Source organism: Streptomyces sp. NPDC101225 (assembly GCF_044767585.1).
Taxonomy (GTDB): Bacteria; Actinomycetota; Actinomycetes; order Streptomycetales; family Streptomycetaceae; genus Streptomyces.
On record NZ_JBIWOE010000022.1, the window covers coordinates 99,308 to 147,476 of the forward strand.

The 48,169-nt window shown below is 73.2% G+C and carries 41 protein-coding genes and 3 pseudogenes; 26 read left to right on the forward strand and 18 right to left on the reverse strand.

The window, feature by feature from the left end; translation table 11 throughout:
* Positions 1–388 precede the first annotated feature (388 nt).
* From ACIRPX_RS27745 to ACIRPX_RS27755, 3 genes are all read right to left on the reverse strand, one after another.
* Entirely contained in the window at positions 389–1,846 is a 1,458-nt protein-coding gene (locus tag ACIRPX_RS27745; protein ID WP_404199984.1) for a catalase, read from the reverse strand.
* Positions 1,847–2,017: 171 nt separating this feature from the next.
* Positions 2,018–2,908 (reverse strand): 2-hydroxy-3-oxopropionate reductase, encoded by an 891-nt coding sequence (locus ACIRPX_RS27750; RefSeq protein ID WP_404199987.1) that lies wholly within the window; start codon positions 2,906–2,908, stop codon positions 2,018–2,020.
* Between the two features lie 25 nt (positions 2,909–2,933).
* The gene (locus tag ACIRPX_RS27755) at positions 2,934–3,773 is read right to left on the reverse strand and encodes a TIM barrel protein (RefSeq protein WP_404199990.1); all 840 of its coding nucleotides are present in this window, start codon (positions 3,771–3,773) and stop codon (positions 2,934–2,936) included.
* A gap of 151 nt (positions 3,774–3,924) precedes the next feature.
* On the opposite strand from ACIRPX_RS27755, the gene ACIRPX_RS27760 reads away from it, so the two are divergent.
* From ACIRPX_RS27760 to ACIRPX_RS27795, 8 genes are all read left to right on the forward strand, one after another.
* Positions 3,925–4,185, forward strand: coding sequence for a hypothetical protein (locus tag ACIRPX_RS27760; RefSeq protein WP_404199992.1), 261 nt, complete (start codon positions 3,925–3,927; stop codon positions 4,183–4,185).
* Positions 4,182–4,550: a helix-turn-helix domain-containing protein gene (locus ACIRPX_RS27765; RefSeq protein ID WP_404199995.1), complete on the forward strand. Its 369-nt coding sequence runs from the start codon at positions 4,182–4,184 to the stop codon at positions 4,548–4,550. Before ACIRPX_RS27760 ends, ACIRPX_RS27765 begins: the two co-directional genes overlap by 4 nt.
* A 155-nt stretch (positions 4,551–4,705) precedes the next feature.
* Positions 4,706–5,218 carry a 2-oxo-4-hydroxy-4-carboxy-5-ureidoimidazoline decarboxylase gene (gene uraD, locus ACIRPX_RS27770; RefSeq protein WP_404199998.1) on the forward strand — a complete coding sequence of 171 codons (513 nt, stop codon included), beginning with the start codon at positions 4,706–4,708 and terminating at the stop codon, positions 5,216–5,218.
* A 3-nt stretch (positions 5,219–5,221) separates the two neighbouring features.
* Positions 5,222–5,623, forward strand: coding sequence for a hydroxyisourate hydrolase (gene uraH / locus ACIRPX_RS27775; RefSeq protein WP_404200001.1), 402 nt, complete (start codon positions 5,222–5,224; stop codon positions 5,621–5,623).
* 7 nt (positions 5,624–5,630) lie between these two features.
* The gene (gene pucL / locus ACIRPX_RS27780; protein ID WP_404200004.1) at positions 5,631–6,587 is read left to right on the forward strand and encodes a factor-independent urate hydroxylase; all 957 of its coding nucleotides are present in this window, start codon (positions 5,631–5,633) and stop codon (positions 6,585–6,587) included.
* Between the two features lie 115 nt (positions 6,588–6,702).
* Positions 6,703–8,082: an 8-oxoguanine deaminase gene (locus ACIRPX_RS27785; RefSeq protein ID WP_404200007.1), complete on the forward strand. Its 1,380-nt coding sequence runs from the start codon at positions 6,703–6,705 to the stop codon at positions 8,080–8,082.
* 195 nt (positions 8,083–8,277) lie between these two features.
* Positions 8,278–9,645, forward strand: a complete 1,368-nt coding sequence (locus ACIRPX_RS27790) for a nucleobase:cation symporter-2 family protein (RefSeq protein ID WP_404200010.1) — start codon at positions 8,278–8,280, stop codon at positions 9,643–9,645.
* Between the two features lie 66 nt (positions 9,646–9,711).
* A complete protein-coding gene (locus tag ACIRPX_RS27795; protein ID WP_404200013.1) occupies positions 9,712–10,332 on the forward strand; it encodes a TMEM175 family protein in 621 nt (206 codons plus the stop codon).
* Positions 10,333–10,509: 177 nt separating this feature from the next.
* Here the strand turns inward: ACIRPX_RS27795 and ACIRPX_RS27800 are convergent.
* Positions 10,510–10,599: pseudogene (locus ACIRPX_RS27800) on the reverse strand (AraC family transcriptional regulator); the annotation flags it as partial.
* Positions 10,600–10,603: 4 nt separating this feature from the next.
* Between ACIRPX_RS27800 and ACIRPX_RS27805 the strand changes: the two are divergent.
* Positions 10,604–10,859 (forward strand): annotated as a pseudogene (locus ACIRPX_RS27805) (SDR family NAD(P)-dependent oxidoreductase); the annotation flags it as partial.
* A gap of 48 nt (positions 10,860–10,907) precedes the next feature.
* Here ACIRPX_RS27805 and ACIRPX_RS27810 read toward each other — a convergent pair.
* Positions 10,908–13,931, reverse strand: a complete 3,024-nt coding sequence (locus ACIRPX_RS27810; RefSeq protein WP_404200016.1) for a glycosyl hydrolase — start codon at positions 13,929–13,931, stop codon at positions 10,908–10,910.
* Between the two features lie 131 nt (positions 13,932–14,062).
* Positions 14,063–15,490: an MFS transporter gene (locus tag ACIRPX_RS27815; protein ID WP_404200019.1), complete on the reverse strand. Its 1,428-nt coding sequence runs from the start codon at positions 15,488–15,490 to the stop codon at positions 14,063–14,065.
* 111 nt (positions 15,491–15,601) lie between these two features.
* Between ACIRPX_RS27815 and ACIRPX_RS27820 the strand changes: the two genes are divergently transcribed.
* Positions 15,602–16,003 (forward strand): winged helix-turn-helix transcriptional regulator, encoded by a 402-nt coding sequence (locus ACIRPX_RS27820; protein ID WP_404200022.1) that lies wholly within the window; start codon positions 15,602–15,604, stop codon positions 16,001–16,003.
* A 426-nt stretch (positions 16,004–16,429) separates the two neighbouring features.
* On the opposite strand, the gene ACIRPX_RS27825 is transcribed toward ACIRPX_RS27820, so the two are convergent.
* The 4 genes from ACIRPX_RS27825 to ACIRPX_RS27840 all read right to left on the reverse strand — a co-directional run bounded on the left by ACIRPX_RS27825 (position 16,430) and on the right by ACIRPX_RS27840 (position 19,467).
* On the reverse strand, positions 16,430–16,852 hold the full coding sequence (locus ACIRPX_RS27825) for an acyl-CoA thioesterase (protein WP_404200025.1): 423 nt from the start codon (positions 16,850–16,852) through the stop codon (positions 16,430–16,432).
* Between the two features lie 64 nt (positions 16,853–16,916).
* Positions 16,917–17,567 (reverse strand): hypothetical protein, encoded by a 651-nt coding sequence (locus ACIRPX_RS27830; RefSeq protein ID WP_404200028.1) that lies wholly within the window; start codon positions 17,565–17,567, stop codon positions 16,917–16,919.
* Between the two features lie 48 nt (positions 17,568–17,615).
* On the reverse strand, positions 17,616–18,215 hold the full coding sequence (locus tag ACIRPX_RS27835) for a histidine phosphatase family protein (RefSeq protein ID WP_404200031.1): 600 nt from the start codon (positions 18,213–18,215) through the stop codon (positions 17,616–17,618).
* Between the two features lie 43 nt (positions 18,216–18,258).
* Positions 18,259–19,467, reverse strand: a complete 1,209-nt coding sequence (locus ACIRPX_RS27840) for a pyridoxal phosphate-dependent aminotransferase (protein WP_404200034.1) — start codon at positions 19,465–19,467, stop codon at positions 18,259–18,261.
* 82 nt (positions 19,468–19,549) lie between these two features.
* Here ACIRPX_RS27840 and ACIRPX_RS27845 point away from each other — a divergent pair, with 82 nt between their 5' ends.
* On the forward strand, positions 19,550–20,176 hold the full coding sequence (locus ACIRPX_RS27845; RefSeq protein WP_404200036.1) for a winged helix-turn-helix transcriptional regulator: 627 nt from the start codon (positions 19,550–19,552) through the stop codon (positions 20,174–20,176).
* A 60-nt stretch (positions 20,177–20,236) separates the two neighbouring features.
* On the opposite strand, the gene ACIRPX_RS27850 is transcribed toward ACIRPX_RS27845, so the two are convergent.
* The 3 genes from ACIRPX_RS27850 to ACIRPX_RS27860 are packed head-to-tail and all read right to left on the reverse strand — an operon-like array spanning position 20,237 to position 23,892.
* Entirely contained in the window at positions 20,237–21,049 is an 813-nt protein-coding gene (locus ACIRPX_RS27850) for a hypothetical protein (RefSeq protein WP_404200039.1), read from the reverse strand.
* On the reverse strand, positions 21,049–22,311 hold the full coding sequence (locus ACIRPX_RS27855; protein ID WP_404200042.1) for a VWA domain-containing protein: 1,263 nt from the start codon (positions 22,309–22,311) through the stop codon (positions 21,049–21,051). Before ACIRPX_RS27855 ends, ACIRPX_RS27850 begins: the two co-directional genes overlap by 1 nt.
* 45 nt (positions 22,312–22,356) lie before the next feature.
* Complete coding sequence (locus ACIRPX_RS27860; protein WP_404200045.1) at positions 22,357–23,892, reverse strand: IucA/IucC family protein; 1,536 nt, start codon at positions 23,890–23,892, stop codon at positions 22,357–22,359.
* A gap of 102 nt (positions 23,893–23,994) precedes the next feature.
* Between ACIRPX_RS27860 and ACIRPX_RS27865 the strand changes: the two genes are divergently transcribed.
* Positions 23,995–25,500: an IucA/IucC family protein gene (locus tag ACIRPX_RS27865; RefSeq protein WP_404200048.1), complete on the forward strand. Its 1,506-nt coding sequence runs from the start codon at positions 23,995–23,997 to the stop codon at positions 25,498–25,500.
* 15 nt (positions 25,501–25,515) lie between these two features.
* The gene (locus ACIRPX_RS27870) at positions 25,516–26,421 is read left to right on the forward strand and encodes a HipA family kinase (protein WP_404200051.1); all 906 of its coding nucleotides are present in this window, start codon (positions 25,516–25,518) and stop codon (positions 26,419–26,421) included.
* A gap of 87 nt (positions 26,422–26,508) precedes the next feature.
* On the opposite strand, the gene aceB is transcribed toward ACIRPX_RS27870, so the two are convergent.
* Positions 26,509–28,134, reverse strand: a complete 1,626-nt coding sequence (gene aceB / locus ACIRPX_RS27875; RefSeq protein ID WP_404200054.1) for a malate synthase A — start codon at positions 28,132–28,134, stop codon at positions 26,509–26,511.
* A 184-nt stretch (positions 28,135–28,318) separates the two neighbouring features.
* A complete protein-coding gene (locus tag ACIRPX_RS27880) occupies positions 28,319–28,918 on the reverse strand; it encodes an NTP transferase domain-containing protein (protein WP_404200057.1) in 600 nt (199 codons plus the stop codon).
* 213 nt (positions 28,919–29,131) lie between these two features.
* On the opposite strand from ACIRPX_RS27880, the gene ACIRPX_RS27885 reads away from it, so the two are divergent.
* Complete coding sequence (locus ACIRPX_RS27885) at positions 29,132–29,419, forward strand: DUF5955 family protein (protein WP_404200103.1); 288 nt, start codon at positions 29,132–29,134, stop codon at positions 29,417–29,419.
* A gap of 49 nt (positions 29,420–29,468) precedes the next feature.
* Here the strand turns inward: ACIRPX_RS27885 and ACIRPX_RS27890 are convergent, their stop codons facing one another.
* The gene (locus ACIRPX_RS27890; RefSeq protein WP_404200060.1) at positions 29,469–30,266 is read right to left on the reverse strand and encodes an IclR family transcriptional regulator; all 798 of its coding nucleotides are present in this window, start codon (positions 30,264–30,266) and stop codon (positions 29,469–29,471) included.
* A gap of 253 nt (positions 30,267–30,519) precedes the next feature.
* Between ACIRPX_RS27890 and allB the strand changes: the two genes are divergently transcribed.
* Positions 30,520–31,860 (forward strand): allantoinase AllB, encoded by a 1,341-nt coding sequence (gene allB, locus ACIRPX_RS27895; RefSeq protein ID WP_404200063.1) that lies wholly within the window; start codon positions 30,520–30,522, stop codon positions 31,858–31,860.
* A gap of 39 nt (positions 31,861–31,899) precedes the next feature.
* Positions 31,900–33,015 carry an allantoicase gene (gene alc, locus ACIRPX_RS27900; RefSeq protein ID WP_404200066.1) on the forward strand — a complete coding sequence of 372 codons (1,116 nt, stop codon included), beginning with the start codon at positions 31,900–31,902 and terminating at the stop codon, positions 33,013–33,015.
* An 88-nt stretch (positions 33,016–33,103) separates the two neighbouring features.
* Here the strand turns inward: alc and ACIRPX_RS27905 are convergent.
* Positions 33,104–33,849, reverse strand: a pseudogene (locus tag ACIRPX_RS27905) (SDR family NAD(P)-dependent oxidoreductase).
* A 138-nt stretch (positions 33,850–33,987) separates the two neighbouring features.
* Between ACIRPX_RS27905 and ACIRPX_RS27910 the strand changes: the two are divergent.
* From ACIRPX_RS27910 to ACIRPX_RS27925, 4 genes are all read left to right on the forward strand, one after another.
* Positions 33,988–34,797, forward strand: a complete 810-nt coding sequence (locus ACIRPX_RS27910) for an AIM24 family protein (protein WP_404200069.1) — start codon at positions 33,988–33,990, stop codon at positions 34,795–34,797.
* 344 nt (positions 34,798–35,141) lie between these two features.
* On the forward strand, positions 35,142–36,398 hold the full coding sequence (locus ACIRPX_RS27915) for a sensor histidine kinase (RefSeq protein ID WP_404200072.1): 1,257 nt from the start codon (positions 35,142–35,144) through the stop codon (positions 36,396–36,398).
* Between the two features lie 50 nt (positions 36,399–36,448).
* Positions 36,449–37,129 (forward strand): response regulator, encoded by a 681-nt coding sequence (locus ACIRPX_RS27920; protein WP_404200075.1) that lies wholly within the window; start codon positions 36,449–36,451, stop codon positions 37,127–37,129.
* Positions 37,130–37,196: 67 nt separating this feature from the next.
* Entirely contained in the window at positions 37,197–37,697 is a 501-nt protein-coding gene (locus ACIRPX_RS27925; protein ID WP_404200079.1) for a hypothetical protein, read from the forward strand.
* Here the strand turns inward: ACIRPX_RS27925 and ACIRPX_RS27930 are convergent.
* Positions 37,690–38,712: a Gfo/Idh/MocA family oxidoreductase gene (locus ACIRPX_RS27930; protein ID WP_404200082.1), complete on the reverse strand. Its 1,023-nt coding sequence runs from the start codon at positions 38,710–38,712 to the stop codon at positions 37,690–37,692. The genes ACIRPX_RS27925 and ACIRPX_RS27930 overlap by 8 nt on opposite strands.
* Positions 38,713–38,841: 129 nt before the next feature.
* On the opposite strand from ACIRPX_RS27930, the gene ACIRPX_RS27935 reads away from it, so the two are divergent.
* From ACIRPX_RS27935 to ACIRPX_RS27960, 6 genes are all read left to right on the forward strand, one after another.
* Entirely contained in the window at positions 38,842–39,579 is a 738-nt protein-coding gene (locus ACIRPX_RS27935) for a GntR family transcriptional regulator (RefSeq protein ID WP_404200106.1), read from the forward strand.
* A gap of 192 nt (positions 39,580–39,771) precedes the next feature.
* Positions 39,772–40,920, forward strand: coding sequence for an ROK family glucokinase (locus tag ACIRPX_RS27940; RefSeq protein ID WP_404200108.1), 1,149 nt, complete (start codon positions 39,772–39,774; stop codon positions 40,918–40,920).
* The gene (locus tag ACIRPX_RS27945) at positions 40,917–41,498 is read left to right on the forward strand and encodes a sugar kinase (RefSeq protein ID WP_404200085.1); all 582 of its coding nucleotides are present in this window, start codon (positions 40,917–40,919) and stop codon (positions 41,496–41,498) included. Before ACIRPX_RS27940 ends, ACIRPX_RS27945 begins: the two co-directional genes overlap by 4 nt.
* 101 nt (positions 41,499–41,599) lie before the next feature.
* Complete coding sequence (locus ACIRPX_RS27950; protein ID WP_404200088.1) at positions 41,600–44,425, forward strand: SNF2-related protein; 2,826 nt, start codon at positions 41,600–41,602, stop codon at positions 44,423–44,425.
* Positions 44,422–46,599 (forward strand): SWIM zinc finger family protein, encoded by a 2,178-nt coding sequence (locus ACIRPX_RS27955; protein WP_404200091.1) that lies wholly within the window; start codon positions 44,422–44,424, stop codon positions 46,597–46,599. Before ACIRPX_RS27950 ends, ACIRPX_RS27955 begins: the two co-directional genes overlap by 4 nt.
* A gap of 176 nt (positions 46,600–46,775) precedes the next feature.
* Positions 46,776–48,077 (forward strand): alpha/beta fold hydrolase, encoded by a 1,302-nt coding sequence (locus ACIRPX_RS27960; RefSeq protein WP_404200094.1) that lies wholly within the window; start codon positions 46,776–46,778, stop codon positions 48,075–48,077.
* Positions 48,078–48,169 lie beyond the last annotated feature (92 nt).

Consider the following 48,169-nt stretch of genomic DNA (forward strand, 5'->3'; position numbering starts at 1 on the left):
TGCGGGGTTGTTTGTTTATTCCATACACACGCCGCCTAACGGGGGCCGTCCCCCCCCGGGGCCGCGGCTGGGCGGGGGGGGGGGGCCCCGCCCCCCCCGCCCCCCCCTCGGCCGGTGGGGTATGTGGTTGTGGCCGCCCGGCGGTGCGAGGCTGGGCGCGACAGTACGTTCGCGCCGCCGGACGGAGTCTCGGGGCACTGCGGGAAACGGCTGGGACCGCGGCGGATGCGACAGAACCGCGGCACTCCTTCCCTCAGGTCGAAGAAGGAGGGCCCGGGACCTTCACCACCGCACTGGCTCGCACGCCGCCGCGGTCCTTGCCTCGCCCGCGCACGTCCGGCCGGCCACCCCTCATCCGGGCCGTACGGTCGTGCGCGGGCCGTTCGGGTCAGTCCTCGCGCAGGGCGCGGACCGCCTCCTCCACGCGCTTGCCGTACTCCGGGTCGGCGGCGTGGAAGTGGGCCAGGTTCTTCTCGATCACGTCGTCGCGGGTGACCTGGGAGAGGCCGCCGGCGATGTTGGCGATCAGCCGGGACTTCTCCTCGGCCGACATCAGGCGGTACAGCTCGCCCGCCTGGAAGAAGTCGTCGTCCTTGGTGTGCCGGGGCGCCTCGTGGGTGCCCGTGTGGCCGTGCACCGCGAGCGGGGCCGACAGCGGACGGCCGGTCTCCGCCGGGCCCTCGGAGGAGTTCGGCTCGTAGTTCTTGGCGTACCGGCCCTGGGAGTTGACCGCCATGAGGCCGTCCCGGCCGTAGTTGCTCGCGACGGTCGCCCGGGGGGCGTTGACGGCCAGCAGCGTGTGGTTGACGCCCAGGCGGTAGCGGTGGGCGTCCGCGTAGGCGAACAGCCGGCCCTGGAGCATCTTGTCCGGCGAGGGACCGATGCCCGGCACGAAGTTGTTCGGGGAGAACGCGGCCTGCTCGACCTCGGCGAAGACGTTGTCCGGGTTGCGGTCGAGCACCAGGCGGCCCACGCGCCGCAGCGGGTAGTCGTTGTGCGGCCACACCTTGGTCAGGTCGAACGGGTTGAAGCGGTAGTCCGCCGCCTCGGCCGCCGGCATGAGCTGCACGTACAGCGTCCAGGACGGGTTCACGCCCCGCTCGATGGCCTGCAGCAGGTCCGTCTGGTGCGAGTTCGGGTCCGTGCCCGCGAGTTCGGCCGCCTGCTCGCCGCTCAGGCAGCGGACGCCCTGATTGGTCTTGAAGTGGTACTTGACGAAGAAGGCCTCGCCCTCGGCGTTCGTCCACTGGTAGGTGTGCGAGCCGTAGCCGTTCATGTGGCGGTACGACGCCGGGATGCCGCGGTCGCCCATCAGCCAGGTCACCTGGTGCGTGGCCTCGGGGGAGTGCGCCCAGAAGTCCCAGACGTTGTCCGCCTCCTGACGGCCCGTGAAGGGGTCGCGCTTCTGCGAGTGGATGAAGTCGGGGAACTTGATGGGGTCCTTGACGAAGAACACCGGGGTGTTGTTTCCGACGAGGTCGTAATTGCCCTCCTCGGTGTAGAACTTGACGGCGAAGCCGCGCGGGTCGCGGACCGCGTCCGCGCCGCCGAGCGAGTCGGCCACGGTCGAGAAGCGCAGGAACACCTCGGTGCGCCTGCCGACGCTGCTCAGGAAGTCGGCGTGCGTGAAGCCGGTGACGTCGTCGGTCACCTCGAAGTAGCCGTAGGCGCCCGAGCCGCGTGCGTGCACCACGCGCTCCGGGATGCGCTCGCGGTTGAAGCGCGCCAGCTTCTCCAGGAGGTGCTGGTCCTGGAGGAGGAGCGGTCCGCCGATGCCGGCGGAGGCGGAATTCTGGTTGTCGGCGACCGGGGCGCCGGACTCGGTCGTGAGCACGCGCTTCGACATCGTGGACCTTCCGTACGAGTGGCAGCGGAAAACTATTTCCGCTTTGTGGAGCCTAAGTTCGGGGCGAGCGGGCGTCAACAAATTGTTGAAGTTGATTCCGGGCGGCGCCGTCGCCTGGGCGCGACAGGACAGATGTCGGCGGCGGCACCGCCCGGAAGTCTCGGGGCCGCGTCAGAGCCGGGCGCCGGAGAGGCGCTCCACGGCCCGCAGCAGGGCCGAGTGGTCCAGGCCGCCGTCGCCCTGGGCGCGCAGGCCGGCGACCAGCTGGGCCACCACGGCGCCGACGGGCAGCGAGGCGCCCACGGTGCGGGCGGCGTCGGTGACGATGCCCATGTCCTTGTGGTGCAGGTCGATGCGGAAGCCCGGCTTGAAGTCGCGGTTCAGGAAGTTGTCCTTCTTCCGCGTCAGCACGGTCGAGCCGGCGAGGCCGCCGTTGAGGACGTCCAGCGCGGCCTTCAGGTCCACGCCCGACTTCTCCAGGAAGACCACGGCCTCGGCGCACGCCTGGATGTTCACGGCGACGATCAGCTGGTTGGCGGCCTTCACGGTCTGGCCGGAGCCGTGCGGGCCGCACAGCACGATGGTCTTGCCGAGCGCCTCGAGGAGCGGCTTCGCGGCGTCGAAGTCGGCCTGCTCGCCGCCGACCATGATGGACAGCACGGCCTCGACGGCGCCGGCCTCGCCGCCGGACACGGGGGCGTCCAGCACCCGGACGCCCTTGCCCGCGGCGGCCTTCGCCAGGTCGACGGAGGTCTGCGGGGTGATCGACGACATGTCGATCAGCAGCGCACCGGACCTCGCGTTCTCGAGGATGCCGTCGGGCCCGTAGGAGATGGCCTCGACCTGCGGGGACGCCGGCACCATGGTGACGATCACGTCGGCGTCCCGGACGGCCTCCGCGATCGAGGCGGCGGCCGTGCCGCCGGCTGCGGCCAGCCGGTCCAGCTTGTCCTGCTCCAGCGTGAAGCCGGTGACGTCGTAACCCGCCTTGATCAGGTTCTCGGACATGGGGGAGCCCATGATGCCGAGGCCGATCCAGGCGACCTTGGGGAGCGTGCTCATGAAATGTGCCTTTCGGTGAGGGAGTTCAGCGGGCGGCGCGCGCTTCGCGGGGGAGCCAGTCGAAGGCCTCGGCGCTCGGGCGGTCGCCCGGCTTGTACTCGAGGCCGACCCACCCCTCGTAACCCGCCTTCGCCAGCTGGTCGAGGAGGTCCTCGAGGGGCAGCGAGCCCGAACCGGGCGCGCCGCGCCCGGGGTTGTCGGCGATCTGCACATGGCCCGTCTTCGCCGCGTACCGCTCGATCACCGACGGGAGGTCCTCGCCGTTCATGGACAGGTGGTACAGGTCCATGAGGAAGCGTGCGTTGCCGAGGCCCGTCGCCTCGTTGACCTTGTCGACGACGCCGATCCCGGCCGGGGCGCTGACCAGCGGGTACAGCGGCGACTCCGGCTGGTTGAGTGTCTCGATCAGCAGGATCGCGCCGACGCGGTGGGCCGCGCGGGCCGCGAGGACCAGGTTCTCCAGGGCCAGCGCGTCCTGCTCGGCCGGGTCGGCGCCCCCGACGCGGTTGCCGTACAGCGCGTTGAGTGCCGTGCAGCCCAGCGACCGGGCGAAGTCCGCCGCCACGTCGATGTTGGCGCGGAACCTCTCCGACTCCTCGCCCGGGACGGACAGCGCGCCCCGGTCGGGGCCGGGCAGCTGCCCGGCGTAGAAGTTCAGGCCGGTGAGCCGGACGCCCGCGTCCTCGATCGCCTTCTTCAGGGCGTCGAGCTCGGACTGCTCGGGGGTGGGGGAGTCGACCCAGGGCCACCACAGCTCGACCGCGGTGAAGCCCGCCGCGGCGGCGGCCGCGGGGCGCTCCAGGAGCGGGAGTTCCGTGAAGAGGATCGACAGGTTGACGTTGAAGCGCTGCTCTGCGAATCCCATGGGGGTCGGCGCTCCCTTCCGTGTCGTGATTCCGTATGACGGAAGTTCGTTTCTGCTTAATGGAAGACTGCCTGTGGCCGGGGAGGCCTGTCAAGAGCACCCGCGGAAAACCGGCGACCTACGAGGACCGGCATGGCGTTAGGTTGTGCGCGTGCGATTGAGAGTGGAGTTCACGACGGAGCCGTTCGACCTCGACGAGGCGCCCGCGCACGCGGTGGCCGCCCGCGAGGTGATCGAGGCGGCCGAGCTGGACGCGGTGGACGTCGGGCCGTTCGGCAACACGGCGGAGGGCGGCGCGGACGCCGTGCTCGGCGCCGTGGACGCGCTGCTGCGCACGACGCTGCGGGCCGGCGCCACCCGGATCTCGCTGCAGGTCAACGTGGTCGACGCGGCGGAGGAGGGTGCCGAGTGACCGGGACCGGGGACGAACCGTTCATCACGGCCGTCAAGCCGCTGGTCGACGCCATGGGGGGTGAACTCCTCCCGCCCGACGAGGCCGGCCCCGACGACGTCGTGCTCACCTGGCAGGGCGTCGACGCCGTCGCCGTGCGCCTGCCCCAGCTCGCCGACTCCCTGGACCACATCCTGGCCGCGATGGAGCGCAAGCAGGGCATGCCGCTGGCGGACCTGGACCGCAAGGCCAAGCAGGAGGTCGTACGGATACTCGAGGCGCGCGGCGCCTTCTCCGTACGGCACGGCGTGGAGACCGTCGCGAGCGCCCTCGGTGTGAGCCGCTTCACGGTGTACAACTATCTGAACCGGGACAAAGGTGCCTGACGGCGGCCCGGCGGCCGGCTGGCGGGTGCCCGGGACGGGTCGACCGGTTTCGGCGCCGCGAATTTTCAACAAAGTGTTGACGGGTCGTTGTCGAGGGCGTTAGCTATCGGCACGCCCGTTCAGCACGAAGGCCCTACGCGGCCACGGAGGCTCCCGTGACTTCGACTTCCACGCCCCCGGGCCTGCCCCGGTTCAACGCACTGGAGGAGCACGCGGCCCTCGCCGTCCTCCGCGAGGCGTGCGCCTCCACGGCCTGGGCGCGGCGGCTGACCGCCGCCCGTCCGTACACCACCTCCGACGAGCTGTTCGCCGCCAGTGACGCCGCCATGGCCGAGCTGACGGCCGCCGATCTCGACGAGGCGATGGCCGGGCACCCGCCGATCGGCCGCCCCAGGCCGGGGGACCCCACCTCGGCGCGGGAGCAGCGCGGTATGGCCGGAGCCTCCGACGAGCTCCGGGCGCAGATGCTCGAACTGAACCTGGCCTACCAGGAGAAGTTCGGCCATGTCTTCCTGATCTGCGCCACCGGCCGGACCGGCGAGCAGATGCGCGACGCCGTCAAGGAGCGGATCGGCAACTCCCCGCAGCAGGAGCGGGAGATCGTCCGCACCGAGCTGGGAAAGATCAACCGCATCCGACTGGCCCGACTCGTCGAAGAGGACGCCTGACCCATGAGCACCAGCACCACCGCCTCCGTGTCCACGCACATCCTGGACACCAGCGTCGGCCGCCCCGCCGAGGGCGTCGCCGTCCGGCTCGCCGCCCGCAGCGGGCGCGCGGCGGACTGGCAGGCGCTCGGCGGCTCCGCGACCGACGCAGACGGCCGGTGCAAGGACCTGCCGGCGCTGCCGGAGGGAACCACCCATGTACGCCTCGACTTCGCGGTCGAGACGTATTTCACGAAGTCCGAGAACCAGCAAGCCGATGCGCAGCAGGACGCCCCCGCGAATCGGGACAGCGGTGCCGTGTTCTTCCCCGAGGTGGCGATCACCTTCGCGGTGACGCCCGGGGAGCATTACCACGTACCGCTGCTGCTCAACCCGTTCGGCTACTCCGTTTACCGAGGGAGCTAGCAGACACATGGCAGTCAATTCCCGCCCAGCCCACCCTGTGATCCTGGGACAGAACCAGTACGGCAAGGCCGAGAACCGAGTCGTGAAGATCACGCGGGACGGCGCCACCCACCACATCAAGGACCTCAACGTCTCCGTCGCCCTCTCCGGCGACATGGAAGAGGTCCACTACTCCGGCTCCAACGCCAACGTGCTGCCGACCGACACCACCAAGAACACCGTGTTCGCCTTCGCCAAGGAGCACGGCATCGAGTCGGCCGAGCAGTTCGGCATCCACCTGGCCCGGCACTTCGTGACCAGCCAGGAGCCGATCCACCGGGCCCGTATCCGCATCGAGGAGTACGCCTGGGAGCGGATCGAGGCCTCCGACGCCAACTCGCGGTTCATCGGCGCGGACGAGGTCAAGCACTCGTTCGTGCGGCAGGGCCAGGAGACCCGCCTCACCCAGATCACCTACGACGGTGAGCACTGGGAGGTCATCTCCGGCCTCAAGGACCTGACGGTGATGAACTCGACCAACTCCGAGTTCTGGGGCTTCGTCAAGGACAAGTACACCACCCTGCAGGAGGCCTACGACCGCATCCTGGCGACCTCGGTCTCCGCCCGCTGGCGGTTCAACTGGACCGACGACGAGCAGAAGACGCCCAACTGGGAGAAGTCCTACGAGCAGACCAGGAAGCACATGCTCCAGGCCTTCGCCGAGACGTACTCGCTCTCGCTGCAGCAGACGCTGTACCAGATGGGTTCGCGCATCATCAACAACCGCAGCGAGATCGACGAGGTCCGCTTCTCGCTGCCGAACAGCCACCACTTCCTCGTCGACCTGGAGCCGTTCGGGCTGAAGAACGCCACCGAGGACGGTGCCGTGTACTTCGCCGCCGACCGCCCCTACGGCCTGATCGAGGGGACGGTCCTGCGGGACGGCTGCGAGCAGAAGATCCCCGTGGACCTCACGAACCTGTAGCAGGTCCCTCATCGGCACCCGCGGCCGGCCGCTCCTTCCGCCGGCCGCGGCACTCAAATCACCCGGGGTCCTGCCGTGCCCTCCTCACAAGTCCATTGAGCGAAAAGGACGAACCATGGCAGCAGCCCAGCGCACCGTCATCGAGAATTGCTCGATCGCGACGGTCGACGCGGACGACACCGAGTACGCACACGGACACGTCGTCATCGCCGGCAACCGCATCGAGGCGCTCGGCGCGGGCAAGGCCCCCGAGGGACTGGAGAACGTCGTACGCCGTATCGACGCCTCCGGCCATCTGGTGACGCCCGGCCTGGTCAACACCCACCACCACTACTACCAGTGGATCACCCGGGGCCTGGCCACCGACCACAACCTCTTCAACTGGCTCGTCGCGCTCTACCCGACCTGGGCGCGCATCGACGAGCCGATGGTGTACGCGGCCGCCCAGGGCTCCCTCGCGATGATGGCCCGCGGCGGCGTGACCACCGCCATGGACCACCACTACGTCTACCCCAAGGACTCCGGCGACCTGTCCGGCGCGATCATCCGCGCCGCCCGCGAGACGGGTGTGCGCTTCACCCTCGCCCGCGGCTCGATGGACCGCAGCGAGAAGGACGGCGGCCTGCCCCCGGACTTCGCCGTCGAGACCCTGGAAGGCGCCCTCGCCGCGACCGAGCAGACCGTCAAGGAGCACCACGACGCGTCCTTCGACGCGATGACCCAGGTGGCCGTCGCCCCCTGCTCGCCCTTCTCCGTCTCCACCGAACTCCTGCGGGAGGGCGCCGAGCTGGCGCGCCGCCTCGGGGTGCGCCTGCACACCCACGGCTCGGAGACGGTCGAGGAGGAGCAGTTCTGCAAGGAACTGTTCGGCATGGGCCCGACCGACTACTTCGAGTCCACCGGCTGGCTCGGCGAGGACGTGTGGATGGCGCACTGCGTCCACATGAACGACTCCGACATCGCCGCCTTCGGCCGGACGAAGACCGGTGTCGCGCACTGCCCGTCCTCCAACGCCCGCCTCGCGGCCGGTATCGCCCGCGTCCCCGACATGCTGGCGGCCGGCGTCCCGGTCGGCCTCGGCGTCGACGGCACCGCGTCCAACGAGTCCGGCGAACTGCACACCGAACTGCGCAACGCCCTGCTGATCAACCGCCTCGGCGCGCACCGGGAGGCGGCGCTCAACGCCCGCCAGGCGCTGCGCCTGGGCACCTACGGCGGTGCCCAGGTCCTCGGCCGTGCCGCCGAGATCGGCTCCCTGGAGCCGGGCAAGCTCGCCGACCTGGTGCTGTGGAAGCTGGACACCCTCGCCCACGCCTCCATCGCCGATCCGGTGACCGCGCTGGTCCTCGGCGCGGCGGCCCCGGTCACCGCGTCCTTCGTGAACGGCCGCCAGGTGGTCGAGGACGGCCGCCTGCTGCACGTGGACGAGGACGCCGTCGCCCGCTCCACGCGGGACCAGGCACAGCGGCTCGCGCGGATCGTCGCGCGGGCCTGAACAGCCGAAGATCTCCGGTCGGGGGGGACGGCCCTCGACCGGTAGCCGTGGACCCTAGGTTCCATGGCGGCCGTCTCCGGGGCGCGCGTGGACGCGGGCGCCCCGGAACGGTCTCCGTCCCGGTCCCGCACGACCGCGCCCCACCTCCCTGACACCCACGTCAGAGCCGACGTGTAACCGACCGGAGGAGCCGCCGTGGCCGCCCATCCCGTTGACGAACGCCTGCCCGCACTCAAGATGGCGACGACCGGCCTGCAGCACGTGGCCGCCATGTACGCGGGGGTCGTCGCCCCGCCCCTGATCGTCGGCGCGGCCATCGGCCTGTCCGCCTCCGATCTCACCTTCCTCACCGGTGCCTGCCTGTTCACCGCGGGCCTCGCCACCTTCCTGCAGACCCTCGGCATCTGGAAGATCGGCGCCCGGCTGCCCTTCGTCAACGGCGTCACCTTCGCCGGTGTCGCCCCCATGACGGCGGTCGTCGCCTCCACCAAGGACAAGTCCGACGCGCTGCCGATCATCTTCGGCGCCGTGATCGTCGCCGGCCTGCTGGGCTTCCTGGCCGCCCCCTTCTTCAGCAAGGCCGTCCGCTTCTTCCCGCCGGTCGTCACCGGCTCGGTCATCACCCTCATCGGCGTGTCCCTGCTGCCGGTCGCCTTCGGCTGGGCGCAGGGACCCGACCCGGCGGCGCACGACTACGGTTCGGCGACCTATCTGGGCCTGGCCGCCACGACGCTCGTGATCGTGCTGCTGCTGCGCCGCTTCACCCGCGGCTTCGTCAAGCAGATCGCGGTTCTGCTCGGCATGGTCGCCGGCACGGTGATCGCGATCCCCTTCGGCGTCACGGACTTCGGCCCGGTGGCCGACGCGGACGTGATCGGCTTCCCGACCCCGTTCCACTTCGGCACGCCCCAGTTCCACCTCGCCGCGATCCTCTCGCTGTGCGTGGTGATGGTGGTGTCGATGACCGAATCGACCGCGGACATGCTGGCGCTGGGCGAGATCGTCGAGCGCCCGGCGGACGAGCGGACGATCGCGGCCGGGCTGCGCGCCGACACCCTCGGCTCGGCCCTCAGCCCCTTCTTCAACGGCTTCATGTGCAGCGCCTTCGCCCAGAACATCGGCCTGGTCGCCATGACGAGGATCCGCAGCCGCTACGTCGTCGCCACCGGCGGCGGCTTCCTGGTCCTGATGGGCCTGTGCCCGATGGCCGCCTCGCTCATCGCGGTCGTACCGCGCCCGGTGCTCGGCGGCGCCGGCGTGGTGCTGTTCGGCTCGGTCGCGGCCAGCGGCATCCAGACCCTGGTCAAGGCGGGGCTGGAGAAGGACAACAACATCCTGATCGTCGCCGTCTCGCTCGCGGTGGGCATCATCCCGATCACCGCGCCGGGGTTCTACCACGCCTTCCCGGAGACGGCGCGCATCGTCCTGGACTCCGGTATCTCCACGGGCTGCGTGGCGGCCGTGGTGCTGAACCTGGTCTTCAACCACCTCGGCAGGGGCCGCGAGGAGCAGGACGTCACCCATCCCATGGAGGCCGGCGAGCAGATCGCCGCCGCCCACTGACGGTGCGCGGGTGCGGGGTAGGGCAATCGCCGTACCCCGCACCGGCGATGGGGCAGGCTGTCCCCCATGAACGAGTCCGGCCGTGTCGAGGCATTCAGCGACAGCGTGTTCGCCATCGCCGTCACCCTGCTCATCCTGGAGATCAAGGTCCCGAAGGTCGGCGAGCACGGCAGCCTGTGGCACGCCCTCGGCACCCAGTGGCCCTCCTACGCCGCCTACGTGGTCAGCTTCCTGGTCATCGGCATCATGTGGATCAACCACCACCAGGTGTTCAGCTACGTCGCCCATGTCGACCGCGCCCTGATGTTCCTGAACCTGCTGGTCCTGATGGTGGTGGCCGCGGTGCCCTGGCCGACGGCGATGCTCGCGGAGTACCTGCGCGAGGACGAGCCCTCGCATGTCGCCGCCGCCGTCTACAGCCTGGTCATGGTGGCGATGGCCCTGACCTTCCAGGCCCTGTGGTGGCACCTGACCCGCACCGGTCACCTCTTCGACGCCCGCGTCGACATCCCGGCGGCCCGCGCGACCCGCGCCCGCTTCGCCCTCGGCACCCTGGCCTACCCGGTCACCGTCGCCCTGGCCTTCGTCTCGGCACCGCTCACCCTGGCCGCCCACGGCCTCATCGCTCTGTACTACGGCTTCAACCAGGTCCCGGTGCCGACCCGTCCGGACCCGGCCGGCGCATGAGACCGGCGGGCAGCGCAGCCTGCTCCGGCGCGCCGCCGAGGGGGACCGGGGGCCGTCCGGCTCGGTCCGGTCCGGCGCCCTCGGTCCCCAGCCGCATGCGGTCCGGCCCCGACGGGCCGCCTCCCGCAGGCCGCGCGGGCGCCCGCAGCCGCGTTCAGGCCCGGCGGATCGCCTGGCGGGTGTGGCCCGCGGGAGCCGGCCGGTGAAGTACGAGCGGGGCGGCACACCCATCAGGGTGCGGAAGTCGGACGTCATGTGGGACTGGTCCGCCCACATGACGGGCGCGGGACGGCAGGGGGTCCTCGACCCGCGGGACGCGGCCGAGACCGCCGTGGCGGCACTGCTCGACCCGCGGCACGCGGGCCGTACGTACACCCTGACCGGACGGCCTCATGGTCACCGCCCGGTTCATCCAGGAGGGCGGCAGCGACGTCGTCACCGATGATGTGCGGGAGGCGCTCGGCCGGCCGGCGCGGACCTACCGGCAGTGGGCGCGGGACCACGCGTCGTCGTTCACGCGGGGGTGAGGCGGTGCGGCCGGGCGGCACGGCTCGCGGCCGCCGCCCGGCCGCCGCTCAGGCCACCGCCCGCTGGACGTAGGGCACCAACCGCACCGGTCCGACCAGGCCGTACGCCTGCCGGGCCGCCGTGCCGAACACCGCGGGGCTGCTCACCCGCAGCCGGTTGAACAGCGGTGTGGCCACCTCGATCTCGATCGTGTTGGCGCCCTTGCGCAGACGGCCGCCGAGGTCCACCACGGGGTTGACGCGGTCGACCGGATCGAGCCGGGTGCCGTTGACCGTGACCCGGCAGGTGTCGGTGACGCTGCCGAGCTGCAGCAGCGCGCCGTCCGCCGCGGACCAGGTCTTCGGCAGGGTGACCGTGGTCCGGTAGGTGCCGATGCCACCGACGTCGGCCAGCTCCGGGATCTGCGACCAGGGCAGCAGGGCGTCCAGCGCGAGGCTGTGCCGGACCACCTCGGTGCCGGTCGCGTCGGCGCCGGGCCGCCAGTCGTCGACCGAGAGGGTCCAGGTGCCGGGTGTGAGGGCCGCGGGCACCTCGGCGACCTTGGTGGTGACCCGGCGCCCGGTGGACAGCGTGGTGGTGAAGGTGCCGGCCGCGAAGGCGCGCACGGCCGGGGATCCGCCCGCGAACAGCGCGCCGTCCGCGTCGGTCGCGACGATGTGCGGGCGATGGCCGTCCCGGTCCCCGAACAGCCCCGGCCGGCCCAGCGCGACCACCATCGTCTCGCCCGGCTGCAACGTCACCCGGAACGTGAACGCGTCGCCGTCCCGGGTGTACCGGGCGAGCCGGGTGACCCGCCCGGACCACGGGTCCAGCAGGTACGGCACCGTGCCCGCGCCCGTGCGCACGGTGCTGCGCACCGTCACGTCGTGGTCGATGGCGGCGACGGGGGGCTTGACGGTCTCCGCGTGCTTGCCGTTGCACAGGTAGTAGAAGTCGCCGTCGCCGGTGGCCCGGTGGGCGTTGAGCAGCGTCGAGGACACCGCGTGGGTGACGTCGGACGTCACGCCCAGTTCCGCGAACGCCGCGCCGACCAGCGTCTTGTCGGTGACCTTGCGGACGTTCGGCAGGGCCAGCAACTGGGCGGTCAGCGACCGTACTTCGGCGGTCTCGCCGTCGTCCGGGAGGCCCGGCGTGAGGGCCTGGTCGAAGGCGCCGAGCAGCACGGTGGGCAGGCCGGCGCGGGCGAACTTCAGCAGTTTGCGGGCGTCGTCCACGGCCAGCGTGGGCGTGGAGCCGTAGAAGAAGTCGGTCTCCAGGAACAGGGCCTTGTAGGCGGGGCCGTCCGGGGCGAGCCGCTTGCCGGAGACCGTGGCGGCGGGCAGGTCGAGCAGCGGGCCGCTGAGGAACTGGTGGGTCCAGCCGAGGGGGACGCCGGTCGAGGTCAGCCAGGACGCGCCGATGCCGGTGGCGGAGTAACCGGTCTGCCGGAAGACCGCGACGTCCGCGCGGGCGGTGCCCGACCGGAGCACCTGCTGGATCCGGCCGATGTAGCCCGCGACGTCGGCCACATGGTGCCAGGTGGGCTGCCTCGGCCCCCACGACTCGCCGTACCCGGGCGTCCCGCCGTACGGGCTGAACGCGGCGAACCCGGGCCAGGCGACGCCGGGTGCGGTGGCGTAGGAGAAGCCGTGGATCACCGTCTGGTTGACGCCCGCCGCGTACGCCCCGCCCATGGTGCGCAGGAACCTGTCCCAGGTGGTGTTGTAGGCGCCGCCCGCGTACGCCCCCGCCTCGCAGGACAGCACGCGGCCGCCGGCCATGTCGCGCCCGCCGGCCAGGCAGCGGTAGTCGTCGAGGTTCTTGAAGCCGAGCGACTCGCCCTCGGGGATGTCGAGCACGGCGGCCGAGGCGATGGCGTCCGTCTGCAGGCCGTAGGGCTGCGAGCGCAGCTTCATGCCGCGTCCGTGCGCCCACGTCTTCAGCGCGCCGAGGTGGTGCTCGTTGAACAGCCCGGAGACGGTCTCCCAGAAGTCGTGCCGGATCTCCTGGCTGAGCCGGGCCTCGAAGTCGAAGACCTGGTTGCCGCTGTCGAGGATCACGGCGGGCAGGTACGGCAGCAGGTCGCGCCCGGTGCGCGCGCGGAAGGCGGCGGGCAGTCCGGGCGTCCACTGCAGGCCCTTGGTCTCCAGCTCCACGGAGTCCTCGAAGAAGGCGCCGCCCGCCGCCGCCAGGAGCCTGCGCAGCGTGGCGTCGAGGATCGTGGCGTCCCAGTGGCGGGTGACGGCGGCGGTGCCGGACGCGCTGAAGTGGTCGACGACGTAGGCGGCGGGGGAGGAGTGCGGTCCCGCCTCGGGCTGCTGGCCGGAGCCCCGCTGCCAGTACGACAGGATCACCCAGTCCGCCGCGTCGGGCGGGGTCCAGCTCACCTCGCCGTCGGACACCCGGTCGGTCAGATCGGTGACGCTGTCGGCGTCCAGACCGGTGGTCTTCCTGCCGGAGTAGGCGGTGTCGACGCGGGCCGCCTGCACCGCGAACAGCTTCTGCACGTTCACGCCCGGGGCGGCGGCGTGGACGGGGGCGGGCACCGGGCCGTCGTAGGCGGCGCCGCCGGTCACCGTGGCCCTGCCGTAGGCGAGTTCCTTGACCGCGGCCTCGTCGTCCGGGGTGACGCCCGGTACGGCCACCGGCCAGCTCGGACCGAGGGTGAGATCGACGGTCAGCCCGCGTCTCGCGGCCTGTCTCAGCGCGGCCCTGACCCCCTCGCGCCAGGGGCCGCTGCCCCACCCGTGGTGGGCGGTGTCCAGCACGGAGGTGTCGGTGATGCTGTGGTGCACGGCCGCGATCTCGGCGCCGCCGAAGCCCGCGTCGGCCATCTGGTCGATCTCCCGGGCGATCTCGGCCGGGTCCACCAGGCCGTCCGGCCACCACCAGCGGAACTTCGGCCGGACCGCCCTGCCCGGTGCGGCGAACCAGCGCGCCGTGGGGGCGGTGCCGACCGAGGCGGCGGTCCGTGCGGGGGAGGCGGCGGCGCCCGCCGCCGGGCCGAGTCCCGCGAGAACGCCGGTCGTCAGACCGGCCGCGAGTACGGACCGCCGTGTCATGCCGCCACGGCGCGGGTGGGTTTCGTGCATGGTTCAGCCCCAAGTGGTCACGGGTGAGCGGGAATTGAATCGTTTCAAACACCATGAACCCGGGAACGGTAAATCCGCGCGCCGAGTGAGGTCAAGAGGTGCGTCAACGATTCAAAGGAGACGCCGGCCCGTCAGCTCTTCCGGGGCCGCAGCGTCACCGCGGCCAGGGCGAGGGCCGCCACCGCGACGGCCGTCGCCACCCGGAACGCCAGCCGGTATCCCTCCGCCGTGGTCGGGATCAGCTCCGCGCCGTGGCCGAGCAGTCCGTCGGTGCGGCTCGCCGCCAGAGTGCTCAGCACCGCCAGACCGAGTGAACCGCCCACCACCTGCGTGGTGTTGAACAGTCCGGACGCCAGCCCCGCGTCCTCCGGCCGGGCGCCCGACATCGCGAGCTGGGTCAGCGGGGGCATGGCGGCGGCGAACCCGGCGGCCAGCAGCAGCATCGGCGGCAGCACGTCGGTGGCGTAGGAGCCGTGCGCGGGAGCCCGGCTCAGCAGCGCCATGCCGCCCGAGATCAGCATGAGCCCGGCCAGCAGCACCCGGTACGCCCCGAAGCGGCCGATCGACCGCGCGGACAGGCCCGTCATCAGCAGGCCGATCGCCACGGGGGCCGGCAGGAAGGCGAGGCCGGTGGTCAACTCGCCGTATCCCAGCACGCGCTGGAGGTAGAGCGCGCCGATGAACTGGAAGCCGTACATCGTCGCGATCATCAGGATCTGCACGGTGTTGGCGCCGGTGAGCAGCCGGGAGCGCAACAGGCTCGGCCGCAGCAGGGGGCGGACCGTGCGTGCCTGGCGGACCGCGAACGCCGCGAACAGGGCGGCGGCGAGCAGGGCGAGGAGCAGCGTCGCGGTGGTGCCGCGCCCGCCGGAGCCGACGATGACGTAGACCGTCAGCATCAGCGCACCGGTGACCAGCGCCGCGCCGGGGTAGTCGGCGCCGTCCCGGAGCCCGGCGCCCTGCTCGGGGGTGAGGACGCGGACCGCCGCCAGCCAGGCGACGATGCCGATCGGCAGGTTGATCAGGAAGATCCAGTGCCAGCTCAGCAGTTGGGTGAGCGCCCCGCCGAGGAAGGTGCCGAGCGTCGCGCCCACCGATCCGACGGCGCTGAACACCGCGATGGCGCGGGCCTGTTCGCGCGGCTCGGGGAACAGCGCCACCAGCATGCCGAGCACCACCGCCGAGGCCATCGCCCCGCCGGCGCCCTGCACGGCCCGCGCGGCGATCAGCAGGCCCTGGCTGTTCGCCGTGCCGCACAGCACGGACGCCGCGGTGAAGACGGCGAGCCCGGACGTGAACATCCGCTTGCGGCCCAGCAGATCGCCCAGCCGTCCGATCAGCAGGAGCAGCCCGCCGAACGGGATCAGATAGGCGTTCACGACCCAGGCGAGGCCGGCCCGGCTGAAGCCGAGGTCGTTCTGGACGGCCGGCATGGCCACCGTCACGATGGAACCGTCCAGAATCGTCATCAGCGCCCCCGCGCACAGGACGGCGAGGGACGCCCGGCGGGAGTACGTCCGCTCCGGCTGTCCTGTCCGGGGTCCGGTCAGGGTGGACATGGCTGCACGGCCTCCGTGGTCTTGGCGGATCCAAGTCGTGTCCTTGGTGCACGACTTGTAACGGAGGACATCGTGAGTGACCATGAGGGGGCGAGGTAAGGAGGCAGTCCGATGTCCCGGAGGAACACCGGTGTAACCGTCCAGGTCGTGAACGCGCACGCCTGCCCCGTCCGCGAAGTTCTTGACAGGGTGGCCGGTAAATGGAGTGTCCAGATCCTGGTCGCGGCCGCGCACGGGCCCCTTCGGTTCACCGAGTTGGAGCGCGGCATCGAGGGCATCAGCCGCCGCATGCTGACCCTCACCCTGCGCAATCTGGAGCGCGACGGCCTGGTCACCCGCACGGTCCACCCGACGGTGCCGCCGAAGGTGGAGTACGAACTCACGCCGGTGGCGCGTGAGCTGCACGAGACGCTGCAGCGGCTGACCGACTGGGCGGAACGCAACCGCGTCTACATCGCCGAGTCGCGGGCGGCCTACGACGAGGACCACCGGCCCGAGCCGTCCGACGCCTGACGGCCACCGCCCCGCGACGCACCGGGCGGCCGCGGGCCCCCTCGCGGGCGCGCGCCCGACCGCCCCCGCCGGTGGCGCACTGCCTGAAGGAGTCCCGGGGGAACGGCCCGGCCGACCCTCGCGGACCAGCCTCCGGCCGACCCTCGCGGACCAGAGTCTGGGCGATCTTCGCAGGCTGGCGTCCGGCCGACCCCCGCAGGCTGCAGGTCGACGTTCAGCTGACCCCCGTTGACCGCAGGCCGGCGTCGGCCGAACCCGGTGAGCCGCGGGCCCGTGCCGGGCCGTATCCCATGGGCTGCGGGCCGGCCTCGGCCGAACCCGGTGGGCCGCACGTCCGTGCCCGGCCGAACCCCGTGGGTTGCACGCCCGTGGCCGACCGAACCCGGTGAGCTGCGGGCCCGTGCCTGCTCGGTCGGTATCCTTCGGTCAGAGGCCGAACAGGTGCGGGGTCGTGGCCAGTTCCTTGAAGTACTTCTGCGGGTCGGGGAGCAGGCGTCGGGCCTTGAGGTCCATCAGGCCGCCGACCGCGGTGATCTCGGCCGCCACCGTGCCGTCCGCCTTGCGGATCGTCTGCTCCATGCGGAACGTCTTGCCCTCGCCCCACAGGAAGGCGCACGTCACCTCGACCTCGTCGCCCGCGAGCAGCTCGCGCCGGTAGCGGACGGTGGTCTCCAGCGCCACCGGCCCGACGCCTCTGCCGATCAGCTCCGCCTGCCCGATCCCCGCCGCGCGCAGCAGCGACCAGCGGGCGTGCTCCGCGTAGTTGAGGTAGACGGCCTGGTTGAGGTGGCCCTGGACGTCGGTCTCGTATCCACGGACGGTCACCGGGACGGAAAACTGCTCGCTCACTGCGTTCCCTTCTCGTACGGGAGTCTCGTACCTGCTGCACCGATGACCGATCTTGGCATGCTCATCACGTCCGGCGCGGTGAGGCCAGCAGATAGCGCGTCCCGGTGCGCGGCTCCGCGTACTCGCCGGCCTGCCAGCCCGCCCGCTCCAGCGTCGCCCCGCAGGCCCGCCGCTCCTCGGCCGCCGGTGCGTACACCGCGACGGCCTCCGGCTGCGCGGTGGCGCGCACCCGGTAGCCGTCCGCGCCCTTTGGTCCGGCCGGGCGATGGCCCGCCGCCTCCAGGGCGAGCGCGGCGGCCTGCACCAGATGCGCGCGCTCCCAGCCGCACGGCCGCTCCACGGACCCGTCCGGACGGGTCATCCGGCGCAGCTCCAGCAGGCCCTGCCAGGCGCTGTGCACCTCACGCGCACGGGCCGGCCCGTCGCGCGCCACCCGCTCCTCACCGCCGACGCGCGCGCTGAACACGCCCGCCGCGGACGGCGCCTCGGGCTCCGTCGGCTCCTCGGGCTCCGCCGGTGCCCGCTCCTCGGCGGTCTCCCGTATCCGGTGGCCGGCCGACGTCAGGAAGTGGTCGTGCGGCGGCCGCGGGTGCCGGAACGCGAGCCCCCGCTTCACCAGCGCCGCAAGCTGCGGCCGCGTACCCCGCAGCCGCCCGGTCACGGGGTCGGCGGCGTCGATCACACGCCGCTGCGCGGCGGTGGGCGGTGGCGTCACGGCGTGCTCCCTCCGGCGCTGGGTGTCCTGCTCCCACCGTCTCGAAGGCTACGACGAGGGTCTGACATTCCACCCCGCGATCACCGGCCGCCCGTGCTCCGTCCCCAGCCGGCACACCGTGCCCGTCGCCAGCTGGAACAGGGCTCCGCCCGACGGCGGCAGCCCCAGCCTCCGCGCGGTCAGCACCCGGAGGAAGTGACCGTGCGCGACGAGTACCACGCACCCCTCGGTGTTCGCGGACGCCGCGTCCACCTTGGCGAGCATCCGGTCCGCGCGCTCGCCGACCTGCCCGGGGCTCTCCCCGGGGTGCTCGGGAGGTCCGGGCACCACCCCGTCCGTGAACAGGAACCACCCCGGCCGCTCGCGCTGGATCTGGACGGTGGTGATCCCCTCGTACCCGCCGTAGTCCCATTCCCGCAGGTCCACGTCGATCCGCACATCCTGGAGCCCGATCAGCTCCGCCGTCTCCCGCGCCCGCTGCGACGGGCTGCAGAAGGCCGCGCCGATCCGGTGCGACCGGATCAGCGGCACCAGCCGCCGCGCCTCCTCGCGCCCGCGCTCGGTCAGCGGGACGTCGCTCCAGCCGGTGTGCCGCCCGGACCGCGACCACTCGGTCTCACCGTGCCGGACGAGAAAGAGGTCACCCATGGCACCAGGTTAGGAGCCCGTCGGCCCCGGCGCCCGCCGCGGGCTACTGCCGGTACCCGCTCAGGAACCGTCCGATCCGGCCGATCGCCGCCTCCAGGTCGTCGGCGTGGGGGAGGGTGAGGATGCGGAAGTGGTCCGGGCTGGGCCAGTTGAAGCCGGTGCCCTGGACGACCTGGATCTTCTCCCGCAGCAGCAGGTCCAGGACGAACTTCTCGTCGTCGTGGATCTTGTGGACCCCGGGGTCGATCCGCGGAAAGGCGTACAGCGCGCCCTTCGGCTTCACGCACGACACCCCGGGGATCTCGTTGAGCTTCTCCCAGGCCACGTTCCGCTGTTCGTGCAGCCGCCCGCCGGGCGCGGTCAGTTCGCGGATGGACTGGCGGCCGCCGAGCGCGGCCTGGATGGCGTACTGGGCCGGGGCGTTGGCGCACAGCCGCATGGAGGCCAGCATGGTCAGGCCCTCCAGATAGCTGCGCGCGTGCTGCTTGGGACCGGTCACCACCAGCCAGCCCGAACGGAACCCGGCCACCCGGTAGGTCTTCGACAGCCCGCAGAAGGTCAGGACGACCAGGTCGGGGGCGAGGGCCGCGGCCGAGTGGTGGACGGCGTCGTCGTAGAGGACCTGGTCGTAGATCTCGTCGGCGAAGACCATCAGGCCGTGGCGCCGGGCGAGGTCGAGGATGCCCTCGACGACCTCCTTGGGGTAGACCGCGCCGGTGGGGTTGTTCGGGTTGATGACGACCACGGCCTTCGTCCGGTCCGTGATCTTCGACGCCATGTCCGCCAGGTCCGGGTACCACTCGGCCTGTTCGTCGCACAGGTAGTGGACCGCCGTGCCGCCCGCGAGGGTCGTCACCGCGGTCCACAGCGGGAAGTCCGGTGCGGGCACGAGGATTTCGTCGCCGTCCTCGACCAGCGCCTGTACGGCCATGGAGACCAGCTCGGAGACGCCGTTGCCGAGGAAGACGTCGTCCACGCCGACCTGGAGGCCGAGGGCCTGGTAGCGCTGGGCGACCGCCCGGCGGGCGGAGAGGACGCCCCGGGAGTCCGTGTAGCCGTGCGCCTGCGGCAGCATCCGGATCATGTCCTGGAGGATCTCCTCCGGCGCCTCGAAGCCGAAGAGGGCCGGGTTGCCGGTGTTCAGGCGCAGCACGCTGTGGCCCGCCTCCTCCAGCGCGTTGGCGTGCTCGATCACCGGGCCGCGGATCTCGTAACAGACCTCGCTGAGCTTGTTCGACTGCCGGAACTCCATTGCGCCCCTCCGGTATCTGGTGTTGCTTGGTTTTACCAAGTGGGTGCTTGGAAAGTCCAATGACATGTCTAGACTGCGTCGCATGTCACGACGCCGAAGCTACGACCAGTACTGTTCCGCGGCCCGCGCCCTCGACCTGGTGGGTGACCGCTGGACCCTGCTGATCGTCCGCGAGCTGCTGGCCGGGCCCCGCCGCTACACCGATCTGCACGCGGACCTGCCGGGCGTGAGCACGGACGTCCTCGCCTCCCGGCTGAAGGACATGGAGCGGGACGGCCTCGCGACCCGGCGCCGGCTGCCGCCGCCGGGAGCGGCCTACGTCTACGAACTCAGCTCCCGGGGAGGGGAGTTGCTGCCCGTGCTGCAGGCGCTCGGAACGTGGGGCGAGGCCGAGCTGGGGGAGCGGCGGCCGACGGACGCGCTGCGCGCCCACTGGTTCGCGCTGCCGCTGCTGCGCGCGCTGGAGGGCGAGGGACTCGTCGAAGTCCGCCTGGAGGAGGGGGACTTCCATCTGCATGTGGGTGCCGTCGACGGTGCGGTGTACGGCGACGGGCCCGCCCCGCGCGAGCCCGACGCCCGGCTGGCCCTGGACGCCGGGACCTGCGCGGCCCTCGGGCGGGGGGAGTTGAGCCTGACGGACGCGGTCCGGGCCGGGCAGGTCACCGTGACGGGCGAGGGCACCCTGGCGAAGGCGCTGCGGGAGACATGAGAAGGGCCCGCCGCAGGCGCTGCGGCGGGCCTTCGGACGACCAGGGTGTGTGACGAGGCGTCAGGCTCCCCGAGGCATCCGCGAAGGACGGCCAGCCCCCCGCGTCAGCGCGTATCCGCCGATGCCCGCGAGCGCGGCCAGCGTCGCGCCCACCGCGGTCCACACCCAGCGGTCGGACCACCAGCCGGACGCCCAGCCGTCGTCGGGTTCGATGCCCGACAGCACCGCGGACTTCGTCGACGCATCCCCGTCGTCCTGCGAGGACCGGGACGTCACGGCGATCCCCGGCACCAGCGGCTTCGCCAGTGAGCCGTCGACCGCGGCCGAGCCGCCGATGTCCTTGGAGCCGACCCGCACCGTCGCGCCGATCGGCTGCCCCAGGTCGGCCGTCGCCAGCTTCACCGCGGTCAGCCGGACGTAGTAGGTGCCGGGCAGCGGGTCGTTGGCCCACTCCTCGGACCAGGAGCGCACCGTACGCAGCGTGCAGGCCAGGTCGACCGAGGCCGTCCCCTCGGCCGCGGTGCGCGTCTGCGCCCCGTACTGGCAGGCCTGACGGCGGCGCAGGCCGTCGTACACGTCGATCTGCCAGGTCTGCGCCGCGTGCTCGTCCGGCAGCTTCACCGTCGCCTTGACGGTGGGGCGCTGACCGGCGTCGGCGGGGAACGACCAGTACAGGTAGTCGCCCGTGGAGGCGCTCGCCGTGGCCGGCCGGCCCTGGTCGATCTCGGCCGCCGTACGGAAGGACGTGCCCGCCGTGGTCGGCGCGGAGTCGTCGCCGGACGCGCTCGGCGACGGCGAGGAGTCGGCGGCGGCCGGCGTGACGGCCAGCCCGAACAGCAGCGCGGCAGCGCTCAACGCACGTGTGATCCGCATCAGTTGGTCCTCCAGACCGCGACCCGCCAGCGTGACACCCAGCCCCAGATCAGACCGGCGAGGAAGCCGGTCAGCACCAGTACGCCCAGCAGCCACCAGCCGCGGCCGAGGCCGAAGGAGGCCACGTCGTCCGCCTGCGACGGGCCGCTCACCACGTCCACGGTCAGCTCGACCGGCAGGCCCGGCGTGGTCTTCACGCCGGGGGCGGCCGAGAAGGAGTTGGTGACCTGAAGGCACACCGTCTCGGCGGGAGCGTCGTCGTCGCTCGTCGCCTTCGGGTAGCGCAGGCCGGTGGAGAGCATGTCCGTACGGCCGCTGCCCGCCGCCTCGCCGCGCACGATCTCGCGGCCGTGCGTCGTGACGGCCCGCAGCAGCACGCCGTGGTCGGGGTTGACGGTCCGGTCGGCGGCGACGCTCACCGAGGCGCGCAGCTCCTGGCCGGGCCGCACGTCCACCTTGTACCAGCGCTGCTGCCCGAACTCCTCGCGGTCGGTGTAGAGACCCGACGTGAGGGCGGGCGCGTCGGTGCACTGAGCGGCGCCCTCGGTGGCCACCGGCGTCACCACCGGGTCGGCCGCACGGTCCACCAACTGGTTCACCTTGTCGGTGAGTTCGTCGGTGTGCTGGACCGAGGTGTAGGTGCCGCCGGTCGCCTCGGCGATGCAGCTGAGCTGCTTGCGCAGCTTGGTGTTCGGGACCAGTCCGAGGGTGTCGATGGTCATGCCGATGCCCTTGGCCGCTATCTCCCGGGCCACCTCGCACGGGTCGAGCGGCGCGCAGGTGTCCTCACCGTCGCTGATCAGCACGATCCGCTTGGAGCCGGCGTCGGCGCCGAGGTCGTCGGCCGCCTTCAGCAGCGCCGGCCCGATCGGGGTCCAGCCGGTGGGCGAGAGCGTGGCCACCGCGGTCTTCGCCTCGGTGCGGTCCAGCGTGCTGACCGGGTAGAGCTGCGCGGTGTCCTTGCAGCCCGTCCTGCGGTCCTCGCCGGGATAGTTGGCGCCCAGTGTGCGGATGCCGAGCTGGACGTCCTCGGGCGTCGCGTCCAGCACCTCGTTGAACGCCTGCTTCGCCGCCGCCATCCGGGACCCGCCGTCGATGTCCCGGCTCCGCATGGAGCCGCTGACGTCGAGCACGAGGTCGACCTTCGGCGTGGCCCCGTCCGCGGGTTCACCGGCGCTCGCCGCGGCCGGGAACGCGAGCCCGGCCGCCAGAGTGGCCAGCAGGGCGCAGACTCCTGCCGCCAGCCGTTGTGTTCTGATCATCGGCGGATCTTATTGATCAGAGGCGCCGGGCTCCAAAACGGGACGTCACCATGGCTGTGCCAGCAGCGGGTTGGGCAGCTCGGCCCACTGGTCGCTGGGTGTCCCGGGCGACATCCGCATGAGCGTCAGCGCCTTCGCGGGCAGCGGACCGCCGAGCAGCGCGGCCAGGTCGGCCGTGCGCGGCAGATCCCGTACGGCCGTCTCCAGTGCCGCCCCCAGCGCCGCCGCCGAACCCGCCGTGGCGGCCAGGGAACCCGCCACCAGCGAGCCGAACAGCTTGCGCCGCAGGGTGGTTTCGTCGTCCGTGACGATCCGTCCGGTCAGCTCCGGGAGCGGGACGCCGTGCCGGGCCAGCCGGACCGGGCCGACCCGGATGTCGGCGAGGTCGCGGTACACCAGCCGCAGCGGGGCACCCGTGGCGGAGAGCACGACCAGGAGGTTCTGGCCGTGCGCCTCCAGCGCCACACCCAGTTCCAGCAGGCACAGTCCGACGGTGAGGGTAAGACGGGTGAAGTCGGCGAGCCAGGAGGGGGATTCGGGCAGTGCGGTGGCCGTCAGCGCCGCCACCGGCACGACCTGTTCGCCCCTGTCGGTCGCCGCGTACGTCTGCGGCGACTCCCGCAGCACGGCCGCGAGGTCGGGCGAACCGGCCGTGGCCGCGCCCCAGGTGCGCGTGACGTGCAGCAGACCCTCCGTGCGCGCCGCCACCGCTTCGGCGAAGGACGACACGGTGGCCGACAGAGCCACCGAGTAGACCGAGATGTCCCGCACGGAGGAGGTCAGCCGGGCGCTGAGCGCGGTCTTGACGTGGCTGCCGTCCGGCACGGCGAGGGTGCGCAGTGACATCAGCGGATGCGCCGGGAGCACCATGTCGGGAGCCGTGCCCTCCCCGCCGGGCCGCTTGAGCACGTGCGCCGCCTGCCAGGGATGCACCGGCAGCAACAGCCGCCCGCCGTCCCGCATCGAGTCCGGCCAGGTCCCGGTCACCAGGCAGTCCTTCGCGCGCACCGGCACCGTGCCCAGCTCCACCACCGGACGGTGCTCGGGCCCGTACACCAGCTGCTCGGCGACCGAGAAGCCGGGCCTGGAGCGGCAGTTGGGGTGGAAGGGATGCCCGTCGACCACACGCTGCTCCCACTCCCACTCCCGGTCGGCGGCGGGCCACTCCGGCGGGCGGTCCGGCTGCCCGGCCCGGGAGAGCGCCAACGAGGCCACGCTGTGCCCTAGTTCGGCCGCGAACCCGTCCCCGTGCGGGACACGCAGATCGCTCATCAGCCGCGCCGGATGGCCGTAGGCCGCATCGCCCAGGTGCACGGCGGTGACGTACGCGGCGGTCGCGTACGGGTCCGCGGGCGGCCCGTGCAGCCTGCGGCCGTCCGCGAGACGCAGCGTGAGCTCCTCGCGCTCCCGCACGCGTCCCGTGATCCACGGCAGCGGCTCGTGCGCGAGGGCCCGCCACAGCCGGGTCAGCACGGCCGCCCGCGCACCCGGCAGCTCGGCCGCGTACCGTGACAGCAGGTCCGGCCGGACCTCGGCCAGCTCGTCGGCGACCTCGGCCTCCACGGGATGGGGACGGTGCACGGGCGGGCTCCTCGGGTACGAGTAGGGCGTCACGTTCAGGGTGCGACGGCATCCATACTGATCGTCTCCGCCCTCACGGACTGCACGGAACGAGTGGATCGCGTGGATCTCAGCCCCCCGCCGGACGGTGACGGTCCCGCCGCCCGTGCCGACTCCTACGCGGCCGCACCGCTGCTCAACTGCCTGCTGCGCGAGCTGGCGGTGCCCGTCGCCGGCTCCGGCGACCTGCGCACCTACCGGCTGCCCGGCACGGGCCGTCTGCTGCGCGTTCGCGGCACCCGGCGGCCCGCCGCCCCCGAGGTGTCCGCATCCGGCCGCTGGCACCGCCTCGGCCACACCGAGCTGGTCAAGCTGGTCACCGAGGAACTGCGCCGCCACACCGGCCTGTCCAACCACGACCTGCCCGCCGAGATGATCGACAGCCGGGAGGCGGTGGCCGCGCTGCTCGCCGCACGCGCGCGTGCCACGGCGCCCGCGGACCCGTATCTGCGCTCCGAGCAGTCCCTCGTGACCGGCCATCCCTACCACCCCGCCCCCAAGGCGCGCGGCGGCGGCCCGGCGGCCGGCTGGCTGCCCTACGCGCCCGAGGCGTACGCCAGCTTCCCGCTGGTGCTGCTGGGCGTGCGCGAGGACCTGGCCGTGGAGGAGGGCGACACCTCGGCGCTGGACGCGCTCGGGCAGGCTCCGCCGGGGTACCGGCTGCTGCCCGCCCACCCGTGGCAGCTCGACCTCGTCGGCGGGGAGTCGGCAAAGGCCTTCGCGGACGGCCGGCTGGTGCGGCTGGGCACGACCGCCTTCGACGCCTGGCCGACGGCCGCGATCCGCACGGTGTACGCCCCCGACCGCGACCTGTTCCTGAAGTTCAGCCTCGACGTGCGCATCACCAACGACATCCGCAGGCTGTGGCGGCACGACCTGGAAAAGCGGGGCCGGACCGACGCGGAGGCCACCAGGGCGTTCGCGGGCGCTTCCGCCGCCTGGCTGAGCGATCGTGGCTACCGCACCGCCGCCTTCGCCTTCGAGGAGCTCGCCGTCCTCGTCCGCGACGGGCTGCACGGCCATCTGCTGCCGGGCTCGACCCCGCTGCTCGCCGCCGGCCTGGTGGAGGGCTTCGCGGGCAGCCCGCTGGCGGCGGCGCCCGACCCCGCCGCCTGGTGGGCGGCGTATCTGAGAGCGGTCGTGCCGCCGGCGCTCGCGGCCTTCGCCGCGCACGGCGTCGTCCTGGAGGCGCATCTGCAGAACACGCTGGTCGCCGTCGACGCCGGCGGGCTGCCCGTGCAGGCGCTGTTCCGGGATGCCGAGGGCGTGAGGCTGCTGGCGGACGTGGGCCGGGCGGCCGGCTGGGAGCGGCTGGTCTACACCCTGGTCGTCAACCACCTCACCGAGGTCGCCGCCGCCCTGGCCGAACACCACCCCGGCCTCGACCCCTGGCCCGCCGCCCGCCGCGAACTCGCCCGCCACGACCTGCCCGAGATCGCCGGCCTGCTCACCTCGCCGACCCTGCCCGGCAAGACGAACCTGCTGCTGCGCTGGACCGGCGCGGACGGCGCCGCCGCCCGCTACCTGCCGCTGCCCAACCCGCTGGCCCGGCCCGTGCCGCAGCCCTGACATACCCTGGCGGATGTGCTGCGCGAGGTGACTGCCGTCCGATACGTGACCCCCCTGCGGTCGGGCGGCTCCGTACCCGGAGTCTTCGACGCCGACGACCTCGGGACGTACGTCGTGAAGTTCACCGGCTCCGCCCAGGGCCGCAAGGCGCTGGTCGCCGAGGTGATCGTGGGCGAGCTGGCCCGCGCCCTCGGACTGCGCTTCCCCGAGCTGGTGCTCGTCCACCTCGACCCGGCGATCGCGGGCGACGAGCCCCACCAGGAGGTGCGCGACCTGCACGCGGCCAGCGCGGGAGTCAACCTCGGCATGGACTTCCTGCCGGGCGCCGTGGACTTCACCCCGGAGCTCGCCGGGGTCTTCCCGGTCGACCCCGTGGAGGCGGGCCGGATCGTCTGGCTCGACGCCCTGACGGTGAACGTCGACCGCACGGTCCACAGCTCCAACCTGATGGTCTGGCCGACGCTCGGCATCGTGCCCCCGCGCCTGTGGCTGATCGACCACGGCGCCGCACTCGTCTTCCACCACCGGTGGGACACCTCGGCCCCGGAGAAGGCCTACGACTTCCGCCACCACGCCCTCGGCCCGTACGGCCCGGACACCCGCGCGGCCGACGCCGACCTCGCGTCGCGCGTGACCGGGAAGCTGCTCCGGGAGATCCTCGCCATGGTCCCGGACGCCTGGCTCACCGGCTTCGGCACACCCGACGAGATGCGCGAGGCCTACGTCGGGTACCTGCTGGCGCGGGTGCGGGTCTCGGACCAGTGGCTCCCCACCGCCTTCCCGGGCCGTGACCTGCTCGCCGCCGAGGAGGCCGCCCGCGCGGCCAGGACGCGGCGGGGCCGGCCCGACTGGCTGAAGAGGGTTCCCGACCTGCACGGCGAGCCGCCGGCCGAACAGGACTGGTCGGCCCACCTCGGGTGAGCGGCGTCCGGATGCCGCGCGCGAACGCGGCCGGGTGGCCCCGAGATCGTCCCGGGGCCACCCGCCGCTCCTGCCTCCCGGGAGGCGTCAGCCTTCGAGCTGCCGGTACGCCGGCAGTGTCAGGAAGTCCGCGTAGTCGTCGTCCAGGGCGACCGTCAGCAGGAGGTCGTGCGCCTGCTGCCAGTGTCCGGCGGCGAACGCCTCCTCGCCGATCTCCCCCCGGATGTTGTCCAGTTCCTCGGCGGCGATCTTGCGGGCCAGCTCCGGGGTCGCCTTCTCGCCGTTCTCGAACTCGACGCCCGCGTTGATCCACTGCCAGATCTGCGAGCGGGAGATCTCCGCGGTGGCCGCGTCCTCCATGAGGTTGAAGATGGCGACCGCGCCGAGGCCGCGCAGCCAGGCCTCGATGTAACGGGTGCCCACCTGGACGGCGTTGACGAGGCCGGCGTAGGTCGGCCTGGCGTCCAGGGAGTCGACGGCGATCAGGTCGGCGGCCTCGACGTGGACGTCCTCGCGCAGCCGGTCCTTCTGGTGGGGCCTGTCGCCCAGGACCTTGTCGAAGGACTCCATGGCGATCGGCACCAGGTCGGGGTGGGCGACCCAGGAGCCGTCGAAACCGTCGCCCGCCTCACGGTCCTTGTCGGCACGGACCTTCTCGAAGGCGACCTTGTTGACCTCGGCGTCGCGGCGCGAGGGGATGAAGGCGGCCATGCCGCCGATCGCGTGCGCACCGCGCCTGTGGCAGGTGCGCACCAGGAGTTCGGTGTACGCCCGCATGAACGGGGCCGTCATCGTGACCGCGTTGCGGTCCGGCAGGACGAACCTGGCGCCGCCGTCCCGGAAGTTCTTCACGATCGAGAACAGGTAGTCCCAGCGTCCGGCGTTCAACCCCGAGGCGTGGTCGCGGAGTTCGTAGAGGATCTCCTCCATCTCGTAGGCGGCCGTGATCGTCTCGATCAGGACGGTGGCGCGGATCGTGCCCTGCGGGATGCCGACGTAGTCCTGCGCGAAGACGAAGACCTCGTTCCACAGCCGGGCCTCGAGGTGCGACTCCGTCTTCGGGAGGTAGAAGTAGGGGCCCTTGCCGAGATCCAGCAGGCGCTGGGCGTTGTGGAAGAAGTAGAGGCCGAAGTCGACGAAGGCGCCGGGGACCTGGTTGCCGTCGGCGTCGACGAGGTGACGCTCGTTCAGGTGCCAGCCGCGCGGGCGCATGACGACCGTCGCCAGCTCCTCGGCCGGGCGCAGCGCGTACGTCTTGCCGGAGGCGGGGTCGGTGAAGTCGATGCTGCGGGTGTAGGCGTCGATCAGGTTGGCCTGACCGGTGACGACGTTCTCCCACGTCGGCGCCGAGGCGTCCTCGAAGTCCGCGAGCCACACCCTGGCACCGGAGTTGAGGGCGTTGACGGTCATCTTCCGGTCGGTGGGACCCGTGATCTCGACCCGGCGGTCGTTCAGCGCCGCGGGGGAGGGGGCCACCTTCCAGGAGTCGTCCGCGCGGATCGCGGCGGTCTCCGGAAGGAAGTCGAGCGTGGAGGTGCGGGCGATCTCGGCGCGGCGCTCGGCCCGGCGGGCGAGGAGCTCGTCACGGCGCGGCGTGAACCGCCGGTGCAGCTCGGCCACGAAGGCGAGGGCCGCCTCGGTGAGGACCTCCTCCTGCCGGGGCAGGGGTTCGGCGTCGACGATGGCCAGCGGGGACGGCGCTGGTGCGGACATGTGCTGTCACTTCCTTCAGCGGTGGCACCGGGTGCCAGTCGAACCGGGTACGGCGAGGAACGCCCCTGGAGCGGTAGGGCGCTTCTGATCAGTGGATACTAGTTTCCTCATCGTGGAACTTCAATGGTTTGTTGATGTCGAGATTCTCCGGGTCGAGGGAAGGTGGCGCTCAGTGCCATCCCGTTCACTCAAGGTGGACCAGATCGGCCGCCGTGTCGATGTCGTACGGCCGCGCCACGTCCCCGCACTCGACGAGCGCGATCGCCGCGGCGTGCGCCGCGAGGTAGGCCCGGGCCCCGCGGTCCCCCGTCGCGGTCTCGGCGATGCCCGCCCAGTGGGCGCGGCCGAACAGGACGGGATGCCCGCGCACGCCGTCGTAGGCCGCCGACACCAGTGAGGTCTCGTCCCGGCAGGCGGCCAGCACCCGGCCGAACGCCTCGGGCCCGATGCCCGGCTGGTCGACGAGCGAGACGACGACGGCGCCGGCCCCCGTCGCCGCGAGCGAGTCCAGCCCGGCGCGCAGCGAGGACCCCATGCCCTGCTCCCACTCCGGGTTCTCCACGAGCACGCACCCCTCCAGTTCGGCCCGTTCCCGTACCGCGTCGGCCTCCGCCCCCAGCACCACGTGGACGCGGGAGCAGCCGGCCGCGCGCAGCACGCCGACCGCGTGTTCGACGAGCGGCCGGCCACGGTGTTCCAGCAGTGCCTTGGGCCGCCCGCCGAGCCGCCGCCCGCCACCGGCCGCGAGCAGCAGTCCGGCGATCCGGTCTTCGTTCTCCGTCATGTGTTCTGCATACCTGACGCCGGGGCGAGTGCCCGGTTTCCGGAGGCTGAATTTCCGTCCGCACTGTGGCGTGGGCCGCATCGGGTGGCGTTTACTGGCCCGCGACCCCTGGTGCCCGACCAGTGCCGCGGGGTGTTCGGCGGGATCACGCGTGACTGTGCACGGGGGCGTGCGAGGGGGAGAGCTGGGTTGCGGAGCTTGGGGCAGAGGTCAGTGATCGGCAGCGGCGAGGACCCGAGAGTGGCCGGACTGCGGACCGCCGTGTCCCGGCTGCGGCGCGAACTCGCCGCCCACCCCGCCGAGTTCCCCGACCGCGGCATCGCGGAGGACGAACTCGCCGCCCTCGCCGCGATGACGGCGGGCGGCGCCCCCGAGATCCGCCGCCTGCGGCGCTCGCTGCTGCTGATCGCCGGTGCGATCGGCTCGGTCAGCGCGCTGGCCCCGGGGCTGTCGGACGTGCGCGACGCGGTGGACCTGTTCGGGGACCCGCAGCGCGGCTGAGGGCTTTGCTCCACGGGAACATGTGCCCGGTCGGGCCCGCGGGGCTCCGCTAGACGGCCGGTCCCGAGCTGGCCAGTGCCTGCGAGAGCTCCGCCGCCACCTGCTGGAGCAGGGGGACGATCGTGTCCGTCGCCGCCTCCGTGACCCGGCCCGCCGGGCCCGAGATCGAAATGGCCGCGGCGGTGGGGGAGTCGGGTACGGAGACCGCGAGGCAGCGGACGCCGATCTCCTGCTCGTTGTCGTCGACCGCGTAACCGGCCCGGCGCACGTCCTCCAGAGCGGCCAGGAAGCCCTCCGCGGTGGTGATCGTCTTCTCCGTCGCCGCGGGCATGCCGGTGCGCCTGAGCAGGGCGCGCACCTCGTCGTCCGGGGTGTTCGCGAGCAGGGCCTTGCCGACGCCCGTGGAGTGCGGCAGGACCCGCCGGCCGACCTCGGTGAACATGCGCATCGAGTGCTTCGACGGCACCTGGGCGACGTAGACGATCTCGTCCCCGTCGAGCAGCGCCATGTTCGCCGTCTCGCCGGTCTCCTCGACCAGGCGGGCCAGATAGGGGCGGGCCCAGGTGCCGAGCAGACGGGAGGCGGACTCGCCGAGGCGGATCAGGCGCGGGCCGAGGGCGTACCGGCGGTTGGGCTGCTGGCGGACGTATCCGCAGGCCACCAGGGTGCGCATCAGGCGGTGGATGGTCGGCAGCGGCAGTCCGCTGCTCGCGGACAGCTCGCTCAGCCCCACCTCGCCGCCCGCGTCGGCCATCCGCTCGAGCAGGTCGAAGGCGCGCTCGAGTGACTGGACCCCGCCGCCGTTGGACCTGGCGGAGTCGGTGGTGCTGGCGCTGGACGTCGGCACGGCGCGTTCCTTTCGGGGCTGGCGGGAGTCGCTGAAGCCTACCCGGCGGTCGGTTGACTCCCCGGTTGTACGTAGTTACGTTCTGCTTGACGGAATTCTAATTCCGCCTTGTGGAAACGTCCAGAGTCGGCGGGGAAGGCGCACTCTGAAGAAGTGTGCCCTTGACGGCTCGGAACCGGGAGTGAAGACTCCTTCAACAGAACGTTGAAATTCGTTCCGTGGACGTACCTCACGGCGGCTGAGAGGGGTTCGGGTGTCCGACGTAGAACTGGTGCTGCGCTCGACGCGCGTCGTCACGCCCGAGGGGACGCGCGCCGCCTCCGTCGCGGTCGCCGGCGGGAAGATCACGGCCGTCCTCCCCCATGACGGAGCCGTACCGCCCGGCGCCCGCCTGGAGGACTTCGGCGACGACGTCCTGCTGCCCGGCCTGGTCGACACACACGTGCACGTCAACGACCCCGGCCGCACCGAGTGGGAGGGCTTCTGGACCGCCACGCGCGCGGCGGCGGCCGGCGGCATCACCACCCTCGTGGACATGCCGCTCAACTCCCTGCCGCCGACGACGACGGTCGAGAACCTCCGCACGAAGCGGCAGGTCGCCGCCGACAAGGCACACATCGACGTCGGCTTCTGGGGCGGCGCCCTGCCGGACAACGTCAAGGACCTGCGCCCGCTGCACGAGGCCGGCGTCTTCGGCTTCAAGGCGTTCCTGTCCCCGTCGGGCGTGGAGGAGTTCCCGCACCTCGACCAGGACCGGCTCGCGCAGTCCCTGGCCGAGATCGCCTCCTTCGGCGGCCTGCTCATCGTGCACGCCGAGGACCCGCACCACCTGGACGCCGCCCCGCAGCACGGCGGCCCCAGGTACGCCGACTTCCTCGCCAGCCGCCCGCGCGACGCCGAGGACACGGCGATCGCCCAACTGATCGCGCAGGCCAAGCGGTTCGACGCGCGCGTGCACGTGCTGCACCTGTCGTCGTCCGACGCGCTCCCGCTGATCGCACGGGCGCGGGCGGAGGGCGTACGCATCACCGTCGAGACCTGCCCGCACTACCTCACCCTCACCGCCGAGGAGGTCCCGGACGGCGCGAGCGAGTTCAAGTGCTGCCCGCCCATCCGCGAGGCCGCCAACCAGGACCTGCTGTGGCAGGCGCTGGCCGACGGCACCGTCGACTGCGTGGTCACCGACCACTCGCCCTCCACGGCCGACCTCAAGACGCACGACTTCGCCACCGCCTGGGGCGGCATCTCCGGCCTCCAGCTGAGCCTCGCGGCGGTGTGGACCGAGGCCCGCAGGCGCGGCCACGGCCTGGAGGACGTGGTCCGCTGGATGTCCTCGCGCACGGCGGAGCTGGTGGGCCTGGACACCCGCAAGGGAGCCATCGAGGCCGGCCGCGACGCGGACTTCGCGGTCCTCGCGCCCGAGGAGACCTTCACCGTCGACCCGGCGGCCCTGCAGCACCGCAACCGCGTGACGGCGTACGCGGGCAAGACCCTGCACGGCGTCGTGAAGTCCACCTGGCTGCGCGGCGAACGCATCGTCGCCGACGGCGAGTTCACCGCGCCGAAGGGCCGGCTGCTCACCCGCACCCCCTGATCCCCCCCGCACCGCAGCGGCGAGAACGAAAGGAACGACGTGACGGCGATACCGAGTTTCACCGGTGACGCGAACCCCTACGGAGGCGGCGACCCGTACGCGGACTACCGCACCGCCGACTTCCCCTTCACGCAGTACGCCAACCTCGCCGACCGGCAGCTCGGCGCCGGTGTCATCGCCGCCAACGACGAGTTCTTCGCCCAGCGGGAGAACCTGCTGGTGCCCGAGCCGGCCGCGTTCGACCCCGAGCACTTCGGGCACAAGGGCAAGGTCATGGACGGCTGGGAGACGCGCCGCCGCCGCGGCGCCTGCGCCGGCCACCCGTGGCCGGCCGCCGAGGACCACGACTGGGCGCTGGTCCGCCTGGGCGCGCCCGGCGTGATCCGGGGGATCGTCGTCGACACGGCCCACTTCCGCGGCAACTACCCGCAGGCGGTGTCGGCGGAGGCCACGTCCGTACCCGGCTCGCCCTCGCCCGCGGAACTCCTCGGGGACGACGTGAAGTGGACGACGCTGGTGCCGCGCACCCCGGTCGGCGGCCACGCGGCCAACGGCTTCGCCGTCTCGGCCGAGCAGCGCTTCACCCACCTGCGGGTCAACCAGCACCCCGACGGCGGCATCGCGCGCCTGCGCGTGCACGGCGAGGTGGTACCGGACCCGGAGTGGCTGCGGACCCTCGGCACGTTCGACGTGGTCGCCCTGGAGAACGGCGGCCGGGTCGAGGACGCCTCCGACCTCTTCTACTCCCCGGCCACCAACACCATCCAGCCGGGCCGCTCCCGCAAGATGGACGACGGCTGGGAGACCCGCCGCCGGCGCGACCAGGGCAACGACTGGATCCGCTACGGCCTCGCGGCCCGGTCCGAGATCCGCGCCGTCGAGATCGACACGGCGTACCTGAAGGGCAACAGCGCGGGCTGGGCGTCGGTCTCGGTGAAGGACGGCGAGAGCGGCGAGTGGCGCGAGGCGCTGCCGCGCACCCGCCTCCAGCCCGACACCAACCACCGCTTCGTCCTTCCGGCCCCGGCCGTCGGCACGCACGCGCGCGTGGACATCTACCCCGACGGCGGCATCTCCCGCCTGCGCCTGCACGGCGCTCTGACGCAGGACGGCGCGGCAGCTCTCGCGGCCAGACACCAGGAACTGGGCGGCTGACCCGCACGCGCGCGGGGCGCGCGGCCGACCCCGCACACACGCGCGGGGCGCACCGGACGGACCGCGCCGGTGCGCCCCGCGTGTGCGTTCAGGCCGCGTGTCCGTCGTCGACCGCGAACTCCGCCCCGGTGACGTGGTCCGCCCCCGCCGGGTACGCGACCGTGTCCGCCACCTCCTCGGCCGTCCCGAACCGCCCCAGGGCCGTCATCGCCGCCTGGTCCGGCGCGTACGGTCCGTCCGCCGGGTTCATGTCGGTGTCCGTCGGCCCGGGGTGCACGATGTTCGCGGTGATCCCTCGGGCCCCGGGCTCACGCGCGAGCGCCTTCGTCAGGCCGACCAGCGCCGCCTTGCTGGTCGCGTAGAGCGTTCCGCCCGGTCCCGGCACCCGCTGCGTCATGCACGTGCCGACGGTCACGATCCGCCCGCCGGACGGCAGTCGCGCGGCCGCCGCCCGGGAGGTCAGGAACACGCCGCGGACGTTCACCGCCAGCACCCGGTCCACGTCGGCGAGCGAGAGCCCCTCCAGCGGGCCGAGCACACCCACGCCCGCGTTGTTGACCAGCACGTCGAGCCGCCCAGCGCCTCCGCGGCCCGCCCGGCCACCCCCGCCGCCTCGTCCGCGTCCGCGGCGTCCGCGCGCAGGGCCACCGCCCGGCGTCCCAGCGCCTCGATCCGCCGTACGACGTCCCGCGCCGCCTCCTGGCCGTTCGGACAGGTGAGGGCCACGTCCGCGCCCTCCCGGGCGAGCCGCACCGCCGTCGCCGCCCCGATACCGCGGCTGGCGCCGGTGACCAGGGCGGCCTTGCCCCGCAGTGTTCCGTGAGTCGTCGTCATGGCCCCATCCCAGCGGCCGCCGCCCGCGAGCACCGGCGGCGGACGGACACCGACATCGCGTGGCCGGAACACACCGGGTGGCCAAAACGCATCGGGCCGGGACGGAACTCTTTGCTCCACCCTCCGCGTTCTCCCCCCGTGACCCTTCAGCAAGAGATCGTCGGCAACGCCATGCAGATGGCGGTCGTCAACCTGAACCCCGGCCAGAGCGTGTACTGCGAGGCGGGCAAGTTCCTTTTCAAGACGACGAACGTGACCATGGAGACCCGTCTGTCGGGCCCGTCGAACGACGGGCGCGCGCAGGGCGGCGGAGGCGGCATGGGCGGCATGCTCCGGCAGGCCATGGGCACCGCCATGCAGGCCGGCCAGCGCATGCTCGCCGGCGAGTCGCTGGCCTTCCAGTACTTCAGCGCGCAGGGCGGCGAGGGGACCGTCGGCTTCGCGGGCGTCCTCCCCGGAGAGATGCGCGCCCTCGAACTCGACGGCACGCGCGCGTGGTTCGCCGAGAAGGACGCCTTCGTCGCGGCCGAGTCCACCGTCGACTTCGGCATCGCCTTCCAGGGCGGCCGCACCGGCATGAGCGGCGGCGAGGGCTTCATCCTGGAGAAGTTCACCGGCCGCGGCACGGTGATCATCGCGGGCGCGGGCAACTTCATCGACCTCGACCCGGCCGACTTCGGCGGCCGTATCGAGGTCGACACGGGCTGCGTCGTCGCCTTCGAGGAGGGCATCCGGTACGGCGTCCAGCGCATCGGCGGCCTCAACCGCCAGGGGCTCATGAACGCCGTCTTCGGCGGCGAGGGCCTCTCGCTCGCCACCCTGGAGGGCAGCGGCCGGGTGATCCTGCAGTCCCTCACCATCGAGAGCCTCGCCAACGCCCTGCGGAAGGCCCAGGGCGGCGACAAGCAGGGCCCCACGGGCGGACTGTTCTCCACCCACTCCGGATGAGCCGCCGCACGGTCCGCCGACGTCTTCCGGGCGTCCGGCCTCCGGCCCGGTCGGAGGTCCGGACGTAGGTCTGGACGAAGCCGCCTCGGTCGGCGGCATCTGCCACGGCGCCGTCGCCGCACGGGCGCACGACCCCCTGGACCTGATCGCGCGGGACGGCCCCGACCCGTACGAGCAGGACGGCACCGTCTTCCCGAACCGGGAGGGCGTCCCGCCCGGCACGTCGCGTGGCACGGGGAACGGCGACCGGCCGGAGGCCCGCCCGCACCGAAAGTCTCCGGTGGTGCGACTTTGGTCGGCGATGCCCCGTCCGGGGCGGTGAGGCCGGGCATTCCTGCGTAGATTTGTCGACCGTGGGCAAGGACAAGGCGACGCCGGCCGTGGCGGGGGTCATCGGGCGCAGATGGCTGTTCCCCTCGGCCCTGCTGCACGAGCTCGACCCCGACGCGGAGCGGACCGGACGCCGGCCGCGGCGCACCGCGCGTGACTGGGCCGTCGACTTCACCTGCTTCCTGCTCGCCGTCGCGCTCGGCCTCGCGGCCGCCGACACCCTGAGCGGCGACCCCCACACCCCGCACGCCCTCGCCGTCGTCGACCAGCTGCTCGGTGTGCTGGCCTGTGCCGCGGTGTGGCTGCGCCGCCGCTGGCCGCTCGGCCTCGCCATCGCGATGATCCCCGTCGGCCTGGTGTCGAACACGGCGGGCGGCGCCGGCGCCGTCGTCCTGTTCACCCTCGCCGTCCACCGGCCCTTCCGCTACGTCGCCTGGATCGGCGGCATCGCGATCGCGCAGATCCCGCTGCTGTTCTGGCTGCGCCCGGACCCCGACCTGCCCTACGCGGGAGCCGTCGCCTTCACCGAGCTCGCCACCCTCGCCGTCATCGGCTGGGGCATGTTCGTCCGCTCCAAGCGCCAGCTCATGCTGAGCCTGCGCGAACGCGCCCGGCGGGCCGAGACGGAGGCGCGGCTGCGCGCCGAGCAGGCGCAGCGGCTGGCCCGCGAGGCCATCGCCCGCGAGATGCACGACGTGCTCGCGCACCGCCTGACCCTGCTGAGCGTGCACGCGGGCGCCCTGGAGTTCCGGCCCGACGCGCCCCGGGAGGAGATCGCGCGGGCGGCCGGCGTCATCCGGGAGAGCGCCCACGAGGCCCTGCAGGACCTGCGCGAGATCATCGGCGTCCTGCGCGCGGGCGAACCCGACGACGCGGGCCGCCCCCAGCCGACGCTCGCCGCGCTGGACGCACTGGTCGCCGAGTGCCGCGAGGCCGGCATGAAGGTGACCCTCGCCAGCCGCGTCCGCGACCCCGCCGACGTCCCCTCCTCCGTCGGCCGCACCGCCTACCGCGTCGCCCAGGAGGCCCTGACCAACGCCCGTAAGCACGCCCCCGGCACGGAGGTCGCCGTCGCCGTCACCGGCGGCCCGGGCGACGGGCTGGTGGTGGACGTGCGCAATCCCGCTCCCGAGGGCGACGTCCCCGCCGTCCCCGGCTCCGGGCAGGGCCTGATCGGGCTCACCGAACGGGCCACACTGGCCGGCGGCCGGCTGGAGCACGGGCCGGAGGCGGACGGGGGGTTCCGCGTGCGGGCCTGGCTGCCGTGGTGATGACGCGACCCCCGCACGGCGCGCCCGCCCGCCGTGATTACGTAAGGCCCATGACTGCGATCAGAGTGCTCCTCGTGGACGACGATCCCCTGGTGCGGGCGGGCCTGTCCCTGATGATGGGCGGGGCCGCCGACATCGAGATCGTCGGAGAGGCCGCCGACGGCACCGAGGTCGAGGCACTGGTCGACCGCACCCGCCCGGACGTGGTCCTCATGGACATCCGGATGCCGTCGGTGGACGGCCTCACGGCGACCGAGCGGCTGCGGGGCCGCAAGGACGCTCCCCAGGTCGTGGTCCTCACCACCTTCCACGCCGACGAGCAGGTGCTGCGCGCCCTGCGCGCCGGCGCCGCCGGTTTCGTCCTCAAGGACACGCCGCCGGCCGAGATCGTCGACGCGGTGCGCCGGGTCGCGGTGGGCGACCCCGTGCTGTCGCCCAGCGTGACACGCCAGCTGGTGGAGCACGCGGTGGGCGGCGCCGCCGACACCCGGCGCACCCACGCGCGCGTGCGCATCGGCGCCCTGAACGACCGCGAGCGCGAGGTCGCCGTCGCGGTCGGCCGCGGCCTGTCCAATGCCGAGATCGCCGCCGCGCTGTTCATGAGCGTCGCCACCGTCAAGACCCACGTCTCCCGCACCCTGGCCAAGCTCGACCTCAACAACCGTGTGCAGATCGCCCTGCTGGCCTACGACGCGGGCCTGCTGGAGGAACCGGGGACGAACACGCCCTAGGGGTGCGCGGACGGCCGGTGCGCTGCTAGAACACCTTCGTCCGGACGTGTTCGAGGGGGGGACAGACGTGCTGCGTACCGCGGAGATCACCGCCGAGCTGACCGGAGAGTTCGGCGGCGACCACGTCCACAGCCTGCACTGGCGTTCCAAGCTGGAGTTCAGCGTGGACTGCTTCATCTGCGAGCGGACCGGCCGCACCACGGTCTACGAGCGCGGCGCGGAGCGGGCCCTGTGCTCGGGCAGCCGCAGCGGTTTCCAGCGCCACTACACGGCGGGCCGGATCGCCGCGTACGACACGACGTCCGGCAAGGACCGGCTGGCGCTGCGGGCCCTCGTCGACTTCTGGTGGTCGCCCTTCGAGGACGCGCGCGACGGCCGGAGCGGCCAGGCGCCCACCAGCCACCCCTGGGTGCGCCTGCACCTCGGCTACCTCTGCCCGAAGACCAAGGAGTCCGGCAGGAACAGCGTCCAGACCAACCTGGTCCGGCCCTGCGCGCTGCGCTGCGCCCACTGCGACGCGCTGATGGCCACGGACACCACCGCTCCCGCCGTGCGCCTGCTCACCTGAACGCGCTCTCGGCGCGCCCCGGGATCTCCGCGAGGGCCACCGCTCTGCGCTCCCGTCGGGAGATCTCGCAGGCCTCGGCGATCCGCAGTGCCTGCAGCGCCTCGCGGCCGTCGCACGGATTGGCCCGCAGCCCCGTCACGACCTCGACGAAGGCCGCCAGCTCGGCCTCGTAGGCGGGCCCGAAGCGCTCCAGGAAGCCGGTCCACGGCTTGTCCGCGGCGGGCGGCCCGGTCGGTTCGGTGGAGGCGATCGGCGTGCGGTCGTCCAGGCCCACCACGATCTGGTCGAGTTCCCCGGCCAGTTCCATGCGGACGTCGTATCCGGCGCCGTTCAGCCGCGTCGCCGTGGCGGTGGCGAGCGTGCCGTCGTCGAGCGTGAGGAGCGCGGCGCCGGTGTCCACGTCGCCCGCCTCGCGGAACATCGCGGGCCCCGCGTCGGACCCGGCCGCGTACACGTCGACGACCTCGCGCCCGGTCACCCAGCGCAGCGCGTCGAAGTCGTGGATCAGCGTGTCCCGGTACAGCCCGCCGGAGAGCGGCAGCCACGCGGGCGGGGGAGCGCTCCGGTCGGACGTGAGCGCCCGTACGGTGTGCAGCCGCCCGAGCCGGCCGGAGAGTACCGCCTCCCGGGCACCCCGGTAGCCCGTGTCGAAGCGGCGCTGGAACCCCATCTGCAGGACCGTCCCGGCCGCCTCGACCTCGCCGATGGCGTTCAGCGTGCCCGGCAGATCGAGCGCGATGGGCTTCTCGCAGAACACCGGGAGACCCGACCGTGCTGCCCGACCGATCAGTTCGGCGTGGGCCGCGGTGGCGGTGGTGATCACCACGGCGTCCACGCCCCAGCGGAAGATCTCGTCCACCCCCGGTGCCGCCGTCTCCCCGAGCCGGCGGGCCAGCTCCTGGGCCCGCGCCGGATCGACGTCCGTGAGGATCAGGGACCCCACGTCCCGATGGCGGCTGAGGGTGTTCGCATGAATGGCGCCGATCCGCCCCGTACCGATGACCCCGATGCGCATGGAAACAAAGTGAGGGTTCCGTGCGTACGCTGTCAATGCATATGTCAGGACAATCGAACTACACAACTTCCCGTCAACAACGCGTGGAGCTACGCTCGCCCCGTGCCGAAACCAGAAGTGGACCCCACCGTGTCGCTCGAGCTCAGTGTGGACCGGAGCTCTCCGGTGCCGTTGTACTTCCAGCTCTCCCAGCAGCTGGAGGCCGCGATCGAGCACGGCACGCTCACGCCCGGCAGCCTGCTGGGCAACGAGATCGAGCTGGCCGCCCGGCTCGGCCTGTCCCGGCCCACCGTCCGCCAGGCCATCCAGTCGCTCGTCGACAAGGGCCTCCTGGTGCGCCGCCGCGGCGTCGGCACGCAGGTCGTGCACAGCCAGGTCAAGCGCCCCCTGGAGCTCTCCAGCCTCTACGACGACCTGGAGGCGGCCGGGCAGCGCCCCGCGACCAGGGTCCTCGTCAACACGGTCGTCCCGGCGACCGCCGAGGTCGCGGCCGCCCTGAACATCGCCGAGGACGGCGACGTGCACCGCGTCGAGCGGCTGCGCCTCGCCCACGGCGAGCCGATGGCCCACCTGTGCAACTTCATCCCGCCCGGCCTGCTCGACCTGGACACCGGGCAGCTGGAGGCCACCGGCCTGTACCGGATGATGCGCGCCGTCGGCATCACCCTGCACAGCGCCCGCCAGACCATCGGCGCCCGCGCCGCGACCGCCGCCGAGGCCGAGCGCCTCGCCGAGCCCGAGGGCGCCCCGCTGCTCACCATGCAGCGCGTCACCTTCGACGACACCGGCCGCGCGGTCGAGTACGGCACGCACACCTACCGCCCGTCGCGCTACTCCTTCGAGTTCCAGCTGCTCGTCAGGCCCTGACGGCCGCACGGCCGCACGGCGCGCGGTTCGCCACAATGTGCGGACAATGCAACACCCTCCGCCCGGGGACGCGGGAAACCGTGCGATCAGCCCGGGACGCCCCGCGTCCGGCACCGATCGCGCACCCCTCCACCGCCCCGTAAGCTGCCCCGTTCGGCACACAGCGTGAGCGTGCGGCAGAATCGGGCCTTGATGAGCACCTACGGCAACTTCACCGCCCCCATAGGCTCCCGCCGCGCCACGGCCCTGCGCACGGTCGGCACGAGGGAGCGCCGCTCCCACCTGAGCGCACCGCGTGTGCCGACGGTGGGCATCGACATCGGCGGCACCAAGGTGATGGCCGGCGTCGTGGACGCCGACGGCAACATCCTGGAGAAGGTCCGCACGGAGACGCCGGACAAGTCCAAGAGCCCCAAGGTCGTCGAGGACACCATCGTCGAGCTGGTGCTGGACCTGTCCGACCGGCACGACGTCCACGCGGTGGGCATCGGCGCGGCCGGCTGGGTCGACGCCGACCGCAACCGCGTCCTGTTCGCCCCCCACCTGTCCTGGCGCAACGAACCGCTGCGCGACCGCCTCGCGGGCCGGCTCGCCGTGCCCGTCCTGGTGGACAACGACGCCAACTCCGCCGCCTGGGCCGAGTGGCGCTTCGGCGCCGGCCGCGGCGAGGACCACCTGGTCATGATCACGCTGGGTACCGGCATCGGCGGCGCGATCCTGGAGGACGGCCAGGTCAAGCGGGGCAAGTACGGCGTCGCCGGCGAGTTCGGCCACATGCAGGTCGTGCCCGGCGGACACCGTTGCCCGTGCGGCAACCGCGGCTGCTGGGAGCAGTACAGCTCCGGCAACGCGCTGGTCCGCGAGGCCAAGGAGCTGGCCGCCGCCGACTCCCCGGTGGCCTACGGGATCATCGAGCACGTCAAGGGGCAGATCGGCGACATCACCGGCCCGATGATCACCGAGCTGGCCCGCGAGGGCGACGCGATGTGCATAGAGCTGCTGCAGGACATCGGCCAGTGGCTCGGCGTCGGCATCGCCAACCTCGCCGCGGCACTCGACCCGTCCTGCTTCGTCATCGGCGGCGGGGTGTCCGCCGCCGACGACCTGCTGATCGCTCCCGCGCGCGACGCGTTCAAGCGCCAGCTCACCGGGCGCGGCTACCGTCCCGAGGCCCGTATCGTCCGCGCCCAGCTCGGCCCCGAGGCGGGCATGGTGGGCGCCGCCGACCTGGCCCGCCTGGTCGCCCGCCGCTTCCGCCGCGCCAACCGGCGCCGGGTCGAGCGGCACGAGCGCTACGCGCGCTACACGGAGGCCCGACGGTCCCAGCGGGACAGCGCATGACGCCCTCCCTGCCGTACCAGCCGGTCTCCTCGGGAGAACCGCCCCGGCGGCCCGAGGACCGCCGTCACCGCATCCGCCGCCGGGCGCTCACCCTGCTCATCATCGTGCTGCTCATCGGCATCCCGGCCGGCTACCTGGTCATCTCCGCCAACCAGAGCCGCAACAGCGGCAAGGACAAGGAGGCCAAGTACGCCGCGACCGGCCTCACCAAGGGCTGGCCGTCGAAGGTGCAGCGCCGCATCTACCAGGTGCCGATGCCGCACCCGTCGGGCAAGGTCGCGGCCTACGAGACCAACAACTGGAAGACCAGCCGGCTCTACGTCCAGTTCCAGACGCCGAAGGCCAACCTGGACGTCTTCCTCAACGACCTGGGCGTCACGCGCTCCGACCTGAGGAAGGGCGCCGTCACCATCAGCGCCCGTGACCAGAAGATCACCGGCTGGAGGTTCACCACCCCGGGCCCCTGGTACGGCCTCGTCCACGAGCAGAAGGCGCCGAAGCCCACCCAGGACGTCATGGTGAGCCTGGCGGACAGGAACAACCCGTTCTTCTACGTCGTCTCCCGCACGGTTCCCTGAGCGGGCCCGCCCCGGCACCGTCGCCGGAGCCGATTGTCGGACCCCGCCCGTAGAGTCGAAGACGTCTGGTCCGATGCGACGGGCGGGAGGTGACAGGTCGTATGGGCGACACGGCTGCGGTGGCCGGGCGCGGGCGGAGCGCGGAGGTGTCCGTGCCCGTCCGGCTCGCGGCCGTCTTCCTGCCCGCGCCGCTGCCGAGGGACGGCCGGTTCGCCTTCTGGGACCCCGACGGCGGCCCGCTGCCCGCCGGGGACGGCGAGCTCACCGTCGTGCGGCCGCACGGCTCGGGGGTGCGGCGCAGGACCACCCCCGCGCTGTCCCTCCCGGTCGGCGAGGCCCTGCCGCTCCTCGTCCGCGCCCGGCGCGACCCCGCCGCCCACCCCGCCACCGCCTGCTGGGGCGCGGCGGCCCTGCACGCGCTGCGGCTCACCGCCCGGGGACGCCTGCTGCCCGGACTGACGGCCACCGGCCACGACGCCTGGCGGGCCGGCCCCCTGGACCCGGACGACATCGCGCATGTCCGCGCCGTCGCCGCGGCCCTTCCGTACGAGGGCCACGCGGTGCCGCTGCCCGGGCCGGGACCGCTCCGGCTGCCCGAGCCGGAGGCGCTGATGCGTGCCTTCCTGGACGCGGTCGCGGACACCCTCCCGCGCACCCCCGCCGCCCCGCACGCGTCCGGCCGGCCCTTCGCGGACCGCCGCCCGCAGCGGCTGCCCGGCGCGCAGGACTGGGCCGCGGAGGTCGCCGCCGGCATGGACGCGGGCGTGCGCGTCTCGCTCCGGCTCGACCTGTCGGCCTACGAGCTGTTCGACCGGGGCGAGGGAGTGCGCACCGCGGGCGCCGCGATCGTCCAGGTGCACAGCCTCGCCGACCCCACCCTGGTCGCCGACGCCGCGGCCCTGTGGGCGGGCGAGGCGGACGCGGCGTTCGGTCCCCGCGCCCGCGTCGACGCGGCCCTCGCCGTGCGGCGCGCGGCACGGATCTGGCCGCCGCTGGACCGGCTCTCCGAGCAGGACGTGCCCGACGTCCTGCCATTGTACGACGAGGAGCTGGGCGAGCTGCTCGGCGTCGCGGCGACCCGCCTCGCCGCCGCCGGGGTCGCGGTGCACTGGCCCCGCGACCTGGCCCAGGACCTGAGCGCGACCGCGGTGGTACGGCCCGCGCCGGGCTCCGCGACGGACGGCACCGCCTTCTTCGACAGCGAGGAACTCCTGCAGTTCCGCTGGCAGCTGGCGATCGGCGGCGATCCGCTCAGCGAGGCCGAGATGGACTCCCTCGCGGAGGCCCACCGTCCGGTCGTGCGGCTGCGGGACCGCTGGGTGCTGGTCGACCCCGCTCTGGTCCGCAAGGCCCGCAAGCGGGAGCTGGGTCTGCTCGACCCGGTGGACGCGCTCTCGGTCGCGCTCAGCGGCAGCGCGGAGGTGGACGGGGAGGCGGTCGAGGCGGTCCCGGTCGGCGCCCTGGCCGCTCTGCGCGACCGGATCACCGCGGGAATCGCCCCTGCCGAGCCCCCGCCCGGCCTGCGGGCGACCCTGCGCGACTACCAGCTCCGGGGCCTGGCCTGGCTGGACCTGATGACCTCGCTGGGGCTCGGCGGCTGCCTCGCCGACGACATGGGCCTCGGCAAGACCATCACCGTCATCGCGCTGCACCTGGAGCGCGCCCGCCGCGAACCGACCCTGGTGGTCTGCCCCGCCTCCCTGCTCGGCAACTGGCAGCGGGAGATCGGCCGCTTCGCACCCGGCGTCCCCGTCCGCCGCTTCCACGGCCCGGACCGCACCCTGGAGGACCTGACCGGCGGCTTCGTCCTGACGACGTACGGCACGATGCGGACCACCGCGCCGCGCCTGGCCGAGCGGCACTGGGGCCTGGTCGTCGCCGACGAGGCCCAGCACGTGAAGAACCCCTACTCGGCGACGGCGAAGGCCCTGCGCACGATCCCGTCCCCGGCGCGGGTGGCGCTCACCGGCACCCCCGTGGAGAACAACCTCTCCGAGCTGTGGGCCCTGCTCGACTGGACCACCCCCGGCCTCCTGGGCCCGCTGAAGTCGTTCCGTGCCCGGCACGCGCGCGCGGTGGAGAACGGCGAGGACGAGGAGGCCGTGCTCCGGCTGGCCCGTCTGGTCCGACCCTTCCTGCTGCGCCGCAAGAAGTCCGACCCCGGCATCGTGCCCGAGCTGCCGCCCAAGACGGAGACGGACCACCCGGTGCCGCTCACCCGCGAACAGGCCGCGCTGTACGAGGCGGTGGTGCGGGAGTCGATGTACGCCATCGAGACCTCGGAGGGCATCGCGCGCCGGGGCCTGGTGCTGAAGCTGCTCGGCGCGCTGAAGCAGATCTGCGACCACCCGGCGCTCTATCTGAAGGAGGAGGCCGCGGCCGACGGCCGCCTGCTCGCCCGCTCGGGCAAACTGGCGCTGCTCGACGAGCTGTTGGACACGCTCCTGGCGGAGGACGGCTCGGCGCTCGTCTTCACGCAGTACGTCGGCATGGCCCGGCTGATCACCGCCCATCTCGCCTCCCGCGCCGTCCCGGTGGACCTGCTGCACGGCGGCACACCGGTTCCGGAGCGCGAGCGCATGGTGGACCGCTTCCAGAGCGGGGCGACACCGGTGCTGGTGCTCTCCCTGAAGGCGGCCGGCACCGGCCTGAACCTCACCCGCGCGGGCCATGTCGTCCACTTCGACCGCTGGTGGAACCCGGCCGTCGAGGAACAGGCCACCGACCGCGCCTACCGCATCGGCCAGACCCAGCCGGTGCAGGTCCACCGGCTCATCACCGAGGGCACGGTCGAGGACCGTATCGCCGAGATGCTCGAGGCCAAGCGCGCCCTGGCCGACGCCGTCCTCGGCTCCGGCGAGTCGGCCCTCACGGAGCTGACCGACCGTGAGCTCGCCGACCTGGTGTCCCTGAGGAGACCGGCATGACTCCGGGTCCGGCCGACGAGGCACGCCGGGCGCTGCGGGAGGCGCGGGAACGGGAGGGGGCCGCCCCGCCGGAGCCGGCCCCCGACGCGGCCCAGGCGCCCGCGACTTCCGACGTGCGGGCCGCCGCTCGGGCCACGTCCGCGGCTTCCGACGTGCGCGCCGCTTCGGCCGCGTCCGCGGCTTCCGATGTACGCGACGCGTCCGCCGCGCCCGGCGCCGCCGACGTGCGCGAGGAAACCGGGCTGCCCGACCGCCCCGGGCCGCGGCCCGGTGATGCCGCCCGCGCGGCCCTGCGCCGGACGGCCGCTGCGCCGACGCCGGGCGAACCGCCGGACGAGGAGGTCCCGGCGCCGGCGGAGGAGCCCCGGCCGCGGGAGTCCGGCCCTGCCGCGGCGCGTCCCGGCGACGCCGCGCGCGAGGCGTTGCGGGCCGCGCGCGCGGAGTCGCTGCGGGCGCGGGAGGAGGCCGGGCGCCGGCCGCGGCGCCCGGCGCCGGACGAGGCCCGTGGCGCTGCCCGCCGTCGTGCACCCGGCCTCCAGGCGCGTGACATGCGGGAGTTGGTGGCCGACGCCTTGCGCATGCCCGACGCGGCGGCCGGACCGGGCCGGGCGGACGAGGACGAGGGGCGCCCCCCGCGGGAAGCCGGCCCCGGCGGCCCGCCCGCCCCCGTCGGCGAGGCACAGCGGCCCGACCCTCACCCCGATCCCGACCCCGACCCCATCCCCACCCCCAACCCCGATCCCGCCCCCCACCCCGACCCCCAACCCGATCCCGATCCCGCCCCCCACCCCGACCCCCAACCCGATCCCGATCCCGCCCCCCACCCCGACCCCCAACCCGATCCCGATCCCGACCCTCACCCCGACCCCCAACCCGATCCCGCGCCCGCGCGCGCCGCGTCCATGGCCGCCCCCGGCCGCGACGGCGAGCTGCGCCGTACGTTCCCGGCGTTCCCCTCCCGCGGCCCGGCCTCCCCGGCCGGCGCCCGGTTCGCCGGGACCTGGTGGGGCAACGCCTGGGTCACGGCGCTGGAGGAGGGCGCGCTGGACGCCAAGCGGCTGGCGCGGGGCCGGAGTTACGCCGAGCAGGGCCATGTGGACGCCATCACCGTGACGCCCGGACTCGTGCTCGCCTACGTGCAGGGCAGCCGCCCGCGCCCGTACCGCGTGCAGGTGCGGCTGCGCACGCTGGACGACGCGGACTGGGCGCGGTTCCTGGACGCCGCCGCCGAGCGTCCGGGGCACATCGCGGCGCTGCTCGACAAGGAGCTGCCCCAGTCCCTCGCCGACTGCGGGGTGCCGCTGCTGCCGGGACCGCGTGACCTCGACCCCCACTGCAGCTGCCCCGACCGCGGCCACCCCTGCAAACATGCCGCCGCGCTCTGCTACCAGTCGGCCCGCCTGCTCGACGCCGACCCCTTCGTGCTGCTCCTGCTGCGCGGGCGCGGCGAGCGCGAACTGCTCGACGCCCTCTCCCGCCTGAACGCCACGCGCGCGGCCCGCGCCGCCCGCGAACAGCCGGCGGCGCCGCTCCCGGGCGTACGCGCCACGGACGTCCTCGCCCGCGACCGTCCGCCCGCGCTCCCGGCGCCGTTGCCGGCGCCCGCGCACCCCGAGCAGCCCCCGGTCTACCCGGCCGCGCCGGGCGGCCCCGACCCGTTCGCGCTGGACCAGCTGGCGACCGACGCCGCCGCGCGCGCCCACGCCCTGCTCACCACCGGCCGCGACCCGGTGGCGGAGCTGACGCTGTGGCAGGACGCGGTCCGGCTGGCCGCCGCCCGGCCCGGCTCGGGCCTCACCGCGGGCTCCCGTTCGCTCTACGCCTCGCTCGCCTCCGCCGCGGGCCGCGCCCCCGCCGAACTGGCCCGCGCGGTCGCGGCCTGGCGGCAGGGCGGCATCGAAGGCCTCGCCGTGCTGGAGGAGTCCTGGGACCCGCCGGCCGGACGCTTCGACCGCGCCCGCCCGCTCCTCCTGGCCGCCGACCTGCCGGCCTTCCGCCCCTGGCGCAACCACCTCACCCACCCTCGCGGCCATGTCCAACTCCGCCTGGGACGGGACGGGTTGTGGTACGCGTACGAATCGGAGCCCGGCCGCGACGACTGGTGGCCCCGCGGCACCCCCGACCTCGATCCGGTCGGCGCCCTGACCGGCCTCGGTGCGTCGCCGGAGGGCTGACGGGCGGGCAGGGCACCGGCCGCGACGGACGAGGCGCTGCGGGAGCTGCGGCGGACGAGGACCCGAGGACCACCGGTGAAGGAGGCGTGAGGGTTCGTCGATGATCCGCGGGAGTCAGGTGTAAGGGCCCGGGGCCCCATATCCGCAGGCCCGGAAAGGGCGGTTAGCGTGGAGCGGTGAACGAGACGAAGACCCCTGCCCTCCAGTACCGCTTCGACGGCCCGGAAGACGCCCCGGTCCTCATCCTCGGTCCCTCGCTCGGTACGACCTGGCACATGTGGGACCGTCAGGTGCCCGAGCTGACGCAGCACTGGCGCGTCTTCCGTTTCGACCTTCCCGGCCACGGCGGGGCGCCCGCGTACCCGGTCGGCTCGGTCGGCGGCCTCACCGCCCGGCTGCTGGCGACGCTGGACGCGGTCGGCGTCCACCGCTTCGGCTACGCGGGCTGCGCGCTCGGCGGCGCGGTCGGCCTCGAACTGGCGCTGCGCCACCCCGACCGGATCGCCTCGCTGGCGCTGATCGCCGCCTCGCCGCGCTTCGGCACGGCGGACGAGTTCCGCGGGCGCGGGGTGATCGTGCGCACGAACGGCCTCGACCCCATCGCCCGCAGCTCTCCCGACCGCTGGTTCACCCACGGTTTCGCCGCCGCGCAGCCCGCGATCACCGACTGGGCCGTGCAGATGGTGCGCACCACCGACCCCGGCTGTTACATCGCCGCCTGCGAGGCGCTGGCCTCGTTCGACGTGCGGGCGGAACTCGGCGGTGCCGGGGTGCCGACCCTCGTCCTGGTCGGCTCCGAGGACCGGGTGACCGGCCCCGCGGAGGCCCGGACCCTGGTGGCCGGCGTCCCCGACGCCCGCCTCGCCGTCGTCCCCGGCGCCTCCCACCTGGTCCCCGTCGAGCAGCCGGCCGCCGTCCGCGACCTGCTGGTCCGGCACTTCTCCTCGCCCTGGAAGGCCGCCTTCGACTCGGACACCGGTCAGATGGCCATCCCCGCCCCGCCGCTCAAGCGGGTGCTGGCCGCCACGCCTCCGCATCCCGCGCCCGTCGCCGAGATCGCGCCCCCGGTGACCGTGCCCGGGCAGCTGTCGGGCCGGCCGGACCCCTACGACACCGGGATCAAGGTGCGCCGCGAGGTGCTCGGCGACGCGCACGTCGACCGGACGCTGGCGCAGGCGGACGAGTTCTCCGGGGACTTCCAGGAGCTCGTCACGCGGTACGCCTGGGGCGAGATCTGGGACCGTCCCGGCCTCGACCGGCGGTCCCGCAGCTGCGTGACGCTCACCGCCCTGGTCGCGGGCGGCCACACCGACCAGCTCGCCTCGCACGTCCGCGCCGCCCTGCGCAACGGCCTGACTCCCGCCGAGATCAAGGAAGTCCTGCTGCAGGCGGCCGTCTACTGCGGCATCCCGGCGGCCGGCGGCGCCTTCAGGGTGGCCCAGCAGGTGATCAGGGAGGAGACCACTCCCACCGAGTGACAGTGAGGATTGACCATGGCACCGCTCGGGGGTCTGACTCTCCGAGTGACTGACGCTTCGGCTGTCCTTCTGGGGAATCGTCGGCCTGCCGG

Bases quoted from the DNA above. Each gene is read 5' to 3' on its own strand.
- ACIRPX_RS27850 (WP_404200039.1), bottom strand. From the start codon at position 21,049: ATGCGGATCACACGTGCGTTGAGCGCTGCCGCGCTGCTGTTCGGGCTG.
- ACIRPX_RS27945 (WP_404200085.1), top strand. From the start codon at position 40,917: ATGACGCCCTCCCTGCCGTACCAGCCGGTCTCCTCGGGAGAACCGCCC.
- aceB (WP_404200054.1), bottom strand. From the start codon at position 28,134: ATGTCCGCACCAGCGCCGTCCCCGCTGGCCATCGTCGACGCCGAACCC.
- ACIRPX_RS27950 (WP_404200088.1), top strand. From the start codon at position 41,600: ATGGGCGACACGGCTGCGGTGGCCGGGCGCGGGCGGAGCGCGGAGGTG.
- ACIRPX_RS27745 (WP_404199984.1), bottom strand. From the start codon at position 1,846: ATGTCGAAGCGCGTGCTCACGACCGAGTCCGGCGCCCCGGTCGCCGAC.
- ACIRPX_RS27785 (WP_404200007.1), top strand. From the start codon at position 6,703: ATGGCAGCAGCCCAGCGCACCGTCATCGAGAATTGCTCGATCGCGACG.
- ACIRPX_RS27845 (WP_404200036.1), top strand. From the start codon at position 19,550: ATGTCACGACGCCGAAGCTACGACCAGTACTGTTCCGCGGCCCGCGCC.
- ACIRPX_RS27795 (WP_404200013.1), top strand. From the start codon at position 9,712: ATGAACGAGTCCGGCCGTGTCGAGGCATTCAGCGACAGCGTGTTCGCC.
- ACIRPX_RS27810 (WP_404200016.1), bottom strand. From the start codon at position 13,931: ATGCACGAAACCCACCCGCGCCGTGGCGGCATGACACGGCGGTCCGTA.
- ACIRPX_RS27940 (WP_404200108.1), top strand. From the start codon at position 39,772: ATGAGCACCTACGGCAACTTCACCGCCCCCATAGGCTCCCGCCGCGCC.
- ACIRPX_RS27855 (WP_404200042.1), bottom strand. From the start codon at position 22,311: ATGATCAGAACACAACGGCTGGCGGCAGGAGTCTGCGCCCTGCTGGCC.
- ACIRPX_RS27755 (WP_404199990.1), bottom strand. From the start codon at position 3,773: ATGGGATTCGCAGAGCAGCGCTTCAACGTCAACCTGTCGATCCTCTTC.
- uraH (WP_404200001.1), top strand. From the start codon at position 5,222: ATGAGCACCAGCACCACCGCCTCCGTGTCCACGCACATCCTGGACACC.
- ACIRPX_RS27840 (WP_404200034.1), bottom strand. From the start codon at position 19,467: ATGGAGTTCCGGCAGTCGAACAAGCTCAGCGAGGTCTGTTACGAGATC.
- ACIRPX_RS27835 (WP_404200031.1), bottom strand. From the start codon at position 18,215: ATGGGTGACCTCTTTCTCGTCCGGCACGGTGAGACCGAGTGGTCGCGG.
- ACIRPX_RS27750 (WP_404199987.1), bottom strand. From the start codon at position 2,908: ATGAGCACGCTCCCCAAGGTCGCCTGGATCGGCCTCGGCATCATGGGC.
- ACIRPX_RS27815 (WP_404200019.1), bottom strand. From the start codon at position 15,490: ATGTCCACCCTGACCGGACCCCGGACAGGACAGCCGGAGCGGACGTAC.
- ACIRPX_RS27820 (WP_404200022.1), top strand. From the start codon at position 15,602: ATGTCCCGGAGGAACACCGGTGTAACCGTCCAGGTCGTGAACGCGCAC.
- ACIRPX_RS27880 (WP_404200057.1), bottom strand. From the start codon at position 28,918: ATGACGGAGAACGAAGACCGGATCGCCGGACTGCTGCTCGCGGCCGGT.
- ACIRPX_RS27930 (WP_404200082.1), bottom strand. From the start codon at position 38,712: ATGCGCATCGGGGTCATCGGTACGGGGCGGATCGGCGCCATTCATGCG.
- pucL (WP_404200004.1), top strand. From the start codon at position 5,631: ATGGCAGTCAATTCCCGCCCAGCCCACCCTGTGATCCTGGGACAGAAC.
- ACIRPX_RS27920 (WP_404200075.1), top strand. From the start codon at position 36,449: ATGACTGCGATCAGAGTGCTCCTCGTGGACGACGATCCCCTGGTGCGG.
- ACIRPX_RS27955 (WP_404200091.1), top strand. From the start codon at position 44,422: ATGACTCCGGGTCCGGCCGACGAGGCACGCCGGGCGCTGCGGGAGGCG.